At 68.7% G+C, this 46,669-nt stretch carries 24 protein-coding genes (1 of these 24 running past the window's edge); 3 read left to right on the forward strand and 21 right to left on the reverse strand.

Annotated elements, in window-relative coordinates; genetic code table 11:
* Together ACIG5F_RS02825 and ACIG5F_RS02830 are read right to left on the reverse strand one after the other, a co-directional pair.
* Positions 1 to 349, reverse strand: the start of a protein-coding gene (locus ACIG5F_RS02825) for a class I SAM-dependent methyltransferase (RefSeq protein WP_396515649.1). It extends 506 nt beyond the left edge of the window; only the first 349 of its 855 coding nucleotides appear in the window; the start codon lies at positions 347 to 349; its stop codon lies beyond the left edge, outside the window.
* Positions 327 to 1,754, reverse strand: a complete 1,428-nt coding sequence (locus ACIG5F_RS02830; RefSeq protein ID WP_396515650.1) for a protoporphyrinogen/coproporphyrinogen oxidase — start codon at positions 1,752 to 1,754, stop codon at positions 327 to 329. Before ACIG5F_RS02830 ends, ACIG5F_RS02825 begins: the two co-directional genes overlap by 23 nt.
* A 323-nt stretch (positions 1,755 to 2,077) precedes the next feature.
* On the opposite strand from ACIG5F_RS02830, the gene ACIG5F_RS02835 reads away from it, so the two are divergent.
* Both ACIG5F_RS02835 and ACIG5F_RS02840 read left to right on the forward strand, forming a co-directional pair.
* Positions 2,078 to 2,326, forward strand: coding sequence for a hypothetical protein (locus ACIG5F_RS02835; protein ID WP_396515651.1), 249 nt, complete (start codon positions 2,078 to 2,080; stop codon positions 2,324 to 2,326).
* A complete protein-coding gene (locus ACIG5F_RS02840) occupies positions 2,323 to 2,655 on the forward strand; it encodes a hypothetical protein (protein WP_396515652.1) in 333 nt (110 codons plus the stop codon). Before ACIG5F_RS02835 ends, ACIG5F_RS02840 begins: the two co-directional genes overlap by 4 nt.
* 33 nt (positions 2,656 to 2,688) lie before the next feature.
* On the opposite strand, the gene ACIG5F_RS02845 is transcribed toward ACIG5F_RS02840, so the two are convergent.
* The 15 genes from ACIG5F_RS02845 to ACIG5F_RS02915 all read right to left on the reverse strand — a co-directional run bounded on the left by ACIG5F_RS02845 (position 2,689) and on the right by ACIG5F_RS02915 (position 42,523).
* Entirely contained in the window at positions 2,689 to 3,006 is a 318-nt protein-coding gene (locus ACIG5F_RS02845; RefSeq protein WP_396515653.1) for a DUF6247 family protein, read from the reverse strand.
* Positions 3,007 to 3,025: 19 nt separating this feature from the next.
* Positions 3,026 to 3,526: a type VII secretion system-associated protein gene (locus ACIG5F_RS02850; protein ID WP_396515654.1), complete on the reverse strand. Its 501-nt coding sequence runs from the start codon at positions 3,524 to 3,526 to the stop codon at positions 3,026 to 3,028.
* Complete coding sequence (locus ACIG5F_RS02855; RefSeq protein ID WP_396515655.1) at positions 3,516 to 23,558, reverse strand: protein-glutamine glutaminase family protein; 20,043 nt, start codon at positions 23,556 to 23,558, stop codon at positions 3,516 to 3,518. The genes ACIG5F_RS02850 and ACIG5F_RS02855 overlap by 11 nt, the downstream gene beginning before the upstream one ends.
* Positions 23,559 to 23,591: 33 nt before the next feature.
* The gene (locus ACIG5F_RS02860; protein ID WP_396515656.1) at positions 23,592 to 24,470 is read right to left on the reverse strand and encodes a hypothetical protein; all 879 of its coding nucleotides are present in this window, start codon (positions 24,468 to 24,470) and stop codon (positions 23,592 to 23,594) included.
* Positions 24,471 to 24,554: 84 nt separating this feature from the next.
* Positions 24,555 to 24,968 carry a YbaB/EbfC family nucleoid-associated protein gene (locus ACIG5F_RS02865; protein ID WP_396515657.1) on the reverse strand — a complete coding sequence of 138 codons (414 nt, stop codon included), beginning with the start codon at positions 24,966 to 24,968 and terminating at the stop codon, positions 24,555 to 24,557.
* Between the two features lie 30 nt (positions 24,969 to 24,998).
* Positions 24,999 to 27,476 (reverse strand): WXG100 family type VII secretion target, encoded by a 2,478-nt coding sequence (locus ACIG5F_RS02870; protein WP_396515658.1) that lies wholly within the window; start codon positions 27,474 to 27,476, stop codon positions 24,999 to 25,001.
* Positions 27,477 to 27,580: 104 nt separating this feature from the next.
* A complete protein-coding gene (locus ACIG5F_RS02875; RefSeq protein ID WP_396515659.1) occupies positions 27,581 to 28,144 on the reverse strand; it encodes a hypothetical protein in 564 nt (187 codons plus the stop codon).
* A gap of 17 nt (positions 28,145 to 28,161) precedes the next feature.
* Positions 28,162 to 28,452, reverse strand: a complete 291-nt coding sequence (locus ACIG5F_RS02880) for a WXG100 family type VII secretion target (RefSeq protein ID WP_396515660.1) — start codon at positions 28,450 to 28,452, stop codon at positions 28,162 to 28,164.
* Positions 28,453 to 28,492: 40 nt separating this feature from the next.
* Positions 28,493 to 28,825 (reverse strand): WXG100 family type VII secretion target, encoded by a 333-nt coding sequence (locus ACIG5F_RS02885; RefSeq protein ID WP_396515661.1) that lies wholly within the window; start codon positions 28,823 to 28,825, stop codon positions 28,493 to 28,495.
* Positions 28,826 to 28,893: 68 nt separating this feature from the next.
* The gene (locus ACIG5F_RS02890; protein ID WP_396515662.1) at positions 28,894 to 32,031 is read right to left on the reverse strand and encodes a right-handed parallel beta-helix repeat-containing protein; all 3,138 of its coding nucleotides are present in this window, start codon (positions 32,029 to 32,031) and stop codon (positions 28,894 to 28,896) included.
* The gene (locus ACIG5F_RS02895; protein WP_396515663.1) at positions 32,028 to 34,601 is read right to left on the reverse strand and encodes a hypothetical protein; all 2,574 of its coding nucleotides are present in this window, start codon (positions 34,599 to 34,601) and stop codon (positions 32,028 to 32,030) included. Before ACIG5F_RS02895 ends, ACIG5F_RS02890 begins: the two co-directional genes overlap by 4 nt.
* A gap of 1 nt (position 34,602) precedes the next feature.
* Positions 34,603 to 35,946, reverse strand: coding sequence for a type VII secretion protein EccB (gene eccB / locus ACIG5F_RS02900; RefSeq protein WP_396515664.1), 1,344 nt, complete (start codon positions 35,944 to 35,946; stop codon positions 34,603 to 34,605).
* Between the two features lie 6 nt (positions 35,947 to 35,952).
* Entirely contained in the window at positions 35,953 to 37,356 is a 1,404-nt protein-coding gene (gene eccD, locus ACIG5F_RS02905; RefSeq protein WP_396515665.1) for a type VII secretion integral membrane protein EccD, read from the reverse strand.
* Positions 37,357 to 37,370: 14 nt separating this feature from the next.
* Positions 37,371 to 41,312: a type VII secretion protein EccCa gene (eccCa, locus tag ACIG5F_RS02910; RefSeq protein ID WP_396515666.1), complete on the reverse strand. Its 3,942-nt coding sequence runs from the start codon at positions 41,310 to 41,312 to the stop codon at positions 37,371 to 37,373.
* Between the two features lie 281 nt (positions 41,313 to 41,593).
* Positions 41,594 to 42,523, reverse strand: a complete 930-nt coding sequence (locus ACIG5F_RS02915; protein ID WP_396515688.1) for a 4-(cytidine 5'-diphospho)-2-C-methyl-D-erythritol kinase — start codon at positions 42,521 to 42,523, stop codon at positions 41,594 to 41,596.
* Between the two features lie 251 nt (positions 42,524 to 42,774).
* Here ACIG5F_RS02915 and ACIG5F_RS02920 point away from each other — a divergent pair, with 251 nt between their 5' ends.
* Positions 42,775 to 43,455 carry a LuxR C-terminal-related transcriptional regulator gene (locus tag ACIG5F_RS02920; RefSeq protein ID WP_396515667.1) on the forward strand — a complete coding sequence of 227 codons (681 nt, stop codon included), beginning with the start codon at positions 42,775 to 42,777 and terminating at the stop codon, positions 43,453 to 43,455.
* Here the strand turns inward: ACIG5F_RS02920 and fdxA are convergent.
* The 4 genes from fdxA to ACIG5F_RS02940 all read right to left on the reverse strand — a co-directional run.
* The gene (gene fdxA, locus ACIG5F_RS02925; RefSeq protein WP_396515668.1) at positions 43,452 to 43,793 is read right to left on the reverse strand and encodes a ferredoxin; all 342 of its coding nucleotides are present in this window, start codon (positions 43,791 to 43,793) and stop codon (positions 43,452 to 43,454) included. The two genes, ACIG5F_RS02920 and fdxA, sit on opposite strands and share 4 nt — an antisense overlap.
* 45 nt (positions 43,794 to 43,838) lie before the next feature.
* On the reverse strand, positions 43,839 to 44,762 hold the full coding sequence (locus ACIG5F_RS02930; RefSeq protein WP_396515669.1) for a 4-(cytidine 5'-diphospho)-2-C-methyl-D-erythritol kinase: 924 nt from the start codon (positions 44,760 to 44,762) through the stop codon (positions 43,839 to 43,841).
* 13 nt (positions 44,763 to 44,775) lie between these two features.
* Positions 44,776 to 45,933 carry a 1-deoxy-D-xylulose-5-phosphate reductoisomerase gene (gene dxr, locus ACIG5F_RS02935; protein WP_396515670.1) on the reverse strand — a complete coding sequence of 386 codons (1,158 nt, stop codon included), beginning with the start codon at positions 45,931 to 45,933 and terminating at the stop codon, positions 44,776 to 44,778.
* The coding region (locus ACIG5F_RS02940; protein ID WP_396515671.1) for a thiamine pyrophosphate-dependent enzyme at positions 45,930 to 46,669 on the reverse strand (740 nt) is incomplete at its 5' end. The genes ACIG5F_RS02940 and dxr, both read right to left, overlap by 4 nt.

The following is a 46,669-nucleotide window of genomic DNA, read 5'->3' on the forward strand; positions in this document are numbered from 1 at the left end:
TGAGGTCGAACGTCCCGGTCGGAAAGTCCTCGGTCCGGACGTCGTGTCGAACAACGCGCAGTCGAGGGTGCCGCAGACCCGCCATGAACCGGATGTCGGTGTCGGTCGCCGTGACCTCGCCGCCCTCGCACCGCTCGGCGAGCCACCGCGCCACCGTCCCGCCGCCGGCCCCGACTTCCAGGCACCGCGCCCCTGGCCGCAGCGGCCAGCTCGAGAGAGCGGCCATCGTCGCCGGATCACAGTCAGCGGCCAGCGCGGCCAGCCGATCCTGCTGCGCGGGATGCTCGAAGGCGAAGACCTCGTCGCCGTAGTCCGGGCGTTCGACGCTAACCGAGGACGCTGTGCTCATGCCGGCGCCTCCCCTGCTCGACGCCGGTCCGGTTGATGATGCGATGAGCGGCTCGCTCACCGGTCGCCAAGGACGCATTCGTGGTGCTGTAGGAGAAGTAGTCGCCGGCGAGCTGGATCGGTGAATTCGGGTCGAGGCTTTCGGTGAACCGAGCGAGATCCTGGTATCCGCCGGAAGGGCGGACGACGATGGCCTTCTCCAACCGCTTGACGGCCGCCACCTCGCGGTACTTGTCCACGTGAGCGGCAAGCTCCGGGAGGGCCTCGCGGAAAGCGATGAGGGCGTCATCGATGACCTTGTCGTCGTCCAGGCCGATCCGCTCGGTGCTCCACGGGTGGCGGAAGATGAGAGAAGTCATGCCCGTGCCCGCGTTTTCCCGGCCCGAGCGAAGGTTGTGCTCGAACAGCACCATGCACAGTTCGGGATGCTCGTGCTCCGGCACGGCGATGCCGAAGGACGTCTCGCCGGGCGGCGGCGCGCTGAGTCCGAAGGTGACGTGCACGTCGGTGGCGTACTGCACGCCGGCGAGGTATTCACGCTGGTCGTCGGTGAGCGACGTGACGATCCCCGCGGCGGCCGGTCCGGGAACGGCCACGACACACGAGTCGCCGCGTTCGACATGGCGGACGCCGTCGCGCTCCCAGGTGACCTGGACGCCGTCGCCGTCCGGCCTGACGTCGGTCACCTGTGCGTTCAGCTCGACGTTCATGCGTTCCGAACGCATGAGGGGCAGGCCGAGGATGGTGGCCGGAAGCGTGCCGACACCGCCGTCCAGCGTGAGGCTCGGCGCGCCGAACGTGCCCCAGAGCAGGATGAGGATCGATACGGCCGACACGTCGGCGGCCTTGTTGAGGAACTGGGTGTTGCACAGCGGGTCGATCAGGTAGTCGAGCAGGGTCTGGTCGAGCCGGCGCAGGGAATAGTCGTGGGCGCTCTCCACATCGATCGCGGCGGCGGCGGACATGTCCTCCCAGTGCAGCCTGCGGCGCGCCGCCCCGAGATCAAGCATGAGACGCAGCGCCTTCAGCTTGGACCGCCAACCGAAAAGGCCCGTGCGGAGCAGGTCCAGGGGCTTCACGAGCGAAAGACGGTGAATCTTGCCGTCACGGAGAATGCCCAGCTCATTCGAGCACGGCAGCATCCCCGCCGCCAGTCCCGCGTCCTTCAGCAGTTTGATCATGGGCTTGTAGTTGTGCGACAGCCACACCGCGCCACGGTCGACACGGTACGTGCTGCGTCCGTCCTCGCTGGTCTCCGTCAACGATGACATACGGCCGCCGACGTAATTCGACCGTTCCAGCATCGTCACATCGAAACCCGCCTGCCGCAGGCGGAATGCGGCAGCTGTGCCCGCAATGCCGGAGCCGACGACGATCACTTTCTTCGCGTCGCTATTCCCCACCATCTGACGCCTCCTCGGGTGACCCCGCACTCGTTGAGCATTCTCCTGTGGACTGCCCGGCCCGAGTGAAGTCCTCGGTGAGCCGAGTTCCGACTGCCCTGTGGTAGCGACTGCGACCAGCCTGCCCTGGATGACTTCAATGGACACAGTTCGCGTGCCACAGCGCGGAACAAACAGGCTCGCACCAGCGCGGATGGCGGCCACACGTATCGACCGATCAACACGAGTCGTCGAGAATTCCGCGTATCGGAACGTCCGCTATACCGGCACATGGCGCAGGCGCATAGTTCGGCCATCGTCACGAACAGCAAGGGATGGTGATCATCATGGCCGGCGTCGAACTCAGCCATAGAGCGCGGGCCGTCCTGCGCGCCGTGCGGGCCGGACGGGCCGAGGTGTCCTGCAGCGCAATGCCCGACCTGCGGGTGGACGGCCTGCCGTGCTGCGACCAGATGACCGTGCACGACCTCGTGCTGGCCGGGCTGATCACGGCCCCGACAGTGGTCCTGGTCGACACCTGGGTGCCGGCCAGCCTGACCGCCACCGGCACCGAGGCACTGGCCGGCGCGGCATGAACGACGAACGTCTGGCCACAATGCTCCTGCGCGAGGACTTCGCCGAGGAGAGCGGTTCGCTGGACCCGATGGACCGGGTCACCTGCCGACTGCACGGCCGGTGGCTGCACACCTGCGTGGGCTCCGCCTCACATGCCAATGCCGCGACCGGGCACCGCTGGTGCCGGCGATGCGGGCAGATCGCGCTGACCGCCGTGGACGAGTTGACCTCCGAGATCACCATCAGGTGCGACCGCTGCGGCCGTGAACCCGGCGGGCGGGCCAATCGTCAGCTGGTGGAGCTGTGCCGGCGCAGCATGCTGCTGTCCCGATCACCGGCGAGCGTCTAGCGCGAGGGCCGCCCGACGTCGCCTACGGTGCTCTCACGTGTGCTGCGTAGGCTGCTCGCGGGTGGCATCCGTCGGTGTGGAACCACCTTCGACCTGGTTGCCGTACGTGGTCACGTATTCGGCGACCTCCGCGAGCACGCGGTGGGAGATGCCAGGTTCGCGGGCCTCAGCTTCGGCGACTGCCCGCCACTTGACCAGGAGCACGGACAGGCTCACGTAGCTCGACGCCTTCCCGGTCTCCGCCAACACAATGTCGCGCTCGCGCTCGAACTCGAACCGGAGCGACAACGGCAGGCTGGCCCCGATCTCCTCGAGTCGGGCCAGCGCATCGGCAGGAATATCCACGATCACCTGTCCTGTGGTGGGCGGGTCACTCGGCCGCGACGGCGATGGCCGACGCCAGCAATCGCGTCGAGGTGCTCGCCCCCGGGTTGACCAGGGCATCCACCTCGTGCTCGGTCAACAACGCCGCCAACTCCCCGGCGTCGACCACCAGCCATGCCTGCGCCCGGACGCGCCCGCGATGCGCCGGCGCCGTGGTCACCAGCAGCGACGGCACGTCGTCGGGCGCCGGCGCGATCACCGGCTGCTGGTGCTCGTCCAGCGCCACCCCGAACTGTTGTTCACGGATCACCGCGCACAGCAGGTCCGTGTCCACCTCGCCGTCCGCGGCCAACCGCAGCACCGCGTCCACCGGGTCAGTCGGCGAATCCGGTGTCGCCGGCTCGTAGTCCGGGTTCGGTTCGAACCGGCCGATCTCCTCACCCGCCACCAGCCATCCGCCGACCACCGCCTGCACCGGCGGATTGTCGTCGGCCGCCGTCGGCTGCCACGCCGGGTCGACAAGGAACACCCACTGATCATCGGACATCTCGCGCACTCCCCTTCCGGTAAAACGATTCGGCCAGCGCCGTCGCGGCCGTCTCTCCCTCGTCCACCCACGCGCGGGCCACGGCGTCCACCACGTGGTTGAGCATGAGACCGGCCGTCACCGGGTCGCCGGCCTCGCGCACGTACAGGTCGATCACGCCCGCGCTCTCCAGCGCCTGCACCGCCCCCGGCACTGCCGCGGCCAACCGGTCCGCCGACTGTCGTCCCTCCGCCACCCGGGTGTTGTCGACGGTCTCGTCGACCATGGACAACACGAGATCGACGGTTTCGCGGTGGGCATGGTGCTCGCTGAGCGTCGCCGCCACTGCCGGCCGGTCAACCGTGCCATGGTCCACATACATCGTGATCACGGCCTCGCGCGGGTTGGCGCGCCCGGCCTCGTGCAGGCCGATGACGGCGGACTCCGGGATCAGCCGCCGCACGTCGAACTCGACGGAGTCCGGCGACGACAACAGATCCAGCTTCTGCCGCACCTTCGCCACCAGATAGTCACGCACCTGATTGGCACGCTTGAAACCGGTGGCCTCCCCGGTTGCCCTCGGGTCCCCCAGGGTCGATCCCTTGCCGTAACCCACGACCGCCGCGATCGGCAGGGGAAGGCCACTGGCCTGCCGCTCCAGCGCCACCGCCACGAACCGGTCCGCGAACCGGTCCACGTCGGGGAGTTCAGCCGCCTCCGGCAGCTGGGTCCGGCCGCGACCGAACGACACGGAGACCGAGTCCGCCCGGGTCGGCTCAGGGGACGGAACCTGCCTCACCGGGACGTCGCCGACCTCGTGGACCACTGACCGCACCAACCGTGCGGTGACCGGGTCGGTCGTGATGCGCGACATCACGACCGCGGCGACGATGTCGGGCCGCTCGTGCGCTTCGGCCTTCCTGAGCACATCGGCGAGATCCAGCCGGCCGCCGGCCGGCGGCCGCGCCGCGATGTCGTTCACCAGGGTACTGGCCAGCGCCAGGGTCTTGGCCCGGTCGGCGAGGCCGATCTTGCCGTCCGGCTGCGGCGCCGGCCGAACCTCGTACCGCCAGTTGTACCGCATGGCCTGGACCAGCTCGTCCACGATCGCGGCTTCGTGGCTGGGCAACATGTCCCCGAAGACGTTCCAGTTGCCGCCGTCCGACAGCACAGCGGTCCGCCCACCGTCCCTTGCGATCGGAGTCGCCTGGGTGCTCGGGGCGAAGACACGGTCGGAGACACCTTCGTGCCGCAGCGCGAGACGCAGATCGTGCGCGAAACTACCCGGGCCGGTGTGCACGCCCGCCATGCACGCCAACAGCATCACGGTGCGCCGGCCGCTCGCCACCGCCGTCTTGAACCCCTCGGTGCGCATCGCGATGGCGGCCAGCGTGCGTGAATCGACCACCACCGGTCCGACACCGCGAACGACCACGGCGGCGTGGCGATCATCGGAGTGGACCATCAGGACCGCGGACTCGTCGCTGATGCCGGGCACCGTCGTCCGCAGCTCGAAGTCACGTCGTCCGCCCCGATCGACCTCGCGCAGATAGAGCTGGTCGCTGCTGGCGCTCCTGGCCCAGCGTCGGGACTCTTCGATCTCCATCGCGTTGCTGTCGAAGGACACGCCGATCAGTCGGTCGGAGCCATCACGCAGGTCGGTATGCGTCACGCGCTCCAACGGGAACACGCGCTCATGGCCGGCGTCATCGCGGCCGGTGAACCAGTCGTGCCGCTCCTCGATGCGGATCGCCGAGTACGGCAGCGGTTCCGGGCTCGTCCTGAGCTGCAACTGTCGCAGGTGGTCCGCGGTCAGCCGCTCGTGACCCTCATGGTCGCCGAGGCCGAGCAGCTTGCCGACCTTCTGCGCGAGATCGAAGTCGAAGTCGATCATGCTCCACTCCTCATGGCTCTCCGCCATGGGGTCGGACACGATCTCGACGCTCGCGTGGGCATCCCCCGGATCATCGACCGGCACGACACGCACCCAGAGCTGGTCGCCGTTCGGCAGCCGCTTGCGGTTGAACATCTCCTCCACGCCGATGTCCACCAACGCCAAGACCTGGCGGACGTCTATGGCCTCAACGGCGCGCCCGTCGACATGGACATTGAGCGTGGCCTCGTGCACCCAAGCTCCCGGCCTGGCTTCGATCCGCCGAACGTCATAGCTGAACCGGCCATGCTCGCTCACCCCATCGACCCTGCTCACCGGCGCGTCGTCTCGCACCAGGTCGAGGTCGGCCACTGTCAGGTGCTCGTGCGGCGCCGGGTCATCGGCGAGGACCGGCAGGTTCGGCTCGACCGTGCTCCGCACGTTGTCGACATCGCCGTCCGAGGGTCGCCGCCCCGGCGGCGGGTAGCTTCCGGGCGCTGGCTCGGGCAGGTGGAAGTCCACCACCACTCGCCGACGAGCCTCCTGCACCGAGCCGGCGACCGCACCCACGTCCCGGCCGGCCGAGCGATCCGTGATCCTGATGTCCCGCACCGTGATCGGCCGGTCGTCGCCGAGCCGCGCGGCCAACTCGGCCCGCAACCGGTCGCCGACTGCCCTTGCCCGCTCCAGGCCGGTCCGGTTGGCCGCGCCCACAGAAAAAGGACGGCCATTGCCGTAGCCGGTCACCGTCACCTCGGGCAGCGGGAGCCCGTTGTCGTGACGCCACACCGCGATTCTGGCGAGGTTCTCGGCAAGACCGGCCAGCCTGAACTGGTCGTCGTCGCGGGGCGCATGCGAGCCCTCGTCGAAGCCGAAGACCGTCGTCGTAGGCAGCTGGTGGCCGCCTCCCGCCATCTCGGCCAGCGCCTCCCGACCCACGCCGCCGTGCTGGACGTTGTCCGTCGTGGAGTCCTGAGCGTGCCCCGGCGAACCCTCGAACCATGGATTCGGGATGAACTGGACCGCCACGCCATCACGGAGTTCATGAACACCCCTGATGTACCGCCGGTGAACACCACCGGGGAACACAACCTCCCGCTCGTGCTCGTACAACGGCGAGTGCGCAAGCGCGGTCTCGTTGACATCGATGCCGTGGGGGGCCCGGATCTCGTATCGGTATCCGCTCCTCGCATAGACGCCACCGGGGTGGTGCTGATGCAACTCCGAATCACGCGTGGTCGACACGAAGACCGTGTCGTGGTCCGCTTCCACCCTAATCATCAAATCGTAGTCCGTGCGGCTCCTCGGCGCGAACCCGTGCTCGAAGATCTCGTCCGGCCGCCGGGAGTCGTAGCGATACAGCGGGTCGTCGTCGGTTCGCCATGTCGGGTCGTAGAGCTCCAATTGGTCCAGATCCACATCGACAATTGCCGCCGTAAGAACGTTGGACGATTCCTCATCGGGCGCGGGTCGGGTCTGCGACTCCTCGACCGCGGCCGGCGCGGGACGGCTCGATGGCTCGTGAAGTCCCGGTGCCGGACGCGTCTCGCCGTCCGAGGACGATGGGAAGATCGCCCACAATTCGTCGTAGCGGCTGTACGGAAGCGCGGCCAGCAGACGCTCCGTGTGCTGCCGGTTCTCCGGACGCGCCAGGAAGCCCGCCGCCTGTCGGTTGCCGTCGGCCAGGCGCCGCAGTTCGTGCAGCGTCTCGTCCGGCGACAGCGCGCGGTCGAGCACGTCCCGCGCGCCGCGCTGAAGCTGACGTTCCATGTCAGCGAAGGAATGCTCGGCCAGGATGTCGTCCTCGGTCCGCGCCTCCCGATCGGCATCGCGAAGGTTGCCGTACACGGAGCTTTCGAGATACGGGAAGTCGAGCGCGTGCACGTCCGTGATGAAGGAGAGGGGGTCCAGCGGGTACCGGATCACACCGGAACCGGTCCACGACCTGGGGTCGTCCGCCATGTCCTCCCGCATGGACTCGTGCATCTCCCGCAATGAGCCGGTGAACAGCTCCGGCTCCCACGCGGCGCCGGCGCGGGTGGCCCATTCCTCAGGAGTCAGCAGGCCGGCGCGCATGACCGGGTCGAATACCAGCCACCCGTCGTCCCCGGTCTCCTTGCGCACCCACACGACCGGTGCCACGTGGTAATCCCAGTTGACCGCGACCGGGTGATCCTTGGTCGCCCCGTCGGCGGTTTCCGACAGCATCTCCAGTTGGGGGTCGGCCTGCGCCAAGAAGATCTTGCGCACCGGCGCCCCGAGCTGCGTCAACCGCAGGGCCCACATGTGCGCCCGCAGATAGCAGCCCTGCTCCGGATAACCGATCGGGACGGGCAGTCTGCCGTGCTCCGCATGCTCGAAGGTGGTGTGGTCCAACTCGGCAAACCATTGGCGAGCCACATGTTCGGGCACCGCCTCGGCGCTGACCCCGCCCAGCAGGTGATCCACATACGCCCGGTGCTCAGCCGGCAGTCGAGTCTGCAGATCGTGGTTGAGCGGCGACCAGTACATGTCGAGGTAGGCGTCGTTCACGGCCCAGATGGTCCGCGCGTCACGATCGACGCCACGGAGCAGCGTCAGCACCTCGTCGTGCCGACCGAGCTGCATGTTCTGCCGCAACGCGATCGCCAGCATCTGCACCGAGGCATGCGAACTCGGATTCGGGCCGGCGGTGGCGGTCGCCCGCAGGTCATGCGCCGGGTCGCCGAACATGGTCTGCCGATAGCCGAGCAACTGCAGAGCCTGCTCGTACTGGGCGTCACTGAGGCGACCGCTCTCCCGAGCGTCGGACAACGCGTCAGGCAGCGACGTGCCCTGGTGCTCCGACCGGAAGGCATGCTCCAGGGCGCGCACCGATTCGTGTTCCACGCCATTGCGGTGCAGATGCCTGAACAGTTCGACGCCACCGCCGTCCCTGGCCAGCGCCCCGCCGACGGCCCGGGCGATGCCCCGGCGCGCATCCACCTGCCACGGCGGCGCCGTGTCGTCCGGGTGCTGTTCTCCCAGGCTCCAGTCGTGTTCCTGGGCGTCTACATGATGGAAACTCCCATCGGAACTGCTCACCGACATCGCATCGTCGTCGGGCTCACGCGGCCGCGTGGGCTCCACGACCGTCCGCTCGACTCGCGGATTCACCTGGCCCAGCTTCAGACCATCGTACTTCTCGTTCAGCCGGGTCTCCGGCACCTCGACCTGATCCCGCGCAACCCGCTCCACGAACCACAAGTTCCGCGGCTTCAACTCCACGTCAGCGCGGCGAAGCCCCGCACCCAACAACCCGTTATCAGCCACCACAGCCGACTTCCACGCCTTGTCGAGGAACACTCGACTCCGGTCAAGATACTCATCACCCGGACCCAGATAGTGCAACACCTCATGCGCCAGCACCTTTGGATCCTCACCCACCCGCCAATGCGTCTGATCCGTTGGCCTCCCACCAACCTCCACCGTCGCATGCGCATCCCGCGCCGAATCAGGAAACTCCAACCGAACATGGAACTGATCACCCGACGGCAACCGATAACCCTTGTTCAACAACAACTCCACCGCATCAGCGGCATCCCGCCTGGCTTGCGCCACCTGCTCCGCGTCACCCGACAGATGCAACCGCACCGTGTGCTCACGCACAAACCGACCCGGCTCCACCTCGATCCGACGCACGTCATACCGCACCAAACCTCGGTACTGTTCGAACTCGGGCCGGCCCCGCTCGTCAACCCGACTCGACGTCTTCACATCCGCGATCTCGGTCTGCACCGTCCGCACCAAATCGTTGCGGCGCAGATGCTCCCACTGCTCCACACGCAACGGCCGATCCGGCTCAAACCACGGCGCCGACCGCTCACGACTGTGCCGCCACGACTCATCATCAACAACAGACCTGACCGGATCATGCGCACCCGGGTCATGAGGCAACGAACCATGGCGGTCGGCAGCGGGTGGGACCTCGGCGACAACTGTCGCGGGGCGTCGCGTGTCGCCGCGGTCGTACCGTTCCTCCGTCGAGGAGATGTCCAGCAGCGAACGGACCGACTCCGGCAGCGCCACATCGTGGTGCACACCGCCAACCGTCCGTCGGTCGGTCACCGAGGTGATCTGACGCGACAGGTCCGGATGCGAAGTCAGGTAGGACAACGCGGCGTGCCAAACCAGATCCGGGTTCGGATGCCGGCGCACTGCCGGTTCCACCGCGGTCAGGTGCAGGTCGCCGCCTCGGTTGTGGATACCGCGGACCAGTGTCTGGACGACCTTCTTCGTCAGCTCGAACGTCGAACGGCGGTCATGCGGCAGCGGGGAGTTCCCCTCCGGTGGCGGCTTCAACCAGCTGGCGTCGCTGTTCATCACAACGTCGCGCATACCGGGCAGGAACGTGTGGTCCTGGTAACCGATGCGTTTCGCCACGCTCCTGATGACCTCGGGACCGGTTCGGTACATGACCGAGTTGCGGCGCACGAAACCCCTCGGCGCGTCGAGGAATTCAGGATCCGCGTGCGGCATCAGCTCGTCCTGGGACTTACCGTAGTTCTCCCGCAGCTGATCGAGGTACTCCTTGGCGAACGGATGACCCTTCGACATCACGAACGCCGAGTTGCTGAACTCCTTGAACTTGGCCTTGTAGCCCTTGTCCATCACCTTCTGGATCGCGTAGCCCTCGTCGGACCGGGCAACCCGATGCAGGTCCTTCAGGCCGAGAATCACGTTGTCGCCGTCGGAGTACATGCCGCCGAAGCGGTGCATGACCTCCATCCGCAGGATGTCGCTCGCCGCCGCGTAGCCGGGGCCGACCTGCTTGGTGACTTCGGAGTTGTAGAACTCCTGCAGCCGCATCGGGTGCTCGCTGGTGAACACCTCGCCCACGTTGACCAGTCGAACCCTGTTCGACCTGGCCCAGTGGGCCATGTCCCGCACATCGGCCAGCGGGTCCGGCGCGCCGTCCGCGGGCGGCTCCGTGCGCAGCGCCTGATCGAACTGCTCGCGGGGCACGTCGGTCCACAGCACCGGCACGGCACCCTTGCGGAACTTGTTACCGAACCCGCCGAAGTTCTGCCGGAAGGCCGCCTGGGTGCCGGCGTCGCGCAACGGACCGCCCAGCCAGATCGCGTGCACCAGCAGCGGCGTCACGGTCTTCCGGTCCAGCGGCGGGAGGTGCTCGCCGGGCGCCCAAGCCGTCGACGCGCCGTCCGCACGCTCGTGCTCGATCGTCCAAGCGGCCTTGTCCGACAGGAATTCGCCGTGGGGATCCAGCTGCTCACGAGTCAACGTGGAGCCCTTGGCCAGGTCGAGCATCTCCATCAGTGACACCGACTGCCCGGCGGTGATGTCCCGATAGTCGTGTCCCGCCATGAACGGCGGGGGCTCCGGCGCCTGGTACAGGCCGAAAAGATCGGGGCCCAACAAGCTGGACCCGTCGGCAGCGTCCGGGTGGCCGGCCGAGACGTCTTGGAGGTCTCGCAGCAGTTCGTCCGAAGAACCGTAGGGCTCGTCGCGCGGCGGGGCCGGTCGGGACGACGGCCCAGCCTGCCCGGCGCCGTCCTCGACGGGCCCGGTGCCCAGATAGTGGCCACCGGCGTCATCCAGCCGCAACAGCGTGATCTGCCGGCCGCTGGGGACGCCGAACGAGTCTCCCATCGGCTGGCCGTCGGGCCCGAGCACAGTCACCCACACCCCGGCCGCCCTTGCCACCGCAAGAGGCATGAAATCAGCCGCGTCCCGCATGTAGACGCCCGACTCCCGCAGCTCTCGCACTGCCGCGAAGTAGTTCTCCTTCCGCTGCTGCGCTTCGAGGTCCACGAGATCGCCTATCGCGATGAAGTAGTTCTCGTCGCCGCGGTAGAAAGGCAGGTAGACCTCCGAGTTGCGAGTCATGTCGTCGACGGCGGCCGCTCGCAAGTGTTGCGGGGTCGGGAACCGAGCACCCAACTCGGGCGCGGAAAGCAGCACCGCCTCGAGCAGGCAGTCCCCGTTGGGGTCAGTCGGACGCGGCCGCGTCCGCTCGGGCAGGGCGTCCAGCTGCTGCCGGGTGGGCTCGAACATCCGACGACCAGGCCCCACGTCAAGCGCGGTGCCGGCCAGATCAGACCGCACTCGCTTGTTCCGGGAGGTCTGCCCGCCGGAACTGCCGTTCTCATCGTCCGCGGTCCGCTTGCCCGACCAACGAGTCGACGGCTCAGCATGCGCACCGGTGCCTGCCGACTCGGACGCCTCCTGCCTCCGCTCTCCGAGCGCGATCGCCTCGGAGGCGATGACGCGCAAGAGCTCATTGCCCCCGGTTACCGCCTTTCCGTCACGCTCCTTGTCCCGAAAATGCCCAACGATCTCCTTCACATTGGGGTATTTGTTCCTCTTCTCCCGGACTTGCCGCATGTAGTCACGGGCGATGTCAACGATCTCGCGTCGATCATTGTCACTATCCGCCCTCAGTGTCCCGGACTTCCGGGCATCCACCTCGGCGCGCCCGAGCCCCTGCCGGGCGATCTCCTGGAGAAGATTCCCCTGTCCCGTCACCTTCTTTCCGCCGCGAGTCCGCATACGCTTGACAACCTCGTTCAGACTCGGCGCGACCGGGTCCGCATCGGGGTTCCGCTCCCGGATCTCGTCGAGGATCTCCTGTTCGGCGGCACGGGCCAGCTCCTGCAACTCGGCACGGTGGGCCGGGTTCCCCGCACTTAGGTCGCCGGGCCGCCGCGTGCCCCGTCCCGCGCGACCGAGCCCTTCCCGCACGATGTCCCGCAGAGCCGTGGATTGTCCCGTCACCTTCTGTCCATCGCGGCTCTTCATGCGCTTGGTGACATCGTCGATGCTCGGCTTCTTGACCGTGCCCTTGCCAGGATTCTTCGCCTGGTTCTCCTGGATCATCTCCCGTTCGACGATGCGCGCCAACTCCTGGATGCCGGCACGATGGGCCGCCTTCGCCGCACTCAGATCCCCCCGCGGCAGTCCGGCACGGCCGAGCGCGTCCCGCACGATCTCCCGCAGGACCTTGGACTGTCCGGTCACCGTCCGTCCGTCGTGGCTCCGCATGCGCGTGAGGATCTCGTCGACGGTCGGGTTCCTGACCGGGCCGTCGTCAGGGTTCCCCGACTGGTTCTCCTGGATCATCTCCCGCTCGACCCTGCGGGCCAACTCCTGGATCTCGGCGCGATGACCGTCATTCGACGCACTCAGATCATCAAACCGCGGCGCCTCCAGCAAGAAGAGGTCGTGCAGCCGGTCGAGCTCATTAGCGTGCAACTCGCCACGATGCTCGTGATACACATGCCGCCACACATCAGCGTTCGTGACCACACGCCCCTGCGCCTGCTGCTCCCGCACCCGTTCGAACACCGACTCCCGCTCATTGGCGTTCAACACCGCGAAGCCCGTCTCGTCCTGGCCGCGCTCCCACGGCGGCCGACGTTCGCCGCTTCCCCACGGCAGATTCAGCCGGTCACGCAGCACTGCCTGCGCACGCTGCTGGGCGTCCCAGGCGTCGACATCGAGCACGCTGGGCTCGCGGGCGGGTTCGGCTGCCGGCCGCCCGTCCCACGGCAGAGCCAACCCGCTCAGCGCGGGCCCCGACTCCTCGTGCTCCTCGTCGAAGTCCCCGAACAGATCGTCGCCTTCCGCAAGCTCCTCCTCGTCGGTGTCCCGCTCGGCCGCGGACGGCCGATGCTCCACCGAGGTGAGGTCAGGATGCGTGGTGGTCCAAGGATCCTCGACATCACCACGGCCCCTGCCCGGAGACACCTGACCAGCCAATGGGTGATCGTGCCGCACCCCGCTGGCCGACTCCACGTCCAGAATCTGCCGCAGATGAGCCTCGGTCAGCGACGGCGGCTTCTCCCACGCCTCACGACCCATCACACCACGCACATCAGCATCGGCGACATCGGCCCGGAAAACCGCGTTCTCGTCCCGATACTCGTCCCTCAACCCGAGGTTGTGCAGCACCTCATGCACCAACACCGCATCCGCAGCCCCGGTCGACCACCGAGCCTGATTGCTTTCCTCTCCATTATGGACAGTCACGCGACCGTGTAGCGGCCCGTCGCCACCGAACTCGACCCGTAGATGGAACTGGTCGCCGTTCGCGAACCGGTAACGGCCGTTGAGATGATCGTCGATCGACGCCACCACACGATCCCCCACCGCCGCCAGCTCGTGCGGACCGACCCCCGGACCGGCCTGCACAGCCAACCGAACCGTGAACTCACGCACCCACCTACCCCCGGCAACCTCCAACCGCCGCGACTCATAAGCAATCCTCGTCTTCCAACCATCCAAAATATGGCCGCCAGCGCGCACATCCGCCCGCACACTCGGCTCAAACCGCTCAGTGTCAACCTGAGCGACATGCGCATCCCCCCGCACACCCGCCCAGTCAGCCGGCGACAAGAACGCCGGAACCCTGTCAGGAACCGGAAAGTCACCGACCCGACCACGTTCCCCGGTCGGAGCGGACGCAGGCTCCTGCCGCTGCGCGGTCACCGCGGGCTCGCCCGGTGGCGGCTCGACGTGGACCGTCGGCGCGGGCTCCCCGGCGCCGGTGTCACGGTGGGCTGCCGCCACACGGTCGACCTTGTCCAGGTCGAAGCCGAGGTCGCGCAGGCCGGCTCGGTTGACGACGAGTCGGATATCGCCCTCCGGCCGGGACTTCCGGCTGAGGTTCCACTCCTCCGGTGCCTTGCCGTCCGAGAATTCCGGCGTGACGCGGGACAACAGCTGCGCGCGGACGAGGAACCAGGAGTCGCCGGGATTGTCGCCGGTGTGCCGCTCGGTGGTCACGGCATCGCGTTCGCGCTCGGCGACGATCTCCCGCGTCACCGCCGGTGGGCCCTCCTGGAACACCAGACCGGCCTGGCCCTTGAAGTCCGAGCGGCGTCCGCTGTGGTCGGCGCTGGCCACCTCGCTTTCCAGTGTCGTATGGTCGAGCTTCCGGACCAGCGTCATGAGGTTGAGGTCCAGCTCCACCTTGAGCGCCTTGAGAGTGGGACCGTTGAGCTCGATCCGGTGTCCCCCGGGACTCAGCGCCTTGCGGAAGTTGCGGACGAGCTCGCCGGCGGAGACAGCCGAACGCAGCGCGTGCGAGCGGTGAGCGCTGAGCATCGGTGTGCGGCCGGCCGGCGTCTCGAGGCCGACGGCGACCTCGTCGACGAGATTGTGCAGCTGGTTGGCTCGGAAGGGCTGCACGTGGAACACGGCGTCGTCGGAGAACTCGGCGGCGCCAGGATCCCGGCCCACCCGCTGGGCCCTCACGCTCGCGTTGACCTGTACGGGCCTGCCGTCGAGGGTGGCGACTTCCTGGCGGTCGGACAGGTGGTCGTCCTCGCCGACGGTCACGCGGACCGCTGACGGCACCGTGAACGGTTCCGACACCCACGGCTGCTGGAGCCGACGTCGGTCGCTGCCGAACATGTCCCGCACGTACTGGGCCGTCAGACCGTCACGCAGCCACGGGAACACCCGCACCCGGGCGTTGAGCCCGTACGAGAAGCGATATGCCGGCCCGGATTGGCGGACGGTCACCGTATCCAACTCGTGCCGGTGCTGCCCCGTGGTGCGATCCCACGATGCCTCGCCCGACACCGCGGGATGGACCAGGTCGGTGACGAGGCCGACCGCATCCCCGAGGGCGGTGTCCACTGGCTCGACGCGCGTCGACGGCAGGGTGACCGAGGCGCCGGTGTCCGCGGCCACAGAGCCGGACAGGATGTTGCCCTTCTTCGTGGTGTGGTCCGATGTGCTGGCATAGGTGACCGTGGAGCTGTAGTCCTCGATCTTGTCGCGGTACTTGCCGCCGGTCAGGCTCGCCTCGATCACCACCAGCATTTCCGATCGGCCGGACTCGCCGGTGGTGCGCCGCTGCAGGGACAGCAGGCCGCCCTTGACCGCGTCCTCCACCTTGAATCCGAATCCGTCGGTCAGCGAGCCGCGGAGGTCCTTCATGACGTCCTCGGTGAGCTGCTTCGCCTCGGTGGCCTTGTCGGGAACGAGCTCGTTCTCGATCGACTCATGCCATTCGTCCAGCTTCTCCTGCACCTTGGCCAGCAGCTCCGTGAGGGCGCCGGCCCGGTCGAGCGCGAACGTGCCCACTCCGGCCAGACGATCACTCGGCAAGGCGACATCCGGCCGAGCAGGTGGCGGCTCGATGTCCGCCCATAGCGCCGGGGCGTGCTGGAGCTCCGGGTGATCGTCCACATAGGCCGCACGGTCGATCGCCTCGAGATGGACGATCTCCGTGACCGGCAGGTCGATCGTGCGGAGGTCGGCAGCGTCGATCCACACGGTCACGGCGTCCGGTTGCTCCTTGACCAATGTGACCCTGCCGGCGGCCGCATCGTGCCGTCCCCCGAACAGGCCCGTCCGCGAGTTGTGGGCCGACGCCGTCAACTCGTGCACGGCGTCGTACTCGACGAGGTATCCCCGCGCGCGGTAGGTGGTGGTGCTGTCGACCTCGACCTTGTGGTCCGCGTTGGCCACGGTGTCGTGGCGCAGCCCGCCGGTCGCCTTGGCGTTGAAGGCGAACGACGGCTTGAGCACGGTCGGCACGGTGGCCGACATGCCGGCCTTGAAAACGCCGTCCACTCCGAGGCTGCGCCGATCCTCGCTGGACTGCGTGGTCTGCCGGCGATGGCTGTCGGTGAACGCGTGGTTGGGATCCATGTGCACGATCCGCGGGTTGTGCAGCGTCGTGCGCAGGATGAGCTCGCCAAGCACGTCGCGGCCGCCGGCGCCGAGGAAGCCGCCCTCGTTGTGCCGCTCCAGACTCAGCCGGTCGTGGGCGCCGGACGTCGCGAGTGTCGTGCGGGCCAGTCGGGCCTCCCGCGTTGCCCACTGGCTCACCGCTCGTCCACCGCTCAGGCCGTCCTGGGCTTCGGTCAGCGACGCGGCCTTCGACCCGGCCGCGACCCAGTCCACCGCCTCCCGGGCGAGGGCCCGCACCCCGCTGCCGGCCGGCAGCGCGTCGGTCAACGCCTTGACCGAGGCCGACCGCAGCCCGGTGATCGGCTTCATCGACTCGACCTCGTACCGCGCAGGGGCCCGGCTCTCGGGCCGCGGCCGCGCCGGGTCGGGTGCTCCCCATTCCGACTCGGGACGGGCCAGCTCGGCCGGGCCACCGAGCCGGTGCCCCTGCCGCTCGGGCACGGTGACGGTGACGGTGTCCTGGTGCGCCGACTCCCCCAGCACCAACGCCGTGGCTTCGTCGAGGCTGTCTCCGTGCAGGGCCTCGATCTCGAACCCGTACTTGTACCGGTGCAGGTCGCCGCTGCTGCGCCAGGTCTGCTCCGCCTGCTCGGCGGTGCTCAGCTTGTGCTCGTGGCCGGTCTGCGACGACAGACCGAGCGTGCCGGTGAGATCGACCGGTCCGACGCCGGCGTTGGCGGTCACGCTCAGCCGCGCCTGCGTGGTCCGCGATCGATCGCTGCCTCGCGAGTGGCCCGATGTGACGGTGTCCTCGAACCGCCGATGGCTGTCCCGGCCCCGGTAGACGCCGCTGTGGCGCAGCACGTGGCCGCGTAGGAACAGATAGGGGGCGCTGTTGTTCTCGCCAAGGGGAAGCGGTCGGCCGTCCCCAGGGTTCGCTTCAGTGCCGTCGAGAATGTCGCGTGCGTTGTCGCGGAGGAACCCGACCAGGCGCTGCTTGGTCAACGCGCGGTCGAACGTGCCGCCGTCCTGCCGGGCGATGTTCTCGAGCCCCATCAGGATCCGGCCGGACAGGTCCTGCACCGTGGCGTCGTCCATCGTGTAGCGGGCGTGCACCCCATCGAGCACGTCAGTGTGGCGCATGCCGGTCGGCGAATTCATCCGGGAGATGTCGGGCGGCGTGGCCGCCTGCTGCGCCATCGTCAGCTGAGCGGCCCCGGGCACCAGCAGGGTCTCGTCGCCGACCTGCACCACGTAGGTCAGGTCCAGCTGATGCGTGTCGGCCTGGCCGTGGTAGGTGTCGCTCTGCGTGACCCCGTAGTCCTCGCCGTCCCGGCTGGCCTCGACGGAGGAACGGCCCAGCGACATCTCGACCGACAGCTTTGGACCGATGATCGCGGCGAGCGCGTCACTTTCCACGGACAAGGCGCCGCCGACGCCGTGGCTGCCGCTGCGCGCCACCGATTCGCTGGTCGTGCTGGTCTGGGTGTGCGTGATGGCCACTTCGCCCCGGCCGAGGAAATTCGCCATCAGCTGCGGGGTCTCGCTGCCGCCCGCCTGTTCCTGCGGCCGCAGCCTGATCAGCACTTCCTTGCGGGACGTGGTGCCCAACGGCCCCTTGAACGCGAAGGTCTCGCGCACGGTGTCCTCGCCGAACAGCGCCTGCGCCCGGTCCTTCTCGCCGAGGCCGCGCAACCACTGCTCGAACCGCGTGCGCTCGTCCCGGGTCCGGAACTCCCCGATGTCCCGGACGACCGCGTCGGTGATCGCGGTGGTGTCGAGCTCGGCGTGCTCGATCGAGTTGATCGCGTCCGCGATGTCCTTGTACTGCTGCGCGCGCTCGTCGGCAGTGGCTGCCTCGGACCGCCTCGGATAGTCCAGATTCCGCCCGCCGCTTCCCTCGGCATGCTTCGGCGCGGACAGCTGCATGTCCATCGCCACCACGACGGCGCGGTCGTGGCCGGTGCGGCGGACCTCGTAGGACACCCGATAGCTGTCGACAGTTCGCTCCACGAAATGCCTGAGCTCGGTGGAATCTGATTGGACGTGCCGGTGCGAGCGGCGCGACTCGGTCGAGCTGGGCAGCACGCGCCCGGTCACCGTGACCGCGGGCGTCGGTGCTTTGAGCAGCGCCGAGAGGTCGCTCTGGGTGCGCGTGGCCACTTCGGTGACTTCCCGTGTGTCGGCGTCCGTCTCGTGCCGACGGGTCTCCTCGGCGCCGGTCGTGACTCCCCCAGGGCCGTCCAGCGCTTTGATGGCGACGATCTTCAGCTGCAAGCCCTGCCCACCGAGGGCAATGGTCTGGCCCTCGGGATTGTGTAGGGCGACGGGGAATCCCTCCGTCAGCGCCGCCTCAGTGATCTCGCGGTCGAACAGCTCCGGCGGCACGCCGCGCCAGTCCAGCAACGTGCGCGCGGCGTCACGGACCACCGTGACATCAGGAGCGTTTGCAGCGATCCAGTGATTCACCCGCGCATCGCTGACCTGGTTCGCCCCGCGGCGGCTGGCCGGGCCAAGGCCATGCTGGTCCACGGACGGCCCCGGCGCGGCCCGCACCCCGGCGACGTCATGGCCCTTGGGGATTCGTGCGTCGGTCCGCACGGGATGACCTGTCGCGGCACTATCGGCATGCGGATGCTGCTCTCCAAGACCCCAATCATGCGCCCGCACGCTCTCGTGGTGGAAGCTCTCGTCGGAGCTGCCTTCCGACATGGAGACGTCGGAGTCCTGGCTTCGTGAGGGCGCCGGCGCCGGGCGATGCGACGGCCCAGCCTGCCCATCATCACCCTGCGCCGGCGCCGGCCGGCGCTCGGCCACCGGAGCCCCGCGATCCGTGGTCGTCCAGGGGTTCTCCGCAGCACGTCGTCCGATCTCAGGACCGGAATGACCGCCCGCCAGCGGACGATCATGCTGCACCGCGCTGGCAGCGCTCACTTCCAGAATCTGCCGCAGATGATCGGGGGTCAGCGACGGCGGCTTGGTCCACGCCTCGCCACCCATCGCGCCACGCACCGCGTGGTTATCGATATTCGCCCGGAAAATCGCGTTCTCGTCCTGATACTCGTCCCGCAGGCCGAGGTTGTGCAGCACCTCGTGCACCAACACCGAATCCGCGGCCCTGGTCGACCATCGAGCCTGATCACTGCCCTCTCCGCCATGTACCGTCACGCTGCCGTGCCGAGGTCCGTCACCACCGAACTCCACCCGCAAGTGGAACCGGTCACCGTTCTCGAACCGGTAACGGTTGTTCAGGTGATCATCGATCGACGCCACCACACGGTCCTGAACGGCGCGCACATCGCTGTCAGTGACACCGTCGGCCCTGGTGTCCAAGCGAACCGTGAACTCACGAACCCACTCACCCTCGGCAAACTCCATGCGCCGCGACTCATAGGCGATCTTCGTCGACCAACCGTCCAGAATCCCATTGCGACTGCGCGCGTCGCCGCGCACGCTCGGATCGAACCGCTCGGTGTCGACATGCGCGACCGGTGCATCGCCTCGCAAATCCGCCCAGGGCAGTTCCGCCCAGGGCGTGCCCTTAGCCGGCGCCAACGCGTGGGTGTCACCGCTCACCGGCGGTGCGGGGGCCGGCTCGCGACGCTGCACAGCGACTGGGCGCTGCGTCTCACCGAGGTGCCCCTTTCCTTCGTCGGCGGAAACTCGCAGAAAGGACCGCACCGAGTCCGGCAACACGACATGGTGCGATTCACCGTCGATTATGCGGGTGTCGGTCACAGTCCGGATCATGCCCGACAATTCGGGGTGCGACGCGACGTAGGACAACGCAGCATGCCATACCAAATCAGGATCCGAGTGTTTACGCACTGCCGGCTCGATGGCGGTCAGGTGCAGATCGCCGTCCCGGTTGTGCAGGCTGCGCACGAGGGTCTGCACAACACTCTTGGTCAGATTCAGAGTGTCGGCCCGGCTGCGCAGGGGTGGCCCGGACGCTCCCGCTGGCGGCGGCTTCATCCAACTCATGTCACTGTTCGTGGTGATGTGGCCAATGCCCGGCAGTTTGGTCTGATTTCGGTAGCCGATGCGTCTCGCGACCAAGTCCTGGGCTACCGGCCCCGTCCGTATCGTCACCGAGTTGCGGCGCTCTCTGCCCAGCTGCGTGTCGAAGAAGTCCTGTCCGAGGCTGTTGATGCCCTGAGGCATCGTCTCTTCCTGACTCTTGCCGTAGTTCTCGCGCAGTTGGTCGAGGTAGGCCTGGGCGAACGGGTGTCCTTTCGACATGACGAACGCCGAGTTGCCGGTCGCGTTAACCGTTTTATTGACCGCGAAGCCCTTGTCGGACTCGGCCGTCACGTACACGTCATCCACACCATGGATGACATTGTCACCGTCGGAGTACATGCCGCCGAAGCGGTGCATGATCTCGATGCGGAGAATGTCGCTCGCCGCCGCGTAGCCCGGACCGATCTTCTTGTGCATCTCGGAGTTGTAGAACTCCTGCAACTGCATCGGGTGCTCGCGGTTGAACACCTCGTTCACGTTGACCAGCCGGATGTTGTGATCGGTGGCCCACTGGTCCATCTCCCGGACGTCCGCCAGCGGATCGGGAGATCCGTCCGCCGACGGCGGCGTCGCCCGCGCTTCCTCGAACGTCGACCGCGGCACATCGGTCCACAGCACCGGCACCATCGACTCGCCCAGCCGCTGGCCGGCGTCGCCGAAGTTGTGCCGGAACGCCGACATCGTGCCGGCGTCCCGCAGTGGACTGCCCAACCAGATCGCGTGCAGCAACAACGGCGTCGACGTCGTCTTCTCCAGCGGCGGAACATCGCCCGGAGCCCACGCGGCCAGCTTGTCATCCGACCGCTCGTGGTCGATCGTCCATTCCGCGTAATCGTCGAACAGGCCGCCGTTCGGGTCCATGTGCTCATGGGCCAACTGGTATTTCTTGGACATGTCGAGCAGGTCCAAGAACGACACCGACTTCGCGGCCGTCAGGCCGCGATAGTCATGGCCCGCCAGGAAATGCGGCGCGGCCGGCGCCTGGTACAGACCGAACAGGTCCGGGCCGAGCAGCGGCGAATGCTCCGCGGCCGCCGGATGACCGGCGGAATCCTCGCGTAGATCGTGTAGGAGCTCGGTCACGGACCCGTAGGGCTCGTGGGGCGACCTTGACGGAGCCGGCGCGGGCCGGTGCTCCGCGGGCCCCTGCACCTCGCCGAACTTCGCGACATCCGCGGCGAGGTCCTGGTCATGATGTTCGCGGAACTGCCGCTGCGCCGGGGCATCGGCGTCGGTCCTGCCCCCGTGCGGCACCTGTCGATGGTCGTCCCTGAGACCTTCAGTCTCGCTGTGGACATCGTCCGTGAGGTCGGGGCCCATGCTCGCCAGGCGGAACTCGTCGGCTCCGCCACGGGCCGGCAGAACTTCGTCCTCGGCGCTCAGCTTGACGACGTCCGCGGTCAGCCTCTCGAACTCCTGTTTGCGCTCCTCGTGCCGCTGCACAAGCTGGTCCCGCTGCTCCGGACGCATCTTGCCGAGCACCTTCTCCGACGGCAGCTTCGGCAGATAATGGCCGGCCTGGCCGACGAGCTCGCCGGATGCGCCGAGCCGTAGGTCGAGCTGGTCAATCGCCTTCGCGGGTCGATGATCGCCGACCGGCACGCGGTCTTCGGGTCGAGTGCTGACGTCGTGGCTCGTGGGCGGCAACTGCGGCTCGTTCGACCGGGCCACCGATTCCCTTGGTGGCAGCGGCTCGTGGACGCCCGGCGCGCCGCGATCCGTGGTGATCCTCGGCGCGTCGGCCGTGGTGAACGCCGGCGGCCTTTCCCCACCGCCGTGCGTCGGCAAGGATGTCGGCTGCTGCGTGGTGGTCCGCGTGGGGGCCGGTGCGGCGGTCTGCTTGTCACCGCCGATCGCGTTGCGGGAGTCGTTGGCAGACGGGCGGTCCGGCGCGGCGCCGTGATGTGTCTCCGAAGGTGTCGGAACGGGTTGGCCAACGGGCAGGCCATCCGGCCGCGTCGACACGTCTTGGTGCGCCGGGGTGTGGGACTGCTCGACGGGTAGGTGACCGCCGCGCTCGATCGGCTGACCAAGGTGCCCAGCCGACGCCGGAGCGTCTTGGTGGGACACAGGAAGGGGTTGTTCCGTCGTCGTCGACGTCCGTGTCGGGGCAGAAACGTCCTGGTGGGCCACGAGATGGGGCTGCGCGGTCGGCATCGATATCCGTGCCGGCGACTGAACGTCTTGATGGGACAAGGGATGGGGCTGCTCACCCGGCGCCGGCAACCGCGCGGGATTCGAAGCTCCCTGCCGCAGAGGGGAATGTGCTTGCGGTATCGGCATCGACCCCCTTGCCGGAGTCGGAGCCTCTTGCTCCGTCTGCGGACGCGGTGCCTCCCCATGCACACCGGGCGTAGACGCGTCGCCCGGCCGGCTGCTCGACAGCCCCGGCGGCGACCCCACCGGCATGCCGCTGCGATCGCCGGCCGGCCTGAGGTTCGTGGCGAACGGATCTCCCCTGCCCTCGCCCGAGTCTCCGACACCCGCCGGCCGCGGCGTCGGCATCTGATTCGGGGCGCCGTCCAGCCCGGGAAGACCCTCGTAATCACCACGCTGATACGGGGGCGGCGTAGCCGAATCGGATTTCGACCCCTCGCCAAGGTCGTACGGCGGCGGCACGTCCTGGCTGAGGTCCGAGGCATCGAAGTGGACCTTGTCAACATCACCGACATGGATCTCACCCATCTTCGGCACACCACCGCCATGACCGCGCCGCCCACCCCCAGAACCGATCGCGCCCGCCAGGCCCGACGTGAGACCATACCCCAGACTGCCGTCATCCTTGTTCATCACGTTGCTGATACCCGTGACGGTCACCCCGGTAACGCCGCCATTGATCATCATGCCCGAGAACGTGTCCCCGAAACCCTCCGGCCGCAGCTTGTTCATACCCAAATGCAGACCCCCGCCGATCGCGCCACCGATCGCGCCCATCTCAACCATGCCAAGGGTGTTCTGCCAATTCCACGAGAAATCATCACCCTTGAGCTTGGCCTTGATCGCCATAATCGCCTGCACCGCGACGTCCAACCCGAACTGCGAGACCACACCGAACAACACCGCCATCGCCAACCGCTTCAAGATCTGCATCACAGTCAACCGACTGGCCGCGATCAGCCCCGGGACCAACGCCATCGTGCCACCAGCCGTCAACGGCGCATTCGCCACACACCACGCGATCTCCGCCGCCAGCAACGCCGACTGCGCGATGATCATGTACTTGGAATACTCCAACTGCTGCGCCGTCTTCGAAGACAGCTCCGCCAACTGCTCCCCGGCCTCGCCCAACGCCGGCAACTGCTGATGCATCTGCGTGACAAACTTCCCGAACTGCTCAGCCGGCTGCCCGCTGATGTTGTCCATCACCTGCCGGAACACCGGCTCGAACTCACCAGTGACACCACTGAGCTGCCCGGCGAACGCCTTCCACTCACGACCGAGGGCCCGCATCCTGTCCTCGTCACCCTTCGGCCACCCCTGACCAGCGGTGATCTTCACCAGCCAATCGAGATCCGGGGGAATCTGAAGACTCATCGCCGGCCCTCCGTGTCTAGTACGTACCGGTCGTCACTCGTCCGCCGGCACGCTCGGCGTCTGCGGCGTCACCAGCTCCCCGCCGCGCGGCAGAAACGCCACCGGCTCAACCGGCACATCACCGTTCGCCGGAACCTCCGGCGTCGTCGGCATCAGAGCCGTGCCCTCCCTCGGAATGAAGGCCATCGGCTCACCCGGCACCACATCACTCGCCGGCACCTCCGGCAACAACGGCGACAACGCCGTACCCTCCCGCAGCGTGAACGCCAACGGCTCACCCGGCACGTCCGAGCCATTGCCGGGCACCCACTGCACATCACCGTCCGCCGGCACAGCAGGCGTCTGCGGAGTCAACGGCTCCCCTCCGCGCGGCATGAAGGCCATCGGCTCGCCGGGAACATCCGAGCCACCACCAGGAACCCACTGCACATCACCGTTTGCCGGCACCTCCGGCAACAACGGCGACAACGCCGTACCCTCCCGCGACGTGAACACCACCGGCTCACCCGGCACCACATCACTCGCCGGCACCTCCGGCAACAACGGCGACAACGCCGTGCCTTCTCGTAGCGTGAAGGCCGCTGGCTCGCCCGGAGTGTCGTTCGAGCTCACGGTGCCGACGCGGGGGCGCAGCGCGGTGCCCTCGGGATCGAGGGCCAGGCGGTTCGAGGCCTCGACGATGTCCTGCTCGGTCTTTTCGAATCCCTTGCGCATGGTGTCGATACCGTCGGCGACGCCGAAGACGGACTCGGCCATCGACTGCAGACCCTCCAGCACCTGCTCTCGCGCGGGGTTGTACTGCTTGAGGAATTGCTTGCCGCTCTTGTCCTCGCCCCACGGCTGCCCCAGCCCGTCCAAACTGGACTGCATGTGCTTGAGCAGCGCGTCCAGGCGGGAACCGAGCTCCCGCATGTTCGCCGCGGGGGCGACCAGCCCGTCGGGGTTGACCTCGAAACTGTTGCCCGCCATGGAAACCTCCGAGTGGTGCGGGACGGACTACTGACCGTCCTCGATGTACGCGCGGACGGCGTCGGGCATGATCGGCTCGCGGGGCAACACCTTGCCGATGTCGGCGTCAGGGCCGTACAGAGCGGAGAGGTCGAAGCCAGCGGGGACGTTGGCCTGCATCAGCTCCATCAGCTGCGCCTGCACCTGCTGCTGCGCTGCGGTGAAGGTCTCGGTGATCACGTTGGCCAACTCCACCGGCGCCATGCGCTTGTACGCATCGTTCGGAAACTTGAATTCGACCAACCGGCCCTGCGCGCCGACCGTGATCGACACCGACTTGCGCGGCGATGTCGCGGTGGCAGTGATCTCCTGCATCCGTTGGTTGGTCTCGTTGAGCTGATCCAACTGTTGATGGAACTCGCCCATCAGCTCCTTGATGGACTCGTCGTACGGCGAGGACATGGTCAGGCACCTCTCACTGGGTCGTGGCGGTCAGCCGAGCACGCCGGGCAGGTCGGAACCACGGGATTCCCACTGGTCGGACCGGCGGTCGAGCAGGTCGGCGAAGGTACGCTCGGCCGGCTCGACGGCGTCGATCTCGACAGGCTGCTCCGCGGCGGGCTCGGGCGCCGGGTCGGGCGCGCCGAACGAGCTGCGCACCTCGGGTGGCACGCTCGGGATCTGCGTGCCGGGCAGGCCTTTGTCAGGACGCCAGGTCGCCATCTGCTGTTCGGCCGGGGGCGACGGGTCGATGGCGTCCGAACCGTGGTGGCGGGCGAGCGCCCACGGCAGCCCGGAGGAGGTCGAATTCGTGACGTCCCACGCGCCGAAGTCCTCGTCGCCGTCGCGCACCACGGCGATCCGGTCCGGCCGCGACGGCGGGATCGGCGAGTGCGACGGCGCGACGGCGTTGTCGGTCCACGGCTCATGCGCCGGAGTCATCGGGCCGGGCGCCTCGGACGTCGGGTCCTGAGGGGATGGCAGTGTGGCCGGGGCGGCGGCCAGGGCCTCCAGACCCACCGGCGATCCACTGGGAACACCGCCGGTGTCCAGCACACCGTCGGCCGGCAGACCGAGCGGATCTCCATCGGGAAACGACTCCGGCATCAGCAGACCGCTCGTGTCGGACTTCTCGAAAAGGTTAGGCTGGTTGCCCCCGCCCATACCCGGCGGCATCATCGGCATGCCGCCCATCGGCTGGCCGGCCGGAACCTGCTGCGACCCACTGGGCACAGCCGGATCGACGAGGTCGGTGACGGCGGGCGGGGCGGCCGGCTCGTCCTCAAGCCCGGTCAGACCGCCAAAACCACCGGTCGTGCCGTTGGTGCTGTCGAGCACGCCGGACGGTCCGGGGCCGCCGAGGCTGAGATCGTCGGGGAACGGCGTGGGCGCCAGCAGACCGCTGGTGTCGGACCGGTCGTCGCCCCTGGGCTGGCCTCCGGCACCCATGCCGCCCATGCCCGGCGGCATCATCGGCATGCCGCCCGTCGGCTGGTTGGTCGTAGTGCTCAGCCCGCCGTCGCTGACCGGCACGCCGTCGGGCGCACCGGGGAATCCGGCCACCTCGGGCGGCGCCGAGGTCTCCAGGTCGTTGAGGCCGAGCCCGCTGTCGAGTGTGCCGTCGGCGCTCGGACCGCCGAGCCCGTCCGCGCCGCCGCCACCGGGGAAGGACTCCACGGGTGGGGCAAGGTCGTCCGCGCCGCCGGAGCCGGTCGTGTCCAGCCCCGTCGTGTCCAGGCCACTGGTGTCCAGGCCGCTGGTGTCGTCGAACGGATTGCTGTCGCTGAGCAAGCTGTCGGGACTTGCAAGGCTGTCAAGGCTGCTCGGCGAGCTGCCGCTGTCACTGGTCCGGAACGGCGTGATCGCCGGCGGCACAAAAGCGCTGGGGCCGCCGGCACCCGGGTCACTGGTGCCGGGGAACGGACTGACCGAAGGCGGCGCGAGGTCATTGGCGCCACCGAGACCGTCGACACTGTTGCCGCCCAAGGCCGGGTCGGTGGGGAAGGCGGTCGGATCGCCGGGGCCGTTGACACCGGTCGGCAGATCGGTCGGCAGAGCAGTCGAATCACCGCTGCCATTGCCACCCAGAGCCAGGTCCGTCGGGAAAGCCGTCGGATCACCGCTGCCGTTGCCACCAGTCGACATATCAGTGAGGGAATCCGCCGGTGGCGGGATGTTGGTGCTGTCGCCGTACGGATTGCCGCCGCCGTAGGGATCGCCGCCACCGTAGGGGTCGCCGGTGACACCGTACGGATAGTTGGCGGCGCCGGTGTCGTCGGTGGGCCCGTTGGGGTCGGTGGTGTTCGGTGGGGTGAAGCCGTCGTTGGTCACCGTGTAGTGGCTGGACAGAGTGGTGATGACCTGCCGCATGTCGTGCGTCATCATCTCCACGATCTTCGGCTTCTCGTGCACCATGACGAGGCCGTTGACCACGGACGCCCCCTGCTTGACGGCCTCGTTGGCGTACCAGATGTCGATGTCGTGGATGGTCTTGATCGCCGTAGCGAGCTGCTGGCCGTTGTGGTTGACCTGGTTCGGGATGTCGTCCGCGCTGACGTCGCCCATCAGGACCTGGGCGTTCGCCTTGACGTTCTGGGCCAGCGTGTCCATCATCAGGCGGAACGCCTGCGACGCCGGCCCCTTCCACGGCGCGTGGTCCCCGTTGGCCAGCGCGTCGGTCTGCTCGGAGATGCTGGTGTGCACCATCTGCAGCGTCTGCTTGACGTACTCGAGCGTGTTCGCCGCCTCGTAGAGCGTCTGCGGGTCAGACACCAGCTGGGCGTCCTGAAAGCCCTGCGTGTCACCGGAGTGCGCGGCCGCGATGCCAGTGATCGCCGCCTCGATCTGTTTCCAGCTCCAGGAGCCGAAGTCGTCGGGCGCCCCGCTGCCCTTGTACTTGCTGATGACCGCGCCGTCGTTGCCGGTGCCGAAATTCGGGTTGTTACCGCTGTCCGTTGCCTCGTCGCCCATCTTCTGCCCACCTCCTCCTTCACCGACAACCTTTATGTGACAGGGAAATCACTGGTGGCACGGCCGCCTGCGCGAGCACGCACGCGACCGTGCGACACCAGCGGTTACTGGCCGGAGCCGAACTTCGTGCCCGCCGAGCCGACCGCGTTGATGTCCGTGGTGACGTCGGACATCACCCGGTTCAGCGTGGTCAGGTCGATCTTGTTCTGTTCCTCGGTCGAGTCATAGTCCGTGGCCAGCTTCAGCATCGCGTCGTGGACGTCGGTCAGCGCCTTCATCAGCTTCTTCAGGACTGTCTCGAAGCCGCTCTGCATCATGCCCTCGCCGGAGTTCCCGGTGAGCAGGCTGCGCATGGCGCTGCCCTGGTAGAACCCGCCGGCGGCTACCGGCTTCATGTTCTCCAGCATCGACAGCGCGCTGTTGAGCGAGGGCACCAGCTGCATGATGTTCTGCGCGTACAGCTTCATCGACGCGGTGTCGACCGACGTCTCCGAGCCGTCGCCACTGTTCGACGGAACATGCGGCGGCACGATCGGCGGCGACCCCACGGGGAGTTGCGGGCCACCATTGTTGTCGGGCGTGACATTGTTAGGATCCCACTGCTGCACTGGGCCCGGATCCTCATAGTTCGCGGCGTTGTTGGCGCCGCGACCAATTTTCTCAGCCATGTGTCACCTCCATGCGGCTAGCGGTTCCACAGCTGGGATCCGCGGTTCTCGGCCCCGGTGTAGCTCTCGTCGATGTGGTTGAGCACGCCGGTCGCCGCGCTCAGCGACTGGGACAGCTGGCCGTGCGCCTGCTCGTACTTCTGTTGGGCCAGCATGAAGTCGTTCTTCGTGTTGCCCTCGAACTCGATCGTGCCCGCCTGGACCTGCTGCTGCAGGTCCTCGCCGATCTGGGTGAGGCGCTGGTAGACAGCCTGCAGGCCCTGCGACGCCTCCTGCATGGTGCCGAACTGCACGGAATAGGTGCTCATCGTGTTCTCTCCTTCGTTCGCGCCGAGGACGGGGTGAGGGTCAGAAGCCGGGCAGGCCGGGCTGCTGGGAGAGCAGGTTGTTGGCCTGGTTGGCCAGGTCGACGGTGTTCTGGTGGGTCTGGGAGAACACGTCGTGGGTGCCCATCATGGCGTTGTGCATCTCCTGCAACGCCTTGAGCACGGCCTGGCCGTTTTCGTTGAACTGGCTGAGCGCCTGCTGGAAAGCCTGGGACGCCTCGCCCCGCCAGCCGGAGGCCAGCGACTCGGCATGCTGCACCGCGGTGTTCAGCTGCGTCATGCCGTCCTGCAGGGCCTGTTCCTGACCCTGCGCGGTCTTGAGCAGGCCGGCGAGATCAACACCGGAAGTGGTCATGTCAGCTCCTCATGGTTCGGTGGTGCGCTCGGTCACCACGTGGGGTTGTCTCGGTCGTCCGTGCCGCTTCAGGCCGGCACGGGCACCGCCTTGCGTTCCTCGGTCGACGGCGCGGCGCCGTCGAGGTCGGCCGTGGTGACCGTCCTTGAGGTGGTGTTCGCGGCGGCCGCCGCCGCGAACCGGTGCGCCTCGCGCACGCCGCCGGCCGTTGCCCCGGCCGCCAACGCCGCCACGACGCCTTCCCCCGCCTGCCAGCCGTTCTCGGCCCACCAGCGGTGGACCAGTTCGGACTTCTCGGCCGGCGAGTAGTCGGTGAAGCGCACGTGCTCGGCGAAACGACCGGCCAGTTCGGACCGGCCGCCGAGCAATGCGCTGATCAGCTGCTGCTGCCCGGACAGCAGCAGCACGAGTTCCGCCGGGGCCGCAGCGAGCACAGCACGCACGGCCGCGACCACGCGGGTCTTCTCGGTGTCCGAGCGCCGCAGGAACGGCAGATCGATGTCCACCAGCAGCGCTCCGCCGGCCGCGGCCTCGACCACGGCCCGAAGTCGAGTCTCGGCTTGGCCGTCGAACCTGCACGGCACCGCGGACAGCGGAAGTTCCGTGACCACACCGGAAGCCAGCAGCCCGAGCTCGGAAAGCGAGCGGGTGAACAGCCGGGCCACGGTACGGCGGCCGGTGTCCAACGGGCCGTCCAGCACCAGGTTGGCCAGTCCGCCGAGCGGCTGCCGACGCCGGCTCAGCGCCAGCAGACCGGTCAGCCGGGCCAGCAGGGCCTCCTTGACCGCCGTCTGACCGACCAAAGTGGACAGTCGGCGGGCGCTCGGCCCGGGCGGCAGGTTGTCCTCGGGCGTGTCCGAGCCGTCGTCGCCCTCGGCCAGCGGCACGTCGCTGACGGCGAAGCGGGACAGCTCGTTGTCCGCGCCGCCGGTCATCGCCAACCGCGAGGCCTGGGTGGAGATCATCGACTCGAACAGCTGCCGCGCCACGCGGCCGTTGCCGAAGGTCTTGCCCTTGGGCGTCTTGTCGAAGAACCGGTGCAGCGCGTTGAGCACGTCGTCGTCGAGCTCGTAGTAGTGCTTGGCCGCCATCCCCCGCACGATGGTCACCAGCTCGTCGACCGTGTAGTTGGGGAATTCCACGGTCTTGGTGAACCGGGAGGCCATACCGGGGTTGGAGGCCAGGAACTGCTCCATCTGGTCGGTGTAGCCGGCCACGATGACCACGATGTCGGACCGGTGGTCCTCCATCAGCTTCATCACCGTGTCCACGGCCTCCTGGCCGAAGTCCGGCCCGGAGCCGCCGGACTGGCTGGTCAGCGTGTACGCCTCGTCGATGAACAGCACGCCGCCCAGGGCCTTCTCGAACACCTCGGTGGTCTTGATCGCGGTCGCGCCGATGTACTGGGCGACCAGGTCGGCCCGCGCCACCTCGATCATGTGGCCTTCCCGGAGAATGCCCAACTCCGCCAACACCGAGCCGTACAGGCGGGCGACCGTGGTCTTACCGGTGCCGGGTGGGCCCGCGAAGACCAGGTGCCGGCTCACCGACGGCATCGGCAGACCCAACTGCTCACGCCGCTGAGCCATCCGGTTCAGGTTGATCAGACCGGTGACCTCGGCCTTCACCGAGTCCAGGCCGACCAGGCTGTGCAGCTCGGCCAACGGGCCATCACCATGCTGCTGCACCGGTTCGGGCGCTGGCTCCGCCGATTCGCCGCCGGCCGTCGTCCGCGGGCTGGGTGCCGGCGCCGACGTTGGGGGCGCCGGCGCCGGCGTGGGGCGGGCACTCGGCACAGTGCCCTCGTTGTCGAAGATCTCGCAGTCGTCCAGTTCGGACACTCCGCTGCCACGGACATCGATGCCCGGCCCGGAGTTGTGGTGCACACGGCAGCGGGTGGCCCGCAACGTGCCGCCGTCGGCGACGACGATGCCAGCGCCCTTGACATCCTGCACCTCGCTGCCGTCAAGGGAAAGCTGGCAGCCCGCGCCGATCTCGATCGAGCATCCCGTCGACATCACCGAGGAGAAGCTGGCCTTCGTCGTGCCCGCCAGAACCAGCTTCGCCTCCACCGCGGTCCGCACCCGAATGTCGTGCACCCGTCCGGCCGAGGTCCCTTCGAGGGTCAGCAGGTTGCCGCTGTCGGCGGTGAGCGTGGCGTCGGAAAGGCTGATTGTGGAGTCGACCACCCGGACTCCGCCGTCGGTGACGGTCAGCCCGTCGATACGGGGCTTTCCCCCGCCAGTGGCCAAAACAGCCACCTGTTCAGCCTTCGTGACAGTCAGGTTCGTGACTATCGGCTCGGCGCCGGCGTCGACCAGCAGGCCGATCGGGCTCTCCGTGATGGTGCAGTTCTCGATCCGCGGCCTGGCCCCACCGGTCACGTGCACGGCTTGCCGAGCCACGTCGCTGAACGTGCAACCGCTCAAGGTCGGCCGCACGCCGTTGGCCACATGCACTGACTGGCCACCGGAACCGACGAACGTGCAGTCGGCCACCACAACCGTGCCGGTGCTGGTGAGGTAGGCGTCCAGGCTGGTGCTGTCACGAACCTCCACCCGGGTCAGCTCGGCCCGGCCGTCCTGCTCGATCACGATGGCCGGCTTGCCGGTACCGACGATCTTGGTGTCCTCCATCCGGCCGACGGCGGAACCGTTGACACACAGCCCATTGCCCTTCACATGGTCGAACAGGCAACCGCGGACCTGCACCCGGCCCTGCTCGGCGACCACCATCGCCGACGAGCCGACCTCGGCGATCGTGGTCTCCTCAACAGAGCTGCCACCTGGAGACGTGACGACGATGCCCGCACCCGACAGGTTCTCCACCCGGCACTGCCGGGTGGCCAGCACACTGGAATTCCTGGCCAGCACGGCGGTCCACGCCGCGCCACTGACCCGGCAGTTGTCCAGTGCCGCCTCGCCGTGCCGGACGTCCAGCACGGGCAGCTCGGCATCGTCACCGCTGATGTCCAAACCGGACAGCTGCACCGCACCGCCGGCGACGACGACCGTGCTGCCGGTGGCGGAATGCAACTGGACCGTGCCCGGACCGCGCTCCGCACTGATGCTGACCACTCGGGTGATCGTCAGCGTCTCCTCGTACCGACCGGCGGCTACGTTGATCACCGAGCCGTCGCGCGCCCGAGCCAGCGCCTCGGAGATGGTCCGGAACGCGCCCGGCACCTGCAGGACCTGGCGAGTCATGCGCTTGTCCTCTCCGAAGCGAGGGAAACCAGCCCGGGCGGGGCGGTCGCGGTGAGCCGCGGCGCGGTCGTGTCCGGCCGTGCGGCCCACTCCTGGGCGGCCTGGTCCAGTCCGTTCAGCGCGAGGTCGTCGAACATGCTACGACCGGCGTTGACCTGGCCGTCCTCACCGATCTCGGCGCTGGACAGCTCCCGCAGCAGCACCACCGGAGTGGGCTCGTCACGCACGTCCAGCACCTTGAAGCCGGTGCCCGGCACGAACAGCACGCGGTCGGCCACCCGGGCGTCGATCAGCTGGGTCCGGCGAGCGGTCATGGCCCAGATCCGGAACTCGATCTCGCCCTCCCGTGGCGGCCGGCTGGATGTGGACGCCGTGAGGAAAGCCCACTCGCTGACCAGCGCGCGATCGCGGTACCAGTCCAGTTCGGACGGTCCGGCGGCCGCCCACAGCTGGGTCGCGCCACGGAAGGACGGCAGTCGCCGCAGCCCGGAGGACACACAACGCGCCATCGGCACGTGCGGCCCAGGCGTCGCGCCGCGCACCGCGCGGTCCACGCTCTCGGTGTCGCCGGTCAGGTAGAGCCGCACCGCGACCAGGTCGGCCAGCACCTCGTCGGCTTCCATTCCCACGCGCAGGCCGGGCACCTCGGACAGCATGCGGGACACCGTGCTGGCGGCCACGTCGTACTGGTCGTTGAGCGCTTTGCGCAACCAGGCCCGCTCCTCGGCAAGACCTCGAGTCGGCGGCACGGCGCTCGCGGCCGCCGCCGGCACGGGCTGTGCCGCGAAGGCCAGCCGAATGTTGCCTGTGGGCACCGGATTCGCCGGCACTGCCACGGGTTCGGCCACCACCTGTGCAGCCACGACTGCCGGCGCCACCTCGCGTGCCGCGTCGCGCCCGGCCTCCAGCCCGGGTGCCGGCGATTCCAGTCGCAGTCCGGCCGGCAGAGCCGGTGCCACAACGTCTTCGTTGACCGGTGGCGGCGTGCGGAGTATCTCGGTGCCCGGGGCATCGTCGTCGAACGGGGTCACGGGCGGTGTGGGAGCGGCCGCCGCGATGGTCGCGGCCGAGATGACCGTGGTTCGCTCCGCCGCCAGCGCGGGCTGGGGAGGTGTGGCCACATCCACCACCAGCGGCGGCATTGCCGGTGCGGCCGCGGCTTGCAGCGGAACGACGTGTCGGGGCGGGGCGGGCGCGGCGACTTCCTTGCGGGTGTCGACCATGCTCCGCCCCGGCAACAGCGGCGTGTTCGTCGACGGGTTGGGCCGACTCTGGATCGTGGCGGCATTCGCAGTGCTCGTCGCGGCGACACGGCGCCCGGCCGCCACCACGGCGTCGGCCGGCAGCACCCGGAACATGCGGCGGACCGCGGGATCGAGTAGGTGGACCAACTCGCGGGCCAGTGTCTGCATCCGGTCGGCGCTGCCCGGGCTCCCCGTGTCGAAGACGACGTTGCCGTGGGTGGGATCGACCGGGGCCGACCGCACCATGTCGGCCTCGACGGGGACCGACGGCGGGCGCATCCACAGTCCACTCTGGACGACCTCGACCACGGCGTCCGACGAGTACCAGAACACACCCGGCGACATCTCCGCCGCGCCCGGCACCGGGCTGTCGCAGGCCACCACCTCCGGTGGCAGGATTCGGCCCCCACCGGCGATCCGGGGCCGGTACTGCAGCTCGCGGGCGAAGGAGCGCCAGCCCGGCCGGCCGTCGAGGCCGATGACCCGCAGGTCGCCTTCCGCCGTCGGCGCACCGCCGTAGCACGTCACCGGCAGGCCCAGGTGGTCGGCGAGCGCCTGTCCCACCGACGGCCGTGGCGCGGCCACCGGGCCGTACTGGAGGAAACGCAGCCGGTCGCGGCTCTCCGGCGGCACCGAACGGCAGAACTGGGCGATTTCCGCCAACGGCACCGGCCGGGCCCGCGGCGCGCCGAGCACGACCGTCAGCAGCTCACGATCCGTGGGCAGGCTCGAGACCAGCAGGGGCCGGCTGTCGTCCGGGGAGTCGGCGGCCCGCACCCACACTCCCGCGGGCAGCGGCTCGACCAGGCTGACCGGCCCCGGCCGCCAGATGTGCTCCACACCAGCGAAAACCCAGGCGGGCTCGGGAAAGCGGCGCGCCTCACGCCTCGGTGGGAACGCCTTCTCGAAGCGGAACCAGCCGGCTCCGCCGAGCGGCGGGCTGAACAACGTGCCGCCCGCGCCCATCACGACGTCGCCGTCGGGCACCACCACCGCCCGCCCAAGGCGTTCGGCCAGCCACTGGGCGGTCATCATCGCCGTCTCGCGCGTGTGCTCGCCCAGCACGATCCGGAAGCTGCCGCGCCGTTTGCGCAGTATCGACTCGATCGCCTGCCACAGCGCGACCGGCCCGTCGGTCGGCACGTCGATGACCACCACGGTGTGGTCGGGATCCTTGGCGATCGCCCGGGCGAAGGTCAGCGCCGACTGGCTCAGTCGTTGTTCGAGATGAACCAGCAGGGAGTGCCCCGCTTCGACGCAGACGACCTTCGGCAGCACGCCGCTGACCTCGCCGGCCCACGCAAGCAGCTTTGACCCGAGCGCCATGTCACTGCCCTCCCGCTGGACTCGCGGCGAGCACGGCAGGTCCCGTCACCAGATTCGGGCCGGCCGTGATGGCCGCGAGCACCTGTGCGGGCACCCTCACGACCGTGTCCGGCAGCTGAAGCGCCTGGGTCGCCTCCTTGGACAGCGCGAACTTCACCCCCACGTCGGTGATCAGGTACTCCTGGGCCGTGCTGGTGCCGCTGGCCGGCGCCGAAGCGAGCATTCCCTTGCCGGCGGGCACTTTCACGGTCGTGCCGGTGGGCACGCTCAGCTGCTCGGTGACCAGCGTGCTCGGGCTGACGACGCTGCCGGACGAGGACTGCTGCGCGCACACCGCCGACTGGCCGGCCCGGTAGAGGGGCATGGTGGCCAGGTCGGGCACGGCTCGCAACAACGCGTTCTGCGCCGACACGGGCAGGCCGGCGAGTGCGGCAGCGCTGATCCCCCGCAGCTGAGACGCCGGCGCCAAAGCCGCCAGCAGCGCGAACGTGGTGGCGTTGAGCGGCGCGACGCCGTCCCCGAACAGAACGTAGTACTGCGTGTGGCCGTTGATGACCGTGGAGATCAGCTGACCGATCGTGATGGGCTGGCCCTCGATCACCGGGCCGGCTCCGCCGGCGCCGGGGATCGCCGGGATGTCGATCGTACCGCCCGATGTGACGGTCTTGATCCAGCTCGGCGGCACGACCGTCGCCTGCACGTCGCCCAGGCCGAGCGCGACCTGCACGGTCCGGGAGGCAATGCCGTAGGCAGTGCCGTGCCACAGCACGTACTCGGCGCCGTCCGGTGTGACGACGAGCATCTTGTCGTCCGGGGGCATCGGCGCGGTGCCGACGCCGCCCAGGTCAACCACCATCGACGGCGCGCTCTGCTCCGGTGCGACGCACACGGCCCATCGGGCCGGCAGGAGGTTCTTCGCCGCGGGCAACGAGTCCGGCGCGCCAGGGATGCCGACCGCGCGGCCGTGGGGGACGCCCGCGAGTGAAGCCTCTGACACGGTTCGAAAGACCGGCTGGGCCTTGCCGCCGGCGTAGTAGAGCATCGCCGACGTGGTGTTGAGCGTCGGCAGCAGCGTGCCGTTGAGAAACAGGTACCGGTTTCCCGTCTCCTTCTCGATGATGATCGATCCCGGCAACTTCCAGTCGGTGGCCGCGCCGGGGCTGATGAGTCCGATCACCGCGAAGACGCCGCACACCAGCGCCGCGACGACGGCGCCGAAAACGAAGCCCATGCCCGAGCGGCGCATCGGCTGCTCCGAGGTGCTGGCCTCGCCCGTGACCAGCGCGGTGGCCAGTCTGGTGGTGGCGAACTGGTAGGCCTGGACATGGTCGCGTCGGCTCTGCATCGCGGCTCAGCCCCCCAACGCCTGGAAAAAGGTGTACGTGCCGGTGAGCACGAGCAGCAACGGAAGCAGGGCCAGCGCGCTCCACAGCTCGGCCATGTCCGCGAGCTGCCCCCAGATCGGACGCAGTCGCGCGGTCGGTTGCCGCCAGGCGCTGAACAGCAGCAGGAGACAGGCCGCCATCAGGATCACCAGCGCGGCCACCCGTCCGAACATCGACGCAGAGGTGACTGACGACACCAGCACGATCGACAACACGAGTGCGCCCGCCCAGATCGTCCCGCCACGCTGCCACACCGATCGCAGGGAGCGCCCTCGCAGCAGCGCGACGGCGCCGACGAGCAGTGGTAGCACGACGCCGAGCCAACCCGGCGTTTGGACGAGCAGCACCGCGTCGACTACGGCGGCGACGGAGCTGGCGAGGATCATCGCGGTCAGGTGCCCGTCCGCGACCGCCACGCGTCCGGCGAGCACCGACGCCGGCTCGGGATCGACGCTCTGTTGAAGTTCTTCGGCCGTACGGGGCAGGTTCGGCGCTCGCAGTTGCGCGTAGCGGATGGCCAGCCGGGGCCCGAACGCGCCAAGCAGGAACAGCACGAGCGTGACCACGCTCACCGCACCCGGAACGTCCAGCACTGTGGTCAAGATGAGCACCGAGGCGCCGACCACCGCAGCGCTCAGCGCGCCGATCGTCGCGTAGACGGCGGTCGCACGCGGGGTGGTGAAGCCCAGCGCCGCGGCGACGACGCCGGCTGCGAGCCCGGCGAACAACAGATTCGACGGGGTCGCCGGGCCGGGGGGAATCAGCACACCGGCCAGCCCGGCGAATCCGCAGGCGGCAGCGCCGGCCACGACCGACAGCGTGGTGTCGGCCACGAACCGCTCGATCGCGGCGGCGACACCCCCGAGCACGAGCGCGATCAGTCCACAATAGACAGATGATGGTCCGATGGATCCGCCTGACAGCGCCACCACCGCGCCCAGTGCGAGTGCGGCCACCGCGGTCAGTCCCAGCAGAACCCGCCGGGTGGACCGCGTCTGCCAGCGATCGGCGCGGGCGGCGATGGACTCGGCGATGCCGTCGGCCAGATCGTCGTAGGTCAGCTCCGGCAGCGGATCCTCAGCCGGTCGCAGGTAGAGCACGTCGCCGTCGCGGAGATCGGCGAGCTCGGGCGTGGCGTCGTACGGCAGCGGCGACTCACCGAGGCGCTGAAGCACCCAGGACCGGCCCTCCTCGGACTGGCGCGTGACGTGCCGGACCACCACCGGCACCAGCAGGCCGATGGTGGCCGTGGTGGGGACGGCCAGGTCGGCGCGGCCGTCCGGGCCGTGCACGGTGACGCGGCACTGGTCGGCGGAACCCGAACCGGGAACCACGTTCTGGCCCGGTTCGGCAAGTGCTGAGCTGTTCATGTCGGTCCTTGTCATCACACGGCTCCGGTCTGGAGCAGGCGGATGTCACGTCGGGTCACCAGCTGGGCGCGGCCCGGCGGCAGCGTGCGCGGCTTGGCCTCGCCGAGGAACTTGCCCTCTTCCTTGGGGTAGCTCAGCAGCACGCCCGGGTTGCCCAGCTCCCACATGCGGCGCAGCAGCGGGTCCATCATCGCCCGCATCGCGCCGGAGCTGCTGCGCGCGATCACCACGTGCAGCCCGATGCTCGATCCGTGGGCCAGCAACGGGATCAGGGGCTGCATCGGCGAGGCCATGCCGCCGCCGGACACGAACAGGTCGTAGTCGTCGACCAGCACGAACAGCTGCGGCCCGGTCCACCAGTCCCGTTTGGACAGTCGGTCCGGGGTGATCTCCGGTCCGGGCATCCGCCGCGCCATCGACGCCCCGGCGTTGCCGATCAGGTCGGTCAGCGCGTCCGGGTCGACGGCGTAGCCCACCCGATAGGCCTCCGGCACCTCCTCGTGCAGCTGGCGCCGGGTGTCGGCGAGCAGGATCTTGGCCTCGCCGGGCTGGTACCGGCTGATGACGTTGCGGGCGATCAGCCGCAGCACGTTGGTCTTGCCGGTCTCGTTGTCGCCGAACACCGACAGGTGCGGCGACTGGTCGAAGTCGTGCCACACCGGGGCCAGCCGCTGCTCGTCGATGCCCAGGCAGAACCGCGCCTCCTCCGGGGCCGGCAGGTCCGCCATCGGCAGCCGGCCCGGCAGCAGTCGCACCTCGGGCGCGCGCTGGCCGGTCCAGAAGGTGGCGATCTCCTCGCAGGCCGCCTTGGTCGCGGTGGTCAGGTCGTCGGTGGCCGACGAGCTGTCCGTGCGGGGCAGGCCGGCCAGGAAGTGGAACTTGGTGTTGGTCAGGCCGCGGCCGGCCTGCTCCGGCACCCGGGCCGCGACCCTGGCGCCCAGCTCGGACTCCATCGGGTCGCCCAGCCGCAGCTCCAGCTTGGTGCCCAGCAGGTCCCGAATGGACGGTCGGATCTCCGACCACTTGTTCGCGGCCACCACCACGTGCACGCCGAAGGCCAGGCCGCGGGAGGCGAGCTCGGTGACCCGCGGCTCCAGGTCGGCGAAATCCGAGCGCAGGGTCTGCCAGCCGTCCACGACCAGGAACACGTCGCCGTTGGGGTCCTTGATCGCCCCCGACGCCCGGCCCGACCGGTAGCCCACCATCGAGTCGATGCCCATCGAGGTGAAGACCTGCTCTCGGCGCTCCAGCAGCTGGGCCAGCTCCTCCACCGTGCGCAGCACGCGATCGCGCTCCATCCGGGTGGCCACCGAGCCCAGGTGCGGCAGGCCGGCCGTGGACACCAGGCCGCCGCCGGCCAGGTCGAGGCAGTAGAACTGGACCTCGTCCGGCGTGTGGGTCAGGGCCAGCGACAACATCAACGTCCGCAGCAATGTCGACTTGCCCGACTGCGGCGCGCCGACCAGGCCGACGTGGCCGTTGGCCCCGGAAAGATCCGCGACCAGCAGCTCACGGGTCTGCTCGTACGGGCGGTCGACGATGCCCAGCGGCACCCGCAGCGAGCGGGTGGCCGGGTGGTCCAGCGCGGTCATGCCACGCACCGGGTCCGGCACGATGCCGGGCAGCAGCTCGTCCAGGCTGGGCGACTCCGACAGCGGCGGCAGCCACACCTGGCGGGCCGGCGGGCCCTGGTCCACCAGCTTGTTGATGATCACGTCCAGCAGGCTGTCCTCGTCGTCGTTGGCGGAGTCCGCGCGCGACTCGGCCACCTGCTCCGGCTCGTCGTCCTCGGGACGCCTGATCCGCCCGGGCCGCAGGCCGAACGAGGTGATGTCGGCGATCGCCTTGGTCTGGGTCGAAGTGGCCGCGCCGGCGGGGCCGTCCGGGCACGGCCCGGAGACGTAGGCGGCCTTGAACCGCACCAGGTTGGTCGTGTCGATCTTCAGGTAGCCGTGGCCAGGCGCCGAAGGGAGCTCGTACGCGCCAGCGACGCCGATCACGCTGCGGGACTCGATGGCCGAGAAGGTGCGCAGCGCGATCCGGTAGGACAGGTGGCCCTCGACCCGGTGGATGCGGCCCTCGTCCAGACGCTGCGAGGCCAGCAGCAGGTGCACGCCCAGCGACCGGCCCAACCGGCCGATCTGCACGAACAGGTCCATGAACTCCGGCTTGGACGACAACAGCTCGGAGAACTCGTCCACCACCACGAACAACACCGGGAACGGGGACAGCTGCGCGCCGCCGGCGCGAGCCTTCTCGTAGTCGTAGAGCGAGGAATACCCGTGCTGGCGCAGGAACTCCTGGCGGCGGTTCATCTCGCCGCTGATCGAGTCCTGCATGCGGTCGACCAGCGGCAGCTCGTCCTGGAGGTTGGTGATCACGGCGCTGGTGTGCGGCAGCTTGTCCATGCCCATGAACGTGGCGCCGCCCTTAAAGTCGACCAGCACCATGTTCAGCACCTCGGACGAGTGCGTCGCGGCCAGGCCGATCACCAGCGTGCGCAGGAACTCCGACTTGCCCGAGCCGGTCGCGCCGATCAGCACCCCGTGCGGGCCCATGCCGCCCTGCGCCGACTCCTTGATGTCCAGCTCGACGACCTCGCCGCTCTCGGTGACGCCGACCGGCACGGTCAGCCGCGCCTTCTGATTGCGCCGCGGCCGCCACTGCGTCTGCACGTCGAAGCCGCGCGCGTCGCGGATGCCCAGCAGCGCGGTCAGGTCGAAGTTGCTCTCCAGCGGCTGCTCGATCAGGTCGACGGTGCCGCTGGTGCGCATCGGGGCCAGCTGGCGGGCCACGTTCTCGGCGTCGGTGACGCTGACCGCGTCGACAACGGCCTTGCCGGTGCTCTCGCCGGCCGGGAACTCCACCTCGGCGCCGGACACGGTCAGCCGCAACACGTCCGGGCCGCCGTGCATGCCGCCGGTCACGTCCAGCAGCACCACGTTGCGCAGCCCGGTGTCCAGCAGCCGCGAGTGCTCGGGGATCTGCACCCGGTGCGCCACCACGACGTGGAACGGCTCGTTCGGACCTGGCGGCACGGTGCGGTCGAAGTCGGGGCGGTCGGTGACGGCCGCGCCGAGCAGGTCCATCAGCGAATCGTGATCATCGGACAGCAAACGCAGCGGCCCGGCATCGTCACGAGCGGTCGGGTGCGTCGCGTGCGGCAGCCACTTGCACCAGTCCCACTCGGCGCTGCCGGACTCGTCGGTCAGGATGGCGATCTTCAGGTCGTCCGGCGAGTGCAGCACGGCCAGCTGCAGCAGCATGGCCCGGACCAGGGCCAGCACCGGACCGGCCTCACCGGCGAACTCCACGCTGGTGAAGCTGCGCAGGCCGACCGCGATCGGCAGGTCGTCGACCGTGCGGAAGGCGCGGATGAAGCGACGCAACGCGATCGCGGTCAGCGGCTCGAGCTCCTCGATCGGACGAGTGCGCGGCGGCACGAACTCCAACGCCGCCCGCTGCGCGCCCAAGCCGATACGGACCCGCCCGAAGTCCTCGTGACCGACGCGGCGCTCCCACAGCCGCGGACCCGAGATCAAGAACGACAGCGCAGCCGGTTCGGGATTGTCCCAGCGCGAGGCCGCGCGCTGCTGGTCGGCGGCGGCGCGGGCCTGTCCCCGCAGCTGCGCCAGGTAACGCAGGTAGTCGCGGCGCTCGGCGCGCATCTTGCGCTTGCGCTCCATGCCCTGGCGCCCGATCTGGGTGACGCTCATGGACACCATGGACACGCCCATCATTCCCGAGCTCATGAAACTCATGGGCGAGCCGCCGCCGGAGGAGAACATCATGGCCATCGCACCAGCGCCCAACCCCATGGGCAGATAGGTCAGGACGGAGCCGAAGTCGAGACCGGCCGGCTCGCCGATCACCGGCGGCTCGGCCAGCTCCACCTCCCCGGTCGGCAGGGCCGGGCCGGCGACGCGCTGCGATCGTTTCACGATCACGATGCCCATCAGTCTCTCCAGACCATAGTCGGAAAGGACCGGGATTCGTCACACCCGGCCTTGTCTCGCAACAGTTCGCCAATTTCCCGGCACCGCATTGTTCGGTTCTGTTGGCCACACTGACACAGTCGGGAAGGGCCGGACAAAAGTTCGTTCCTCCTGACAGAACACTCAAGATCTACCTGCGCAGGGACTGCAAAGTGGCCGCCGACAAGGGCGGAACCAAGCGACTGCACTTTTGACCGCGGCAATTCAGACTTTCGTGCGCCGCGCGGCCGGAACCGGCTGATCTAGTCGGCCGCGGTTGCCCGATAGAGCACGCGGGGCCCGCCCGCCGGCCCGCGCAGGGCATGCACCACCCGGCAACGGCCGGTGGCCGCGAGCCGCTCGGCGACACCGGCGGCGTGCTCCTCGTCGACGCAGAGGAAGGCGCAGGAGGGGCCGGAGCCCGAGACGATGCCGGCGAGGGCGCCGGCATCGACCCCCGCGTCCAACGTGTGCCTCAGGTCGGGCCGCAACGCCAGCGCGGCTTCCTGCAAGTCGTTGACCAGCGCCGGGGCCAGCCTGACCGGGTCGCCGTCCTCGAGCGCGTCGAGCACTGCCTCGGGCGTGGACACGCGCCGGCGCGGTCGCAGCGCGCGAAGTCGGTCGAACTCGTGGAATACCTCAGGGGTCGACAGGCCGCCCTGATCGACCCCGACCACCCAGTGGAAAGCGTGGGCCACCGGCACCTCGGTGATCACCTCGCCGCGCCCCGTGCCCAGCGCGCAGCCGCCGTACAGCTGAAACGGCACGTCGCTGCCCAGCCGGGCGGCCACCTCGGCCAGTTCGTACCGACGCAGCCGCAGGTTCCACAGCGAGCACAGGCCCAGCAGGGTCGCTGCGGCGTCGGCGCTGCCACCGGCCATGCCGCCGGCGACCGGGATCCGCTTGCACAGCGTGATGTGCACGCGGTCAACCGCCTCCGCCGGCATGCCGATGTGGTCGGCGAGCGCCTCGACGGCACGCACCGCCAGGTTGTCCCGGCCGGTCTCCAGGACGTCGTGGCCCTCGCCGACGATCTCGATCCCGCCTCGCGCGGCCTCACTGAGCACGACCTCGTCGGTCAGGGACAGCGTCTGGAACACCGTGACCAGGTCGTGGAATCCATCGGGACGCAACCCACCCACGGACAGGAAGAGATTGACCTTCGCCGGAGCGACCACAGCGACGGACCGCATTCCCGATGCGCGCACGGCCGGACCGTACGGCAGTGACCCACCGGGACAAACAAACATTTCCGTCAGGCGGAACGCCGCGACGCGAGTTCCGCGCCGACACCGCACCTGCGAGGCCCGAGGTCAGGTCTACCTCGGGACGATCGGCAGGAGGAGTGCTGTCACTTTCGACCGCACCTCTTACCCTTCCGTACCACACTTCGACGCTTCGTTCTGCCAGACGGAACAAAATTCCAACCCGAGAGCCCCTTCTCATGAACAGCGGCTTCCATGGACACAACCAACCAAGGAAGGTGAACATGGAGCCCATAGCAGTTGTCGTATATTCGACCGATCCGATCATCTACACGGGTTTGTCGGCCATCCTTCACTCGAATGCGAACGTTCACGTACTAGGAGATCAGCACATCGCCGACGCCGACGTGGCGGTCGTAGCGGCCAATGTTGTCGACAACGAGACGATGACGACACTACGAGAGGTGGCCGGTCGATCCTCGGCGCGAAGTGTACTGATCAGCAATGAGATCCCTCTCGCAGAGCTGTCAACGCTCGCGAAGTACGGAATCGTGACGATCCTGCCACGATGTTCGGCGACCACCGAAGGTCGATTGATAAAAGCCGTACTCACGGCAGCACAGGAGTCAAGGCTTCCCGCGTCGAGAAACCTCCCCAGACTACAAGCACAGCTCAGACAGAAGCGGCGCGGAGCCCTGTGGCCGAACGAACTCGACGCGGTAAATCTGGATCGCCAGGAGAAGATCCTGCTCCGCCTGATCTCTGAAGGGCACACAACGGACGAGATCGCAAGCAAAATGGACTGCAGCAAGAGCGCGATATACCTGGGAATACGAAGAATACTGTCGCAACTCGGCGTGCACAATCGATCGGAAGCCGTTGGCCACGCGATGCGAATCGGCCAGCTCGACCCGGACTAGGACGTCGACCCACTGCCCGTCGTGGTACGCACGGGCAGCGCCGCAACGAAGGACGGGTCGTCGCTGGTCTTGCCGATCTTCGCCGCGCCGCCGGGCGAGCCGAGCTCGTTGAAGAAGTCCGCGTTGGCCTTGGTGTAGTCCTTCCACTGGTCGGGGACGTCGTCCTCGTAGTAGATGGCCTCCACCGGGCAGACCGGCTCACAGGCGCCGCAGTCGACGCACTCGTCGGGGTGGATGTAGAGCATCCGGTCACCCTCGTAGATGCAGTCGACGGGGCACTCTTGGATGCACGCCTTGTCGAGTAGATCGACGCAGGCCTCGGTGATCACGTAGGTCATGGTCATCCTTCCAATTTCCCTTGGTAACGGAGACGGTTTCCGGCGTCACGCCGTCCAGGAATGCTGTCGGGGCATTTCGACACCGCGACTGGCGATCGGACCGGGAATCGGCGACCGCACCACCAGCGCCTGGCGGCAGTGCGCCTTCAATTCAAGAGTGGCGGCGACCTCTGCCGCGGCGGCCCGGCTCTCGCACAGAAAGAGGCAGGTGGGACCGGAGCCGGAGACCAGTCCGGCGACAGCTCCGGCGGCCTGCCCCACCGCGAGGGTGGTCGCCAGGCCCGGGTCCAGGCTGACGGCCGCCACCTGGAGATCGTTCTCCAGGTACGGGGCGATGTCCCTCGGTCCGCCATCGGCCAGCGCCTTGATCAGGCCGATGGGCGCCTCCGCACGAGGCAGCCGGGCATGGCGGCGAATTCGGTCAAGTTCCGCGAACACCGCCGGAGTCGATAGACCATGCCGGCTCAGCGCCACGACCCAGTGCAGAGTTGTCGCCGCAGGCAGGGGCATGAGGCGCTCACCGCGACCGGTGCCCAGAGCGGTCCCGCCCACCAGTGTGAACGGAACGTCGCAGCCCAGCGCCGTGGCGATGACCGCCAGTTCGGCATCGGGAATGTCGAGGTCCCACAGACGCGTGAGCGCGACCAGGGCGCCAGCGGCATCGGCGCTGCCGCCCGCCATACCGCCCGCCACTGGAATTTCCTTGTACAGCACCATTTGCAGGCTGGCGAGACGGTCCAAGCAGCCTGCATGCGCCGCCAACACCGTGGCCGCACGCCACGCGAGGTTGTCCGGACCGGTCGGCACAAGGCTGCCACCCTCGCCGAACAGTCGCAGGCCCGGTGCGCCGTCGTTGCTGACGACGACCTCGTCGTACAGCGAAACCGCCTGGTAGACGGTGGTCAGGTCGTGATAGCCGTCGGGCCGGCGCGGACCGACCGACAGGCTCAGGTTGATCTTCGCGGGCACCCGCACTCCGATGTCAGGCACGAGCTGCCGCCAGGATTTCGCCGGCCCGCGCTCGGGCCCAGTGCTCCGCCGCCAGGACTTCTTCGACCGTGTCGGGCTCGTGCCGCCAGCCGCCGGCGTCCTCGAGCACAGTGGCGACGGTGTCCACAATCGAGAGGAAACCGCCGGTGCCGCTGAGAAACGCGGCGACGGCCTGCTCGTTGGCCGCGTTGTAGATTGCCGGCAGGCAGCCGCCACCTTGGCCGGCGCTACGCGCCAGCTCCACCGCGGGGAACGTCTTGTCGTCCAGCGGCTCGAACGTCCAGCTCGTGAACTCGCTCCAGTCGCAGGCGGCGGCCGCGGCGGCGATGCGCTCCGGCCAGCCAAGGGCCAGCGAGATCGGCAGCCGCATGTCCGGCGGGCTGGCCTGGGCCAGCGTCGAGCCGTCCACGAAGGTCACCATCGAGTGAATGACGGACTGCGGGTGCACCACCACGTCGATGCGGTCGTAGGGCACGTCGAACAGCAAGTGGGCCTCGATCAGCTCCAAGCCCTTGTTGATCAGCGTGGCCGAGTTGACCGTGATCAACGGGCCCATCGACCAGGTCGGATGGGCCATCGCGTGCTCGACGGTGACCTGGGCCAGGTCCGCACGACGGCGCCCGCGGAACGGGCCGCCCGAGGCCGTGAGGACCAGGCGGGACACCTCATCGGCCCGGCCGCCGCGCAGACACTGGGCCAGCGCCGAGTGCTCGGAGTCCACCGACACCAGTTGTCCGGGCTTGGCCGCCTTCATGACCAGCGCGCCGCCCGCGATCAGGGATTCCTTGTTCGCCAAGGCCAATCGGGCGCCGGTGGCCAGGGCCGCGAGCGTGGGCCGGAGACCTTGTGAGCCCGGCAGGCCGTTGAGAACAACGTCGGCGGTCGTCGTTTCGATCAGTTCGCATGTCGCGTCGGGCCCGGTCAGGACCCGGCCGGTGTACCCGAGGTCGCGCAGCTGCTCGCCGGCTTCAGCACCGGCGACCGCGATGGCCGGCACACCGAACTGGGCCGCCTGCTTGACGAGCAGCGCCGGATTGCCGCCGCCCGCGGCGAGACCGGCCACCTGGAAGAGATCCGGGTTCGCGGCGATCACGTCGAGTGCTTGCAGACCGATGGAACCGGTTGAGCCCAGCACGAGCACGCTGGTCATGACGTGACCTCCCAGTTGTCCTTGCCGCGCAGCAGGGTTTCCAGCTGTCCGGTGGTGGTGATCTGCGCCCGGGCCAGGTCGTCATATGCCGGGCGGGCCACGGCTCGGAAGACTCCGGTGAACGTTGCGTCCACTCGGGACAGCGCGAAGGCCTGGGACGGATCCGGGATGGCGGGGTCGTGGATGACAGGGTCGCCGCCGGTGGTGAAAGCGAGACCGCCGTCGGGCTGCCGGGTGAGCATCGTGTCTCCGTGGCGGATGGATTCGCCGTGCCGCAACGAGATCGGGGCGTGTTTGGCGGCGTCGAACGCGCCGTCGTTGAAGATCGGGCAGTTCTGGTAGATCTCCACCAGCGCCGACCCGCGGTGCTCGGCCGCGGCCCGCAGCACCTCGGTCAGGCCCTTGCGGTCGGAGTCCAGCGCCCGGCCCACGAAGCTCGCCTCCGCCCCGAGGGCCAGCGACACCGGGTTGAAGGGGTGGTCGAGCGAGCCCATCGGCGTGGACTTGGTGACCTTGCCCTCTTCCGACGTCGGCGAGTACTGGCCCTTGGTCAGGCCGTAGATCCGGTTGTTGAACAGCAGGATCTTCAGGTTGACGTTGCGGCGCAGCGCGTGGATGAGGTGGTTGCCGCCGATGGACAGCGCGTCGCCGTCGCCGGTGACGACCCACACCGACAGGTCCTCACGGGAGGTGGCCAGGCCGGTGGCGATGGCCGGGGCGCGCCCGTGGATGGAGT

The organism is Kutzneria sp. NPDC052558 (genome assembly GCF_044547355.1).
Classification (GTDB): domain Bacteria; phylum Actinomycetota; class Actinomycetes; order Mycobacteriales; family Pseudonocardiaceae; genus Kutzneria.

What these genes read in the sequence shown, in the direction of transcription:
- ACIG5F_RS02830 (WP_396515650.1), bottom strand. Translation starts at nt 1,754, where the DNA reads ATGGTGGGGAATAGCGACGCGAAGAAAGTGATCGTCGTCGGCTCCGGC.
- ACIG5F_RS02835 (WP_396515651.1), top strand. Translation starts at nt 2,078, where the DNA reads ATGGCCGGCGTCGAACTCAGCCATAGAGCGCGGGCCGTCCTGCGCGCC.
- ACIG5F_RS02840 (WP_396515652.1), top strand. Translation starts at nt 2,323, where the DNA reads ATGAACGACGAACGTCTGGCCACAATGCTCCTGCGCGAGGACTTCGCC.
- ACIG5F_RS02850 (WP_396515654.1), bottom strand. Translation starts at nt 3,526, where the DNA reads ATGTCCGATGATCAGTGGGTGTTCCTTGTCGACCCGGCGTGGCAGCCG.
- ACIG5F_RS02855 (WP_396515655.1), bottom strand. Translation starts at nt 23,558, where the DNA reads ATGAGTCTTCAGATTCCCCCGGATCTCGATTGGCTGGTGAAGATCACC.
- ACIG5F_RS02860 (WP_396515656.1), bottom strand. Translation starts at nt 24,470, where the DNA reads ATGCGGGAGCTCGGTTCCCGCCTGGACGCGCTGCTCAAGCACATGCAG.
- ACIG5F_RS02865 (WP_396515657.1), bottom strand. Translation starts at nt 24,968, where the DNA reads ATGTCCTCGCCGTACGACGAGTCCATCAAGGAGCTGATGGGCGAGTTC.
- ACIG5F_RS02870 (WP_396515658.1), bottom strand. Translation starts at nt 27,476, where the DNA reads ATGGGCGACGAGGCAACGGACAGCGGTAACAACCCGAATTTCGGCACC.
- ACIG5F_RS02875 (WP_396515659.1), bottom strand. Translation starts at nt 28,144, where the DNA reads ATGGCTGAGAAAATTGGTCGCGGCGCCAACAACGCCGCGAACTATGAG.
- ACIG5F_RS02880 (WP_396515660.1), bottom strand. Translation starts at nt 28,452, where the DNA reads ATGAGCACCTATTCCGTGCAGTTCGGCACCATGCAGGAGGCGTCGCAG.
- ACIG5F_RS02885 (WP_396515661.1), bottom strand. Translation starts at nt 28,825, where the DNA reads ATGACCACTTCCGGTGTTGATCTCGCCGGCCTGCTCAAGACCGCGCAG.
- ACIG5F_RS02890 (WP_396515662.1), bottom strand. Translation starts at nt 32,031, where the DNA reads ATGACTCGCCAGGTCCTGCAGGTGCCGGGCGCGTTCCGGACCATCTCC.
- ACIG5F_RS02895 (WP_396515663.1), bottom strand. Translation starts at nt 34,601, where the DNA reads ATGGCGCTCGGGTCAAAGCTGCTTGCGTGGGCCGGCGAGGTCAGCGGC.
- eccB (WP_396515664.1), bottom strand. Translation starts at nt 35,946, where the DNA reads ATGCAGAGCCGACGCGACCATGTCCAGGCCTACCAGTTCGCCACCACC.
- eccD (WP_396515665.1), bottom strand. Translation starts at nt 37,356, where the DNA reads ATGAACAGCTCAGCACTTGCCGAACCGGGCCAGAACGTGGTTCCCGGT.
- eccCa (WP_396515666.1), bottom strand. Translation starts at nt 41,312, where the DNA reads ATGGGCATCGTGATCGTGAAACGATCGCAGCGCGTCGCCGGCCCGGCC.
- ACIG5F_RS02915 (WP_396515688.1), bottom strand. Translation starts at nt 42,523, where the DNA reads ATGCGGTCCGTCGCTGTGGTCGCTCCGGCGAAGGTCAATCTCTTCCTG.
- ACIG5F_RS02920 (WP_396515667.1), top strand. Translation starts at nt 42,775, where the DNA reads ATGAACAGCGGCTTCCATGGACACAACCAACCAAGGAAGGTGAACATG.
- fdxA (WP_396515668.1), bottom strand. Translation starts at nt 43,793, where the DNA reads ATGACCTACGTGATCACCGAGGCCTGCGTCGATCTACTCGACAAGGCG.
- dxr (WP_396515670.1), bottom strand. Translation starts at nt 45,933, where the DNA reads ATGACCAGCGTGCTCGTGCTGGGCTCAACCGGTTCCATCGGTCTGCAA.